We start from the raw sequence: 55,279 nt of genomic DNA, 5'->3' as shown, positions 1-55,279 counted from the left end.
GAATCAATTCATTCAACGGTTCGCCGCTATACCTCACTTCAATTGTGCACATGCGCATTCATTCATGAATGCCGGAAGAGATCGTCGGCATAGGTTCATGTGGATGTTGCCGGTCCGCCGCGCGTGCCACCGAGGCTGGCCGCACTACGAAGGGAGACAGTCCATGAGAGGCAAGATCCTCCTCGCGGCGGCCATCCTGGCGGGGAGCGTCGTCGTACCCGGCACGGCCGTCGCCGGTGGCCGGTCGTTCGACCTGCAGGCGCACCGCGGCGGCCTCGGGTTGACGGTGGAGAACACGCTCGCCGCCTTCGGCACCGCTCTGGAGCTGGGCGTGAGCACGCTCGAACTCGATGTGCAGATCACCCAGGACGGTCAGGCGGTGGTCACGCACGATCGACGCGTCGCCGGCACGAAGTGCACCGACACGGCGCCGGCGACACCGGGCGACCCCGAGTTCCCGTACGTCGGGAAGTACGTCAACACGCTGACCCTGGCCCAGGTCCGCACGCTCGACTGCGGGTCGAAGACGCTGGCCGACAAGCCGGGACAGGTGGCAGTGCCGGGCGCCCGGATGCCGCTGCTGCGTGAGGTATTCACGTTGGTCAAGCGCTACCGCGCGTACGGCGTGAAGCTGAATATCGAGACCAAGGTCGAGGCCGGTGCGCCGGCCGAGACCGCGCCGCGCGAACAGTTCGTCCGCGTGACGGCGGCCGAGATCCGGCGGAGCGGCCTGCTGCGACAGGTCACGATCCAGAGCTTCGACTGGGGCGCCCTGAAGCGGATGCGCCAGGTCGAGCCGCGCCTGCCGCTGGTCGCGCTCACCAACTACGACTTCCTGCAGACCGGGCTGCCCGGCGCCTCACCCTGGCTGGGTGGCCTCGACATCGACGACTTCGGCGGCGACCCGATCCGGGCCATCCGCACGTTCGGCGCCTCGGCAATCTCGCCGGTGCACGGGTTTCCGCAGAACGGCACGGTGAGCGACCCCGCATACCAGCCGTATGTCACCCGGGCGATGGTGCGGCACGCGCACGCGTACGGAATCAAGGTCGTTCCGTGGACGGTGGACGACGTGCCGACCATGGCCAAGTTGCTCGACGACGGCGTGGACGGGCTGATCACCGACTATCCCGACCGCCTGCGCACCCTGCTCGCGACGCGCGGCTACCACCTGCCCCGCGCCTATCGGCTCACTTGACGCCCGATACGACCAGCATCTCGCAGGGCCCGGTGAATCCGTCGGCGCCCTCGAACTCGCGGAGCGCGGCCTCGATCTCGGTCCAGGCGGCGCTCCGCTCGTCCTTCGACAGCCCGGACAGCATCTGGTGCAGGGCGCCGAACGACTCCTGCTCGAAGCGGGTGCACTCGGCCGCGCTGGCCAGCCGGACCGGGGAGGGCACGGTGTCGACCCGTACGTCGTGGAAACCGGCAGCCGTGAAGAGCCGCTCGGCCGCACCGGGCGCGCCCAGGCTGAAGGGGCCGGGCTGCCCCGGCGCGGGCGGCGGCAACTGCGCACGCCGCCGGATGATCCCGACCGGGACGGCGAAGAACGCGTTGCGGTCAGCGGTGGAATAGACGATCGCGGCCAAGCGGCCCCCGGGGCGCAGCGCGGCCCGCATACCGGCCAGCGCCGCCTGCTGGTCCGGGAAGTAGATCAGGCCGACCCGGGAGATCACCGCGTCGAACTCGCCGGCCGGCACGGCCAGATCCTCGCCGTCCAGCTCGCGGGTGACCACGTTCTCCAGGCCGGCGGCCACGGCCTCGGAGGCCGCGTAGCGCAGGACCGCGGGTGAGATGTCGGTCGCCAGCACCTGGCCGGACGGGCCGGCGCGGCGGGCTGCGGCCAGGCTCTGACCGCCCGTACCGGCTGCGACGTCGAGCACCCGGCTGCCGCTCGTGACCCCGGCCGCGTCCAGCATCAGGTCGGTCGACGGGCCGAGCCAGGACTCGATGAAAGCGCCCCACCGGTGCCAGGCCTCGGCGGCCTCCTCCCACTGGGCGCGGGTTGTCGTCTTGTACTGCTGCGGGTCGAACATGGTGCCTCCCCCTCGAGTGGTGTCACCCGGTACGCGCCAGATCCGGTCGGACATCCGCCAGAAACCGTCTGGCACCTTGCGGAGCGGCCAGAATGCGCTGGTGACGCCATTCGTCGGCCGGCACGCTGCGCTGGCCCGGATGCTCGCCGCGCGGCGAGCCGGCCAGGCCGGCGCCGGCACCCGGCGGGCCGGACTGGTGCTGGTCAGCGGCGAGGCCGGGATCGGCAAGACGGCCCTGCTCGGAAAGTTCGCGGCCGGCTGCGACCGGTCCACGGTGCTCTGGGGTGCCTGCTGGGACGACGCCCGGGCGCCCGCCTGGTGGCCGTGGACGCAGGCCCTGCGCGGGCTGCCACCCGACCCGCGGCTGGCGGCGATCGTCGGGGATCCCGGACCGGCCGGCGACGACGACGGCGTGCGGGCGCGGGTCTTCGTGGCGGTCAGCGAAGCGCTCGAACGGATTGCCCCGGCGGTCGTCATCCTCGACGACCTGCAGTGGGCCGACGAGACATCGGTGAGCCTGCTCAAGTTCCTGGTCCGGCAGCCGCGAACCGGATCGTTGCTGCTGGTCGCCGCGTACCGGCCCGACGAGTTGGCGCCGGGCGTGCTGACCGGCCTGGCCGAGCCGGCCGAATCGATCACGCTGGGTGGGCTGGGCCCGGCCGAGACCGGCGACCTGGTGCGCGCGCTGGCGGGCGACGCGGCGGCCCGGCAGTGGGCGCCGGCGGTGCACACGCGCAGCGACGGGCATCCGTTCTTCGCTCGTGAGCTGTGCCGCCTGATGGAAGCGGGCGGCACCACCGGCGACGTGCCGGTGGCCGTCCGGGAAGTCATCGGGCGGCGGCTGGCCCGGCTGCCCTCGGGCTGCCGGGAACTGCTCGACGCGGCCGCCGTCGCCGGTCCGGTGCTCCGGCCGGACGTCCTGGCCGATGTCTGTGCACAGTCGACGGAGGCCATCGAGGCGGCGCTGGCGGCCGGCATGCTCACCGGCGGCGCCGAAGTGCCGGTCCGGTTCGCCCACGACCTGTTCCGCGAGACGATCTATGCGACGCTGCCCGCCCGGCGCCGCCTCGAGCTGCACAAGAGCATCGGGTCGGCTCTGCTGCGCCGGCACGGCCGGGGCGCGCCGGTCTTCCCCGCCGAGCTGGCCCGGCACTTCGCCGCCGCGGCCCCGCTGCACGGCGCCGAGCTCGCGGTGACCTGGGCCCACGCGGCAGCCGAGGCCGACGCCGGTCGGTACGCCTTCGCCGAGGCCGCGGCCCACCTGCGTCGCGCCCGGACCGCGGTCGCCGACGCGGGCACCCACCTGCCCGACGCCGGCCTCGTCCGGCTTCTCACCGCGGAGGCCGGACTGCGGCTGCGGGCCGGCGACGCCGAGGCGGCCCGGGCACTGCTCGCCGAGGCGTGGCGGCCGGCCGGCGCCGACGCCGACCTGCTCGCCCTGGTCGCGCTGGGCCTGGACAGCGTGGGCGCCCGCTTCGCCATGCCGCGCACCGAGCTGATCACCGCGTTGGAGGCGGCCCGAGGGGCTCTCGACGGCCGCGGCACGCCGGCCGAGGCCCAGGTCACGGCGGCGCTGGCCCGTCAGTTGCAGCATTCGGTGCCGGCCGACCGCCCCCGTGCCGGCCCGTACGCGGAACGGGCGGTCGCCATCGCCCGCGCCCTCGACGACCCGGCCACGCTGGCCAGCTGCCTGCTGGCGCGGCACGACATCGTGTGGACGCCGGGCACCGGCGCCGAGCGGGTGCTCCTCGCCACCGGCATCATCGCGGCCGCGCGGGCTGCGGGCGACCCCGAGCGACAGGCTCAGGGCTTTCTGCTGGCCGCCAACGCCCACCTCGAGAACGGCTCGGCGGCCTTCCGGGCCGCGTTCGACGAGTTCGCCTATCTGACCGAGCGCCTGCGGCAGCCGCGCCACGACTATCTGCTGCGGACCCGCCAGGCCGCGCTTGCCCTGCTCGACGGCGCCCTCGAGACCGGCGAGCGGCTGATCGCCGAGGCGGCCGCCTTGGGCGAACAGGTGGGTGACAGCGACACCGGCAACGTCCGGATGTCGCAGCGGCTCGAGGTCGTGCGCGCCCGCAACGACCCGGACGAACTGCGCCGCACCGCGGCTGAGGCGGTGGGCTGGTGGATCGGTGCACCCGCGCACGCGCACGCCGTTGCGGCCGGGTTCCTCGCGCGGGCCGGGGATCTGGCCGCGGCGCGGCGCGAGGTCGAAACCGTGCGGGCATTGCCGGACTGGCGGGCCGACCGGTCGTACCTGTGGTCGGTCTTCGTCGGCGAGCTGACCGCGGCCGCCATCGCGCTGAAGGATCGGGAGCTCTGCGAGCTGTTGCTGGCCGACCTGGAACCGCTCGCGGACACGTGCGCGGTGAACGGCGCCCTCGTCTGCTTCATGGGCGCTCACGCCCACCGGGTCGGGCTGCTGCGGGCCGCGCTGGGCGAACCGGACGGGGCCGCCGAGTCGTTGCGGGCCGCGCTGCGGGTCCACGAGCGGCTGGGCGCGCGGCTGTGGGCCGACGAGACGCGACGCGCGCTGTCCGCTCTGACGCCCGGCCCCGAGCCGTCCATCTGCCGGTCGGGCGAGATGTGGCAGGTCAGCTATCGCGGACACGCGGCCTACCTGCGCGACTGCAAGGGCCTGCACGACCTGTCGACGCTGCTGGCCCGGCCCGGCACCGACGTGGCGGCCCTCGAACTGGCCACCGGCGGCGGGCCGGTGGTGCTCGACCGGGTCGCCGAGGAGCCGGCCCTCGACGCCACCGCGCTGCGGTCCTATCGCCGCCGGCTGGCCGATGTGGAGGGTGACGAGCGGGAACGGCTGCTCGAAGAGGTGCGGCGCGCGACCCGGCCGGGCGGGGCGGCCCGGCCGCTGAGCGCGGGCAACGCGGAACGGGCTCGCAAGGCCGTCACCGCACGGATCCGGGACGCGATCCGGCGCATCGAGACCGTGCTGCCCGAGCTGGGCCGGCACCTCGACCGCGCCGTCCGCACCGGGCACCTCTGCCGCTACGACGGTTGAGACAGCGGACGGGCCGCCCGTCGGGCGACCCGTCCCAGGGTGTTCAGCTGCCGATCGGGCCGCCGTCGAGGCGCCACGAGACCACCACGGCCGGCTTGGCGTAGTCGCCGTCGGGCCAGGTGGAGACGGGCTTGTCGACGGTGGCGCCGGAGATCTCGCCGGGGTGCTGGACCGCGACGAAGACCGAGCGGTCGTCGCCGGTGATGAACGGGCCGCAGGTCTCGGCGCCGCGCGGCACGGTGAGGAACTGCCGCAGGTGGCCGCGCTCGGAGCCCTCGATCGGGGTCGCGAACAGGCCGTCGTTGGTGCCCAGGGCGTTGCCGTCGGTCGAGATCCAGAGGTTGCCGGCGCTGTCGAAGGCGACGTTGTCGGGGCACGAGATCGGCGAGACGGCCGTCTTGTCGTACCCGCCGAAGTAGGTGTCGGCGGCGGCCGGGTCGCCGCACACGATCGGCAGGGTCCAGGTGAAGGACTCGCCGGTGTGGTCGCCCTTGTCCTCGGTGATCTCGAAGATGTGGCCGTGCTTGTTGGCGCTGCGCGGGTTGGCCTCGTCCACGCCCGGGTTCGTGCCGACGGCCCGGTTCGTGTTGTTGGTCATCGCCGCGTAGATCTTGCCGGTGCGGAGGCTCGGCTGGACGTCCTCGGGACGGTCCATCTTGGTCGCCTTGACGGCGTCGCCGGCCAGCCGGGTCCAGGTGAGGATGTCGGCCACGGTCATGCCGGGAACGAACGACTTGTTCCCCGAGACCAGCTTGATCCACTTGCCGGTGCCGTCGAAGGCCCCGTCGGACGGGAGCTTGCCGGTGCCGTCGATCTCGGCCGCCGGGCTGTCGCCGGTCACCTGAGCGACGTACAGCGTGCCCGACTCGAGCAGGGTCAGGTTGTGCCGGCGGTCGCCCGGGCGGTACTTCTTCTCCGACACGAACTTGTAGAGGTAGTCGAAGCGCTCGTCGTCACCCATGTACGCGACGACGTGCCCGCTCTTGGCGACGATGACGTTGGCGCCCTCGTGCTTGAAGCGGCCCATCGCGGTGTGCTTGCGCGGCGGGGCGTCGGGGTCGAACGGGTCGACCTCGACGATCCAGCCGAAGCGGTTGGCCTCGTTCGGGTGCTTGGCCAGGTCGAAGCGCTCCTGGGCGCGGTCCCACTTGCGCGAGCCGCTCGGGTAGCGGGCCGTGGTCGTGATGCCGTAGCGGTTCAGCTTCGGCTTGTCGGCCTCGGCAACGGCGTCGCCGCCGACGAAGTACTGGTTGAAGTTCTCTTCGCCCGAAAGCACGGTGCCCCACGGGGTGACCCCGCCGGCGCAATTGTTGAGCGTACCGATGACCCACTGCCCCCGCGGGTCAGCCGCGGTCTTCACGGCGGACGTGCCGACCACCGGGCCGGTCAGCTTGAACACCGTCTCGAGAGCGGTGATGCGCTTGTTGTAGGGCAGCCGCTTGGAGCGTACGGGCGTCCACTGCCCGGTGCGGCCGGCGCGCTCGATCTCGACCACCGACAGGCCGTGGGCCGCCATCGCGACCTTGATCTGCTCCACGGTGAGCGCGTCCAGGCTGGTGAAGCCCGGGAACATCAGCTCCTCGTTGGTGTACTCGTGGTTGACCACGAGCAGCGCGCGGTCGCCCGAGTTGCCGAACGGCAGCACCCCGACGAAGTCGTTGTTGTAGCCGAACTGCTGCGACTGGCGCTTGGCGGTCTGCCCGCCCAGGTCGAAGTCCGGGGCGCCGGCCACCACCGGGTCGCCCCAGCGGATCACGACGGCCGAGTCGTAACCGTTGGGCACGACCAGGTTGTCGAGCGTGTTGGGCGGGATCGCCTTGAAGCTGATCTTGCCGGCCTTGCCCGCCGGCTTGGGGGCCGTCGCCGGCACCGGTGCGGCGGCTGCCGGGACCGCCGCAGCGGCGGAAGCGCCACCCACTCCGAGAACCAGGGCACCGGCCGCACCGGCCCGCATGACACCGCGCCGGCTCATCGACGCGTTGACGACGTCACCGAGGTACGGGTTGTCCGACGTGTTGGGCGCCGGGTGGTCGCAGGCGTTGCCGCAGCGGTAGAGACAGGTCATGGCATCCCGTGAGCCACCACTGTGGCCCAGCAGGGGTAGAAGTCGACGCATCGGCTCTCCTTGATCATCTAGCCGCACGCATGGTGGGCTGCCCGAACGCTAGGAGAGCCGACACGTCGCGATCCACCGGTAACCGGTGAACGGAGAGTAAACGCTCTAACTCCCGATCCGTCCGCCGTCGAGTCGCCAGGTGACCACCACGGCCGGCTTCGCGTACTCGCCGTCGGGCCAGGTCGAGGCCGGGTTGTCGACGGTGGCGCCGGTCATCTCGCCCGGGTGCTGCACGGCGACCAGCACCGACCGGTCGTCGGCGGTGATGAACGGTCCGCACGTCTCGGCGCCCGGCGGCACGGTCAGGAACTGCTTGAGGTGACCGCGCTCGGGGCCCTCGATCGCGGTCGCGAAGAGGCCGTCGTTGCTGCCCAGCTGGTTGCCGTCGGTCGAGATCCAGAGGTTGCCGGAGCTGTCGAAGGCGACGTTGTCGGGGCACGAGATCGGCGACACCTTGGTCTTGTCGTAGCCCGCGAAGTAGGTGGCCGGGTCGGTCGGGTCGCCGCAGACGATCGGCAGCGACCAGGTGAAGGTCTCGCCGGTGTGGTCGCCGCGATCCTCGACGATCTCGAAGATCTGGCCGTGCTTGTTGGCCACGCGCGGGTTGGCCTCGTCGACACCGGGATAGGTGCCGACGCCCCGGTTGGTGTTGTTGGTCAGCGCCGCATAGATCTTGCCGCTCTGCAGGCTGGGCTGGACGTCTTCGGGCCGGTCCATCTTGGTCGCGCCGACCTTGTCGCCGGCCTCGCGGGTGAAGGTGAGCACCTCGACGGCGGTCATGCCGGGCACGAACGAGGTGTTGCCGGAGACGAGCTTGATCCATCTGCCCGTGCCGTCGAAGGCGCCGTCGGACGGCAGCTTGCCGGTGCCGTCGATCTCGGCCGGCGGGCTGTCGCCGGTGAGCTTCGCGACGTAGAGCGTGCCCGACTCGAGCAGGGTCAGGTTGTGCCGGCGGTCGCCGGGGCGGTACCGCTTGTCGGAGACGAACTTGTACAGGTACTCGAACCGTTCGTCGTCACCCATGTACGCCGCGACCTGGCCGTTCCTGGCCACGATGACGTTGGCGCCCTCGTGCTTGAAGCGGCCCATCGCGGTGTGCTTGCGCGGCAGCGCGCCGGGCTCGAGCGGGTCGACCTCGACGATCCAGCCGAAGCGATTGGCCTCGTGGGGGTGCTTGGCGAGGTCGAAGCGTTCCTGCGCCCGCTCCCAGCGCCGCGACCCGCTCGGGTAGCGCGCGGTGGTGAGGATGCCGTAGCGGTTGAGCCGGGCCTTGTCGGCCTCGGGCACGGCGTCGCCACCGACGAAGTACTGGTTGAAGTTCTCTTCACCGGACAATGCCGTGCCCCACGGGGTGAGCCCGCCCGCGCAGTTGTTCAGCGTCCCGATGATGGTCGTGCCTCTGGGGTCGGCCACCGTACGCAGGAAGGGCGATCCGGCGGCGGGGCCGTCCGCCCGGAACGGCGTCGCCAGCATGGTCAGCCGCTTGTTGTAGGGCAGCCGCTTGCCCCGCACGGCCTGCCACTGGCCGGTGCGCCCGACCCGCTCGATCTCCACCACCGACATGCCGTGGGCGGCCATCGCGGCCCGCACCTGTTCGACGGGCAGCGCCTCGTGCGTGGTGAAGCCGGGGAACATCAGCTCCTCGTTCGTGTACTCGTGGTTGGACACGAGCAGCGCGCGGCGGTCGCTGCCGGGAATCGGCACCACGCAGAGGAAGTCGTTGTTGTAGCCGAACTGCTTGGACTGCGTCTCGCCGGTCTGGTGCTCGAGATCGAACGCGGGCGCGCCGGGCACCATCGGATCGCCCCAGCGGATCACCAGCGCGTGGTCGTAGCCGTTGGGGACGAGCACCGCGTCGATCTCGTTGGGCGGGATCGGTTTGAAGGTGAGCGCGGACCCGCCCTTCGCCGGCGCCGGTGCCGGCGGCGCGGACGGCGCGGCGCCTGCCGGGACCGCCGAGCCACCCACTCCCAGCACCAGGGCGCCCGCCCCGCCCGCGGCGAACAGTCCGCGCCGGCTCACGGCGGCATTGACGATGTCGCCGAAGTACGCGTTGCCGGACTGGTTGGGCGCCGGATGGTCGCAGGCGTTGCCGCACCGGTAGAGGCAGGTCATCGCGTCGCGTCCGCCGCTGTGGCGGCCGAGCAGCGGTAACAGTCGGCGTTCGGGATCGGGCATCGTTGACCTCCATCGGCATTGATGAACATCAGGTAAACACGAAACGATGATCAACTGTCTCGTATCCGGGTCCTGAAAAACGTGCGTTAAGCCGTCAACAACCCGTATGCGGATCTTCCGTCGCACCGGCGAGGGGCTACCGATTGGCCCCGTGGAAGTCATCGACCGTCCATCTGCGCTGGATACAGAGGGGTCATGAGCTTCTCCATCGAGAGGGACACCGACCGCACGGGTAAGACGACCTATCTGCTGCTGGGTGGCGTCTTCGACCGCACGGCGCACCGTGACCTGCGGCGGGCCCTCCGGGACGCCTTCGCCCGCACCCGCCGGGGCCGGGTCGTCCTCGACGTCGCCGGGGTCGGCGACATCAGCAGCGAGTGCGTCGAGGTGCTGCTGACCGGCTACACCACCGCACTGCGGGGCGGCTATGGCTTCGAGGTGACCAATGCCCGGGGCCCGGTGCAACTGCTGCTGGAGGCGACGCGGCTCAGCCCCCGCCGGGACGACGAGACCCTCTATGCCCCGGTCTGGCTGTCAGGCAGCGCGGCCGACGTCTCGTAGCCGGTGGGTGGCCACGCCGGCGGCGCTGAGGCGGCCGGCGATCGACACGGACGTGTGGTCGAGGAACACCGCGACGTGGTGGTCATCGCCGAGATGGCAGGCGGCGGCCAGCGTGCCCAGGTTGATCGGGTCGACGTCGTGCACGTCCTGCAGGTCGAGGACCAGGCGCAGCGGTCGCAGGTGGCGGAGCGCGTAGACCAGCGTACGGCGCAATTCGACCGCGTCGTCGGCCCCGAGCACGCCGTGGGGCTGGATGACGATAGTGCCGTCGGGGGTGGTTTCAACGTCGACCGTAGACGCGGTCATCGCGTACACCTTCCGTTACCCGCTGTTCTCCGGGGTGTCAGGCTAGGGCTTCGCCCACGGGACCGTCGACTGCTCCGAAGAAGAATTCACCAGGTCACGACAAGGTCACGTTCATACCGGCGACTGGCCGGCCCGGACCAGGCCGGACTCGTACGCGAAGACGACCGCCTGCACCCGGTCCCGCAGCCCCAGCTTCATCAGGACGCGGGCGACATGGGTCTTCACGGTGGCCTCGCCCACGACCAGGGCGGCCGCGATCTCGGCGTTCGAGAGGCCGCGGGCCACCAGGCGCAGCACCTCGGCCTCGCGCGGGGTGAGGCCGTCCAGCACAGCCGGCGGCTGCGGGTCGGGCTGGCCGGCGAAGGCGCAGATCACCCGCGTGGTGACGGCCGGGTCGAGCAGCGCCTCGCCCGCCGCAACCACCCGGATCGCGGTGATCAGGTGCTCCGGCGACGACACCTTGAGCAGGAACCCGCTCGCACCCGCGCGCAGTGCCCGGTAGAGGTTCTCGTCGGTGTCGAACGTCGTCAGCATGATCACCCGGGGCGGGTGCGGGCTGTCGAGCAGCGTGCTCGTCGCGGCCAGGCCGTCCTGTCGGGGCATGGCTATGTCCATCAGCACGACGTCCGGCCGCAGGCGCCGGGCCACCGTCACCGCCTCGGCGCCGTCACCGGCCTCACCCACGACCAGCATGTCGGGCTCGGTCTCGATCACCATGCGCAGGCCGGCCCGGATCATCCGCTGGTCGTCGGCGATCACCACGGAGATCGTCATCGGAGCACCGCCACCGGCAGAGGCAGCCGTGCCCGTACGGCGAAACCGCCTTTCTCCCGCGGCCGGGCGGTGAGCTCGCCGCCGAACAGGGTGGCCCGTTCCCGCATCCCGATCAGCCCCTGACCGCCGGCGCCCACGATCACCGGCCGGCCGTCGTTGACCACCTCGAGGTGCAGGCCGTCGCTCTCGACGCCGACCGTCACCTCCACCCGCGCCGGGCCGGCGTGCCGCAGCACGTTCGTGAGGGCCTCCTGCACGATCCGGTACGCGGAGAGGTCGATCGCCGGCGGCACCGGATGCTTCTGCTGGCGCAGGGTCACGGTCAAGCCGGCCTCCCGCACCTGCGCGATCAACTCGTCGAGGCGGTCGAGGCCGACCGGGGACTGCGTGGCGTCCGCCCCTTCGCCGCGCAGCAGGCCGAGCGTACGGCGTAGTTCGCCCACCGCCTCCCGGCCCGACGACTCGATTCCGCGCAGCAGCTCGCTGTCGACCGGCAGGCCCGCGTCCAGCCGGCGTCGTACGGCGCCGGCCTGCACGACCATCACGGTCACGCTGTGCGCCACCATGTCGTGCAGCTCGCGCGCGATGCGGACGCGCTCCTCCAGGATGGCCTCGCGGGCCTGCTGCTCACGGAAGGCGGCGATCCGCCGGGCCTGCACGGAGAGCGTCACACCCAGCACGTACGGGGCCAGCGGGAAGAACAACGCGGCCATGGGATCACCGGGGTCGTTGGCCAGGTAGACGACGAACGTGGCCACGACCAGACCCGCGCCGATCAGGCCGCGCCGCTGGAAGCCGTGCGGAGGCACGTGGCGCCCCACCGTGTAGATCACGATCATCGTGCCGACCAGCTGCCACAGCCGGAAGTTGACGGTCTGCTCGCCGGCTATGACGGCCGGGCTGTAGAAGACGGACGTCGGCTCGACCGCGTGCGGAGTCATGGCCAGCAGCGGCACGAACCGGCGGAACAGCACGGTGGCCGCCGACAGGGCCAGGACCAGCGGCCACCAGCGGCCCGGCATGGCGATCAGGTATTCCTCGGTCAGCGCGAAGAGCACGAAGCCGCCGGTCAGCGCCAGGTCGGTGGGTCGCAGCCGCATGCGCCGACGGTACGGCCCGCCGGCCCGGTGCCGAACCCGTCCTGAGGATGACGGGCCCTCCGCCGCGCGGCGGATTCGAGATCACTCCGCGTACGGGTTACCACCGGGTTCCGGCTCCCTAGCGTCGTCGGCGTTGTCAATCGACCAGGGAGATGATCATGTGGCGGAAGGTGGCTGCGGCCAGTCTGGTGCTGGCGCCGGTGGCGCTGGCGGTGTCGACCGGAATCGATCCGGCGCTGGGTGACGATCAGGGGTACGGGATCTATCGCCGGCACCCGGAGGCGACGCAATGGCACTCGCTGCTTCTGCACTGGGCCTGGGTGCTGTGCGTGCCCGGGTTCCTGGGGCTGCTCGCCTTGGTGCGGCGGCGAGGGGCGGTGCTGGCGGGTGTCGCTGGGTGGCCACGGTGTTGGGGCTGGTCACGTTCTCGGCGTTGATGGCGGCCGACTTCGGGCTGCTCAGCCTGGAGCAGCAGGCCGGGCTGACCGATGCGCAACTGGCGTCGTACGACGACCGGGTGGGGGCGATGGGCTGGGCGGTGGCGGGGTGGCAGATCCCGGGGATCGTGGGCTGGGCGGTGGCGCTCGTCGTCACGCCGCTGGCAGCGGCGCGGGCGCGGGTGATCAACTGGTGGACCGCCGGGCTGGCTGTGCTGGGGGCGGCGCTGTATCTGTTGTTCGCGATCTCGCCGGTGCCCCTGTGCCTGACCGGGCCCGTGGTGCTGATTGTGGCGTACGGGATGGCGGCGCGGCAGCTCATGCGGTTCTCCCCGCCGGATGAACCGGACGTCTTCGGCGTGCTCCGGCGGCGGGTGGGCCTCGCTTGCCTGGTTGCGGCGCCGCTGTCGTTCGCCGTCGGGATGGCCACCGTGCCGCCCGGGGATGACTTCCTCGGATACCCGGGGCTGGCCCAGGCCAGCGCATTCTTCCTGCACCTGGCGTGGGTGCTGTTCATTCCGGCGGTGCTGACGGTGGCCGCTCGGGGTGGTCGCTTCACCCGGGTGGTGGCGGGACTCGCGGTGCTCGGCCTGATCAACTTCAGCGCCCTGATGTTCGGCGACTACCTCGACCTGGCCGCCCGGCAGGCCCTGGGCGACGCGGTGGCCGACCGGGCAGCCGAGCTGACCGGCGGGTACGCGACCTTCTCACTGGGCTGGGTGCTGCCGGGCATGGTGCTGACGTTCCTGGGACTGATTCTGGTCGCGGTCGGCGCGGCGGTCGACAAACTGGTCCGGTGGTGGGTGCCGGTGATCGTGGTGGCCGGGTTCGCCGGCTTCTTCCTGCTGGGCCTGGGCCCGATCGGGGTTGTCGGTCCCCTCGTGCTGGTGGCCGGCTTCGGCTTGATGGCCGTCGCCCTCGCCGCGCCCGCCACCTCTCGTGGTGAGCCCGTAGCAGTGTCCTCCTAGTACCTTCAGGGGAACACCACCACGGCCCCCGGAGTCCCCCGCGATGACGAGCCCCGTTCCCGCACCGAGACCGCTCGAGCAGCTGGCCACCGAGGGCGAGCGGCTGGGATGGATCTTCAATGACCGGAACCTCTACCGGCGGAAGTTCATGGAACCGCCGCCGCAACCCGCGCCGATCCCGCCCGAGCTGCAAGAGCGGCTCGACCGGGCCCAGCGCGGCGTGGTCAAGCGGGTCCTGATCTCGCTCGGTGTGGGCTTCGGGCTGACGGTCCTCATCGGGTGCTGCGGCGGGGTGCTGACCCGGGACGCCGAGGGCGCGCGGACCCTGGTGCTCTTTCTGGCCGGGATCTCCGCCCTCGGCGGTGTGGCCGGGGCGATTCTGGCCGGCATCGCGCCGTCACTCGCCCGCAAGTCGGTGGCCGAGGCGCAGAGCCAGGCCCAGGCGGCGTACGCCACGGAGCACGCCTCCTGGGACAGCCGCCGCCAGTGGCACGATCAGCAGCAACAGCACGCGGTCGACGCCCGGCCGGAATGGTCGGCGGCCAGTCCGTCGCCGGGCACGCGCCGGGTCGACATCGTCGGCGGCACGTCGTACGGCTGGGAGGCCGTGCTGACCGTCTTCGGCGGCTCGCTGCTGGCGACGCGCGGACGGATGGTCCTGGCCGATTTCACCGGCGAGGCGCTGTCGGGGGAGTTGATGCAGCTGGCCCTGGGCACCGGACGATCCGTACGGGAAGTGGTGTTGCCCGCCGACCTGGCGTCGTTCGACCTGGTGGCCGGGCTCGCACCGGAGGAACTGGTGGACGGGCTCGTCGAGGCCATGTACGGCGACGCCGGCAGCGGGGGAAACCGGGCCGAGCGGTCGCAGGACGCTCTGTTGCTCAACCAGATCGCCGGCATTCTTGCGCCGTCGCTGACCATGGGCCGGCTACTGGCCGCGCTGCGGGCCCTGTCCGGACAGGACGCGCCACTGTCCGACGGCGAGCGTGATCAGCTCGGTCGCCTGCGTCCCGAGGAGTCGCGCCTGCGCCGGATCGAAGCGTTCCTGCACCCGCTGGAGGCGATGGGCAGCGCCCCCGCGACGACACCCCCGGCCGACCTGACCTGCCTGGTCGCCGAGGGTGGCGGCGGGCGCGCGCAACACGAACTGCTCAAAGACCTGCTCGTGCAGTGGCTGGGCCACCAGGTGCGCCGCGAGACCACGCCGATCGGCTCGCTCGTGCTGCTCGGCGCCGACGAGATCGACCACCGCGCGATCGAACGGCTCAGCACCCTCTGCGAGCGCCGCGGCATCCGGCTCGTCCTGTTCTTCTCACACCTGCGCGCCGAGTCGCTGCGGACCATCGGCGGCGGCGAGGTGGCGCTGATGCGCCTGGGCAACCATCAGGAGGCGGCGCAGGCGGCCGAGTTCGTCGGCCGCGGCCACAAGTTCGTGCTGAGCCAGCTGACCCGCACGCTGGGTGGCGAAGAAACCCACACGCTGGCCGACACGGTGGGCGAATCCGAGACGAAGGGCGGCGCCAAGGGCGAGCGGGCGTCCCGCCACGGCCTGCGCCGCTACACCAGCACGAACTGGAGCAAGACCCGCAACTGGAGCCAGACCGAATCGACGGCCAAGGGCACCAACTGGAGCGAGGCGGCGTCGGCCCAGCGGGTCTACGAATACGTCCTCGAGCCGCGCGTCCTTCAAGACCTTCCCGAGTACGCGATGATCCTGGTGAAGAGCGAGGGCCGAGGCTCAGTGGTCCAGGCCGTCGAGGTCGACCCGGCCATCGTCACCCTGCCCCGCGTCTCGATGTCCCCGGTTGCCCACGAGCCGCTGCCCGACCCGTCCGAGGCCGTGATCCCCGCGACCCGCCACCCCAGCCAGGTCACCGTCTCCCAGCCCCAGCCGCTGGCCGCCCCCGAATCGGCGCCACCCGGCTGGGGCTCCATAACCGACCCGCCCCGCCAACAGCAACGCCCGTGAGCGGCCTGTGGATAAGGCCGGCACCCTGTGGACAACGCGTTCGTCGGGCTCGCTGACCGATAAACTGGATCAGGGCTCGGCCCCCAAGGGGCGGGCGGGGTATGGCTGGTTGCCGGCTAGCGGGGCGCCGGGCCGGTTGAGCTGCGCACTATCAGCTCGGTGGCCAGTTCGATGTGCAGAGCGTCCAGCCGGTGCCGGTCCAGAATGCGTACCAGCAGGCCGACCGCGATCCGCCCCATCTCGCCCAGCGGCTGCCGCACAGTCGTCAGCGCCGGGCGGGTCGCCTGGGCCAGGTCGATGTCGTCGAAGCCCCCGATCGAGACGTCCTGCGGCACGCGCAGCCCCAGCTGTACGGCCGCCGTCAGCGCGCCCGACGCCACCTTGTCGTTGAAGCACACCAACGCCGTCGGCCGGTCCCGCATACTCAGCAGTTTTTGGGCCGCTTGGAATCCGAATCGGACGGTCGGTTCGCCCGGGATCGCCAGCTGAGACTCCAGCAGCACCCCGGCGTCGGCCAGCGCCGAGACGTGGCCGGCCCGCCGGGCCGTGCTGGCCAGCCAGTTGTCCGGGCCGGCGAGCAGACCTATCCGGCGGTGTCCCAGCGATGTCAGGTGCGCGGTGAGACTGCGGGCGCCCGCGAAGTGGGCCGCCGACACCGCGGCGATGTCGCGCGGCACGTCCTCGCGCGGGTCGACGACCACCAGTGGAAAGCCGGTGGCCTGCAGCGCGACCAGGTCGGCGGCGGGCTCCGGGGGCAGCACGACGATCGCGCCGGCGATGCCGGTGCGGGTGGGCAGCGTGGGCAGCACCGGGTTCTCCTGGGCGGCCTCGCCGGCGTTCAGCACGAGTTGCAGGCCGTTCAGGTCGAGGGTCTCGGCGATCGACGAGACAATCAGCCCGAAGTAGTCGGTGAGCAGGTAGGGGCACCGCACGAAGACCGCCCCGGCACGGCTGGGACGGCGGCGGGGCGCGCGGCCGCCGAGTTCGTCGATGGCCTGCTGCACCAGCTCACGAGTGCCGGGGGCGACGTGTTCCTGCTCGTTCAGCACCCGCGAGACGGTGGCGATGGAGACTCCGGCCTGGGCCGCGATGTCCCGGACGGTGGGCCCTTGTCGCATTACGCCAGCTTAGACATTGACACTCATCGACCGGCGGGACCTCCTGCATGTATCAGAAACGTTTCCGTTTGTTACAGGGGGAAGTCCCGTGGCCCGCTGCGCGCTGGATCGACGGAACGGCGTACCACTGCTACTACGGCGACCCGAGCGCCATGACGCGGCTGCACAACGAGTTCCCGGCCAAGGACATCTACTTCACCGAGTGTTCGGGCAGCCAGTCGAGCGACCCGGCGAACACGTTCTCCGACACGCTCAAGTGGCACGCCCGCAACCTGATCGTCGGCAACACCCGGAACTGGGCCAAGACCGTGATCAACTGGAATCTGGCCCTGGACGACAGCAACGGCCCGCACAACGGTGGCTGCGGCACCTGCACCGGCGTGGTGACGGTCGGCGACGACGGCTCGGTGACGCGGAACGCCGAGTTCTACACGCTCGGTCACCTGGCCCGGTTCGTGCGGCCGGGCGCCGTACGGGTGGCGAGCACCTCCTTCGGCGCGACCGGCTGGAACGGCCGCGTCATGGACGTCGCCTTCGTCAACCCGGACGGCAGCACGGTGCTGGTCGCGCACAACGAGAACGACAATCCGCAGGCGTTCGCGGTGCAGTACGGCGGTCGTACGTTCGAATACACGCTGCCCGGTGGCGGGCTGGCCACCTTCGTCTGGCGTGGACAGTCGGGTGACCGGCCTACCGCTCCGACCGGCTGGACGGCGACCGCGAGCCCCGCGACGGACGCGGCCCTGGCGGTCGACGACGACGCGAGCACCCGCTGGACCACGAACGCGGGTCAGCAACCGGGCCAGTTCCTTCAGGTCGACCTGGGCCGCGCCCAGCCTCTCGGGCGGATCGTCTTCGACACCGGGGCTGACGTCGGCGACTTTCCGCGCGGCTACACGATCACCGCCTCGGCCGACGGCCGGCGCTGGTGGACCGCCGCGAGTTCGACGGCCGGCCAGTTCACCCGGGCCGACCTGCGTGGCCGGACCGTCCGGCAGATCCGGATCACGTTGACCGTGCCGGACGGCAACTGGTGGTCGGTGGCGGACGTCCGCGCCTATCGCGCCTAACACGCTGCCGATCCGCCCGCGGCCGAACTGTCGAATCTTTCCCGGAACGTGCTGTTTAGAGGGGGAATCGCTGTTTGCCGGTTTTCGTGCGCTCTAGCGTGTGCGCGATGACAGAGACGACAACCGGCGTACGCCGACCGGCGGCCTCCGCGGCCGCCGGTTCGACGATCCGCTTCCGTCCCGACATCGAGGGCCTGCGCGCGGTCGCGGTCGTGCTGGTCGTCCTCTTCCACGCGGGCGTCCCCGGCCTCGCCGGCGGCTACATCGGCGTGGACGTCTTCTTCGTCGTCTCCGGCTTCCTGATCACGTCGCTGATGCTGCGGGAGATCCGCGAGACCGGCGGCCTGTCGCTGATCGGCTTCTACGCCCGGCGGGCCCGGCGGATCCTGCCGGCGGCCGCCGTGGTGCTGGTGGCCACGCTGCTGGCGAGCTATCACTGGCTGGGCTACCTGCGGGGCGACGAGATCGCCGGCGACGTGGTCTGGTCGGCGCTGTTCGCCGGAAACTTCCACTTCGCCGCCGGGGGCACGGACTACCTCGCCTCTCAGGGCGCGCCCTCGCCGGTGCAGCATTTCTGGTCGCTCGCCGTCGAGGAGCAGTTCTATCTCGTCTGGCCGGCCGCGATCGTGGTGCTGCTCTGGCTGGGCTTCCGCTGGGCGATCGGCTGGTGGCTGGCCGCCGCGGTGGCCGCGTCCTTCGCGTACTCGATCTGGCAGACCGGCACGTGGGCCTATTTCTCGCCCGTGACCCGCGGCTGGGAGCTCGGCGCCGGCTGCCTGCTCGCGCTGGCCGCGACCCGGCTCGACCGGATCCCGTACCGGATCGCCACCGCGATGGCCGGCACCGGGCTGGCCCTGATCGTGGTGGCCGCGCTGACCTTCGACGACGCCACACCCTTCCCCGGGTACGCCGCCGCGCTGCCCGTCCTGGCCACGGTGCTGGTGCTGGCCGGTCGCGGCGATTCCGTGCTCGGCCGGTGGCCGCTGGTCCGGCTCGGTCGCGTGTCGTACCCGTTCTATCTGTGGCACTGGCCGGTGCTGGTGATCGCGGGGCAGGCGTACGGCGGGCCGCTGCCCGCCACCAGCCGGGCGCTGCTGGTCGTGGCCTCGCTCGGGCTCGCCGTGATCACGTACGTCTGCCTCGAGGACCCGATCCGGCGCAGCGCCCACCTGCGCCGCTCGTACGTGCTGAGCCTGTCCCTGGCCGCCTGGCTCATCGTGGCGCCGCTCGCGGTCGCCCGGTGGCAGACATCCACCTCGCCCGCGGCCGACCCCGGGAACGGCGCGGAATACACCCCCCGTCTAGGAGCACCGCGTGACCAGCCGTGAGTCCGCCCGTAGTCTCCGTCTTTCGTCGCTGGTCGTGGTGCTGACCGTGATCGCCGGCTGCACCGCCGCGGTGCCGCCGCCACCGCGCGTGCTCGCCCCGCCGGCCCCGCGGATCAGCCTCGAAGACGTGCTCGACGCGGTCGGCAAGGCCCCGCTGCTGCGTACGCTGCCCGCCGACCTGACGCCGTCGCTGGCCACCACCGCCGAGGACGCCGGCTTCGACCACGAACAGTGCGAAGCCGGCCCCCGGGCCGACCGGATCGAGCCGTGCGTCTTCGGCGACCGGGCGAGCGCGACCGACGTGGTGCTCTACGGCGACTCGCACGCCGGGATGTGGGTGCCGGCGATGAGCGTGATCGCCGAGCGGCGGGACTGGCGGTTGCAGGTCTTCGGCAAGCCCGCGTGCCCCGCCCTGAACATCACCTTCTGGAACCAGCAGGAGCAGCGCCCGTTCGCCGAGTGCGACCGGTTCCGGGCGTTTGTGGCGGCCCGGATCGCGGCCATCCGGCCGGAACTGCTGATCGTGACGAACGAGAGCTTCTCGCAGAAGAGCGGCCGCGGCCGGCTGATCACGCCGGGTGAGTGGCAGGCCGGTCTCACGCACACTCTGCGTACGCTGAAAGAGTTCGCACGGCAGGTGCTGGTGCTCGGCGACACGCCGGTGCTCGACCAGAGCGCGCCGGAGTGTCTCGCCGCCCACCGCGACAACATCGCGGCCTGCTCCACCACCCGGACCTCGGCCACCGCACGCACGTGGAACGCCGCCGACGCGGCAGCGGCCAGGGCGACGGGCGCGGCCTACGTGTCGGTGCTGCCGTGGCTGTGCACGGCCCTCTGCATGCCGGTGATCGGCAACGTCACCGTCTATCGCAACCGGTTCCACCTGACGGGCACATATGTCCGCATGCTGAACGGCGTCCTGGAGGAAGCGCTGCTCGAGCACTTCCCGCCGGACGCCGTTCCCTGAGTCCCGACTAACGCCGCCGTCGCACCAGGGCTGTCACCACCGCGGCGCCGGCCACGGCGATCGCTGCGGCCACGGCCAGCGGCATCGAACGCCGCTCGCGCACGACCCCGTCGGCGTCGGTGCGGCCGACGAACTGGTCGGTGGTGCCGGCCGCGGTCTCCGCGAGGCGAGCCGTGTGCTGCGCGGTCGACTGCTTGACGTGCGCCAGCCCGTCCACGGTCGCGTGCCTGACCTGTTCGGTCTTCTCGGCGGCGGTCTGCTTGACGTGTTTGGTCTTCTCGGCGGCGGTCTGCTTGACCTGTTCGGTCTTCTCGGCCGCGACCTGCTTGACCTGCTCGGCCTTCTCCGCGACGGCCTGCTTCACCTGCCCGGTCTTGTCCGCGGCGGCCTCCTTCTTCTCGGCCACCGCGTTCTTGACCTGCGCCTTCACGTCCGCCTTGGCGGCCAGGGCGGACGCGGTGTCGGCAAGTTCGGCGCGAGTCTCGGCGATCTCGGCGCGGATCTCCTCGCGCGATCTGGTGTCACTCATGCCTGCCGTCCGTCCCGGATTGCCGCCTTCACGGCTTCCACGTCGCGCTTGCCGCTCGCCATGGCCTCTTCGGGCTCCGGCGGCACAGCCTGCTTCACCTGGTTCTTGCCGATCAGCGCGGCCACTCCGGCCACGGCGAACAGCAGAACCGTCACGATCAGGGCAGCCGCCCAGACCGGTAGGACCAGCGCCAGCAGCGCTCCGATCGTCACGAACAGGGCGCCCAGCCCGTACAGGGCGATCACGCCGGCCCCGCCGAGCAGCCCGGCCCCGGCCCCGGCGCGCTTGCCCTTCTCGACCATCTCCATCCGGGCGAGCGTCAGCTCGTCCCGCACCAGCGTCGAAACCTGTTCGCTCAGCTGGCTGACCAGCTGACCAACCGGCTGTTGCTCGGTGTGCGTCGTCATCAGTGAGCTCCCTTCCTCGGGAGTCCACTTACCCGCCGATTTGTCAGGTAATCAGGATCCGACCTCGCTCACCTGGACGAACGGGCGATCGTTGTGCCAGGTGGCGTGGATGATGAAGCTGTGCTGGCTCTCGTTGAAGTAGACCGCCATGTTGTCCGGCGAGTCCTGCACCTTCTGCACCGAGAAACCGTCGGCCGGGGTCGCGGTCACGAGTGAGACCACCCCGTCCGAGGTCATCTTGATGACGGCCTGACCGCCTTCGACCCGGAACGAGCGTACGTAGGTGCGGGTGCCGTCACCGGCGGTGGTGACCGTCCAGCCGTCCTCGGTCGTGGTCGGCGGCGTCGTGGTGGCTGCGGGCGGCTTCGGCGTCGTGGTGGTGGGTGGCGTGGAGCGCGGCGGTGTGGTGGTGGCCTTCGTGGTGGCAGGCGGCGGTCGCCGGGTCGTCGGGGTGACGCTCGGTGTCGCCGACGCGCTCACGTTGGGCAACGGCGCCGGGAAGCTGGTGGAGTCGGCCGCGGGCAGCTGCGCCAGCGCGGCGTCCTCGGGCGATGACGTACGAAGCACCGGCAGCAGGGCTACCGAGGCCAGCACAATGCTCGTCGCAGTGGCGGCACACCACCCCGCGATCGGCGCCCACCGAGAAGATCGCACGAGGACATCGTCTCATCTGCCCCTATGGTGTACGCCATGGCGATGATCCTGCTCGTCGAGGACGACCGCATCATCACGGCGGCGTTGTCCCGTGCGCTGACCGATGCGGGCCACGTCGTGCGCCCGGTGGGCCGGGCCGCCGAGGCACTCAAGATCGTCACCGACGAGCGTCCCGACCTGGTCATTCTCGATCTGGGGCTGCCCGACATCGACGGCACCGACGCGCTGCGGATGATGCGCTCGGTGTCCGACGTGCCGGTCATCGTGGCCACCGCCCGGCGGTCCGAGGCCGACATCATCAGCCTGCTCAGCGCGGGCGCCGACGACTACGTGACCAAGCCGTTCTCGGGCGGCCACATCCTGGCCCGCATCGCCGCCGTGCTGCGCCGCTCCCGCGCCACGACCAACGAGGCGCCCAGCGCGATCACCGTCGGAGACCTGGTGATCAGCCCGCGTCAGCGCCGCGCCGAACTGCGCGGTGAGGCGCTGCAACTGACCCGCCGCGAGTTCGACGTGCTGGCCTACCTGGCCGAGCGGGTGGGTCAGGTGATCAGCCGGCGCGAGCTCATGAACGAGGTGTGGAACCAGGCCCGGATCGGCGAGGAACAGACCATCGACGTGCACATCTCGTGGCTGCGCCGCAAGCTCGGGGAGACGGCCGCTCAACCGCGCTTCCTGCACACCGTACGGGGGGTCGGGGTCATGATGGTCGATCCCCGATGAGATGGACCCTCAACCGGCTCGCCCTCGCCATCACCTCGATGGTGGCGCTCGCGTTCCTCGTGCCGCTGGCCGTGGCGACCCGCCAGATCGCGTACGACCGGGCTGTCAGCGACGCTCGCCAGCAGGCCACCTCGCTCGTCACCGTGCTCGGCGTCGACGCCGACCCGACGCTGCTGACCAATGCGGTGGCCAGCACGACCGCGGGCAGTGAGAGCCGGCTCGCCGTGCACCTGCCCGACGTCGCCGCGATCGGCGTCTCGCACACGTCCGGCGGGCAGATCGCGGTGGCCGCCGACGCCCGCCGCTCGGCGCTGGCCCCGGTCACCGGCGGAATGGTGTATCTGCAGCCGACGGTGCTGACGGACGGCCGTACGGTTGTGGTGGAAGTCTTCGTGCCCGACGGCGAGCTGACCCGGGGAGTGTGGGCGGCCTGGTTCGTGCTCGGCGGCCTGGCCATCGTGCTGGTCGCGGGCTCGACGCTGCTGGCCGACCGGCTCGGCAGCCGCCTGGTGCGGGCCACCCGCGAACTCTCCGGCTCGGCCCGGCGGCTCGGCAGCGGCGAACTGGGCACCCGTGTCACCCCGGACGGTCCGCGCGAACTGCGCGACGCCGCGAACGCCTTCAACACCATGGCCGACGACCTCAACAGCCTGCTCGACCGCGAGCGGGAGCTGGCCGCCGATCTGTCCCACCGATTGCGTACGCCGCTGACCGCGCTCCGCCTGGACGCCGAGGCGATGCCGCCGGGCCCGATCGGCGAGCGCATGCGGCAGGCCTGTGACCTGCTCGACGAGGAACTCGAGGCGATCATCAAAGGCGCCCGGCTCGGCGTACAGGCCCGCGGTCGGGAACAGACCGACCTGGTCGAGGTGCTGGCCGACCGGCTCGCGTTCTGGTCGGTGCTGGCCGAGGACCAGGAAAGGCCGTGGGAGGTCATCGGCGGCGACGAGCCGGTGATGGTGGCCGTGCCGCGCAGCGAGCTGATCGGCGTGGTCGACGCGATGCTCGGCAACGTCTTCTCGCACACCCCCGAACGCGTCGCCTTCCGGGTCACCGTCTCGCCGGCCGGACTGCTGGTCGACGACGCCGGCCCCGGCATCGCCGACCCGGCAAAGTCCGTCCAACGTGGAGTGAGCGGGGCCGGCTCGACCGGCCTGGGCCTCGACATCGTGCGCCGCGCGGCCGAGCTGGTCGGCGGCCAGATGGTAATCGACCGCAGCCCTCTCGGCGGCGCCCGGGTCGGCATCTACCTGCACGCGCCGGCCCACCCGCGACGGGCCCGGCGCACGGTTTCATGATTGTTTTCGGGGCCTTTAAGGCTCCGTTATGGAAACTCTCCGTAGCTTCTCCGCCGTAACTGCCGCGACGAGACAGTACGGAGAACCACATGCGCAGGAAGATCGCCTACCCCCTGATGGCCCTCGGCATGACAGCGGGCACGACATTGGCGGTCGCCTCACCGGCCCTGGCCCACGGCTACGTGTCGTCGCCGCCGAGCCGTCAGGCCCTGTGCGCGTCCGGCGCCGTCGCCAACTGCGGCAGCATCCAGTTCGAGCCGCAGAGCGTCGAGGGCCCCAAGGGACTCAAGTCGTGCGACGGCGGCCTGACCGGGTTCTCCGTGCTGACCGACGAGTCGCGCAACTGGCCGGCCAAGTCGGTCGCCTCCACGGTCGACTTCAGCTGGGTCCTGACCGCCCGCCACAAGACCTCGACCTGGGAATACTTCATCGGCAACACGAAGGTCGCCTCCTTCGACGACGGCGGCGCCCAGCCCGCTGCCGTCGTCAACCACAAGATCGACTTGAGCAAGTTCCCGGGTCGTCAAAAGGTGCTCGCCGTCTGGAACATCGCGGACACCCCGATGGCCTTCTACAACTGCGTAGACCTGAACGTCGGTGGCGGCTCCACCGGCGGCGGAGCGACCCAGCCCCCGGCGACCACGGCGCCGCCCGTCACCAAGCCGCCGACCAAGGCTCCCACCACTCCGCCCACCGCTCCTCCCGTCGCGACCAAGCCGCCCACCGCACCCCCGCCGGCCGCCGGCGGCGGTTCCTGGGCCGCGGGCACGACCTACAAGACCGGTGACGTGGTCACGTTCAACGGCAAGAAGTTCCAGTGCCGCCAGGGCCACACGGCGATCAACAGCTGGGAGCCCTCGATCTACACCCTCGCCCTGTGGCTGCCGCTGTGAAGCGCCCTCTGATCGCCGCCGCCCTGATCGTGCCGTTCCTGCTGGGCGCCTGCGGCACAGCGAAAGAGCCCGCCCCGCCCGTCGCCGCCCAGGCGGTGGCCGAGATCAAGGCCGGCGACGAACACAACGACACGGACGTCATGTTCCTGCAGATGCTGGCCTACCACCAGAAGCAGGGCCTGCAGATGACCACGACGGCCACCAAGCGGGCCAAGAACCCCGAGCTGAAGAATCTGGCCCAGGCCATCCAGCTCACCGAGAAGGACGAACTCGCAATGATCGAGTCCTGGCTGACCGGCTGGGGCGAAGACACCAAGGTCGACCAGGCCCCCAGCCTCCACGCCGACCACGGCGGCCTACCCGGCACCGGCGACGCCGAGATCAAGGCCCTCACCACGGTAAAAGCAGCCGCCTTCGACACGGCGTTCCTCAACCTCTTCCTGGCCCACCAGCACCAGGCCATGGAGATGTCGAAGATCGCCCTGACCGGCGGCAAGAACGACGAGACCAAGAAGTTCGCTGAGCGCGTCCAGCAGTCCCGTCAGGGCGAGATCCAGCAGATGCTCAAACTGATGAACGGCTGACATCCGAACTCCGAAAGGGCGGCCTGGCGGGGCCGCCCTTTCGATATCCGCGATCGAACTGCAGTCCGCCATCCGTGACGGCCCGGTCACCTCCGAGCCAAGGTCTGAGGCAGATCAGTTTGTGTCTAGGCCTCGTCCGCCTCGTCCGCCTCGTCGGCATCGCCTGGTTCGACATCAGGATCAGGCGGGGCTGCCTCGCTTAGGGGACTGAGCGCCTCGATGTCCCGGAAAAGCTGCGACAGGTCGAATACTCGCCGCGAAAGACTCAACCAGCGGCGAAACGCATCTCGCTCCTTCCCCGGTTTAAGCAGCCGAGACTTCGGGATGGAGCCGCTATCTGGAATGTCCCGAAAGGGGGCATGCGCATCGAGGAACATCGGTAGGCGGACATGGTAGACGCGGTCTACGAGCGGATCATGCGCTAACCAGTCCAAGATATTCGCGTTGAACTCAGATACGACGAAAGCGACCTGCAGGTCACTGCGTCGCTGCTTATAGAAGTGGGCCTCATGAAGGTACGTTCCGATGCGCTCTTTCCGAAGTGTCCATTTCGTAGATATAAGCAAGCGAAAGTTGTCCGTGGAGAACATTGCCAGGTCTGGCTCCGAGTGGTAGCCGGCAGGCGCAAGCTCGAATCCCCGCAACGTATTGAGCTTCGGAGTCCTCATTGGGGTATAGGCAGTAAGCTCTGAAATTACAACCTGTAGCGCGGTCTCGAACGCGGCGCCTGTGACATTCGAGTCGCGGCGTTTCATAGGTTCGTGACCTTGAGATAGCCGCTCGCGGTCGTATTTTCTACCGATGAAATCAATAAGCGCAAACGGGTCGGTCGTGCGGTTGTCGACAAAGTGGCGGCGAAGGTACTCGGCTCCCCTGTCGGCCAGGTCACGCCCGTCCGCCTTCGATAGCCGGTCGTTCAGGTGCAGGTAATTTTTTCCTTCTTTAACCTCGGCCCACAACACGATTGCATAGATGTATCGCCACGCGGTATCCGTTGTCAGGGGCCCTAGTAGTGGGGGCAACTCGGCCTGCACCAGACGCAGGATGGTCTGCCTGTACCAGTGAGGCGGGAGTTTGAATGCCGCGGGGATGGCGTGCTCCTCATCCAGTCGAGATCACTTCCGGCCAGGTGAGCGGCGGCGAGCCTTCCCTTGCATCTCGCCCGGCTTCCTTCGTCACCGCGCCCCGTGGGGGCCTTACTGCTCGGCCGGCGCTTCAGCGAGGGCCTGCGTGTTGGGCTGGTGTCATCGCGGGCGGAGACTGTAGGGTCGTACACATGTTCGGTCATTCGAGGGCGCTGCGCACCGAGGCTATCGCGTCGTCGAGCGGCACGTGTTCCCAGACTCTGACGACCGACCAGCCTGCCTCGGCGAGCGTGTCGTTGACACGTTGGTCACGTTCCATATTGCGCCGCAACTTAGGGGTCCAGTACCACTCGTTGGTGGTCGGCTGGCGGCCATGCTGAGGGCAGACGTGCCAGAAGCAGCCATCGACGAAGACTGCCACCCGGCGCTTCGTGAAGACTATGTCTGGCCGCACCCTGACTCCGTCGAGCCTGAGCAGCAAGTCCTTACGGTAGCGGTAGCCCAGGGCGTGCAATGCGGTCCTGAGCACCACTTCGGGCTTGGTGTCCCGGCGTCGGTTGGCCTGCATGTTGCGCGAGCGGCCCGCGTTAAGCGGCGCGGGGTACAACCCATTAGCATGCGCACGTTCGCGTGCTTCCGCTGCATTGTCTTCTGGCACGAACATCCCACCGTCACACGGCGTGTCCCTGAACGCCGCACGTCTAGTGCAAGATACTCGGCTTCAATCGCGCTCGCGCCTAGTCCGTAAGGAGGCCTCATGGGCAATCTCGAGGTAGTAGAGATCTGTGCAGGTGCCGGCGGGCAGGCGCTGGGCTTGGAGAAGGCTGGGTTCGAGCACGCCCTGGCGGTCGAGCTCGATACCAACGCCTGCAACACGCTGCGTGAGAATCGTCCGTCCTGGAAGGTCGTCCAAGGCGATGCGGCAAATCCCGAGACGTGGAACCCTGCCGCATACGAGGGCGTAGGCCTTCTGGCTGGCGGCGTCCCGTGCCCGCCATTCACCATCGCTGGAAAGCAGTTAGGGGCCACGGACGAGCGCGACCTCTTTGCGTGGGCCGTCGAACTCGTCCAGGTCGTCAAGCCGCGAGCGCTCCTGCTGGAGAACGTCAGAGGGCTGAGCCTCCCGCGCTTCGCTGGCTACCGTCAGCACGTCCTGGATCGCTTGGCTGCCTTCGGCTACCAGGCGTCGTGGCAACTTCTGCAAGCTTCGGACTTCGGAGTTCCTCAGCTTCGGCCGCGCTTCGTCCTGGTGGCTATGCGGGAAGCTGACGAGGCCGCACACTTCAGCTGGCCAGCCCCGGCCGAGCAGATCACCACTGTTGGCGAGTCGTTGGGCGAGTTAATGGCCTCAGGCGGCTGGGAAGGTGCTGAGGCCTGGGCGGCCAAAGCCGACCGGGTCGCCCCAACGATCGTTGGCGGCTCGAAGAAGCATGGTGGCGCCGACCTCGGACCGACACGTGCCAAGAGGGCCTGGGCTGAGCTTGGCGTGGATGCGCTGGGCGTCGCGGATTCGCCGCCCAGCGCAGGTGACCAGTTTGAGGTGGGCCCCAAGCTCACCACCGAGATGGTGGCCCGCATTCAAGGCTGGTCGGAGGAGTATCCATGGAACTTCACTGGCCGCAAGACGACCCGCTATCGCCAGATTGGTAACGCTTTCCCACCCCCCGTCGCCGCTGCCGTGGGTAGCGCCATCATGCGGGCATTCAATCTGGAGGGTCCGCGTGCCGATCAGCGCAACGTCGAGCACGACCCCATCTACAAGGCGCTACGAGAGTCCGGCGAGTTCATTACTGCGGAGCGGCTGGCCCGGGTTGCCGGGGTGACGGATGCACCCGAACTCGAGCGACGAATCAGCCTGCTGAGCCGGGACTTCGACATCGAAGTCGAGGACGGCAGCCGCGGGGTAGCGTATCGGCTCGGCGGCTTCAAGGCATTCATCGGGCAGGCCGAGCACGCCCGGCATGAGCAGTTCCAGAAGCTTCGCTCTCGGATCAGCTAGCAGTTTCCGGGGCTAGCGGTGATGCGGTGGGACGTTTGACTTCCACCGCATGCCTACGTGATAGCTAGTTTCGGAACGCCGGATCCTAGCTCACCAGGCGTGGCTCGCCGCCATTTTGTGCCGTCCAGATCCAGGAAAAACGGGCTGGTGTCTTCGGGGCGGGATCGGACCACCTTGAGCGGGATGAACTCACCCTTCGCCGGCTGGGGCAGGTTCAAAGCTCTTACTACGCGGTCATAGCGGGCTTCACTTCCGATGATGATGTATCCATCATTGGCTAACCGCGTACGAGCCCCGCCGTCAGCGCGCATCCTCTTGGGCCCGTCGAGCTGGTTCGCCACGGTTACTACGGTCGTTCTGGACAGGAGGGTTCCTTCGAACCGCCGGCAAAGCTCCAGGATGCGTTTCTGGCCTTTCATGGGTCCTTGGAATCTCATGACCTCATAGGCCTCAGCTGGGCGCTGCAGCAACGTGTTGGGCGGTAGGGGTGCATCGACGGCGATGGGGACTCGCGCCGCCTTGCCGACATCGTTCAAGCTTGCCTTCGCGTCCCGGTTCGACCCCGAGTTGCGGCGTCCCTGTTTGACCCACACCAGCCAGGCCGACCACAGTGACTCGTAGTCGTCTGCGGTGGCTAGCAATGCAATATTGCCTTCGATCTCCGGGCCGATCATCCAGCTGGGTGACATTCCCTTACGTGAATGAGTGTATTTAGCATCCACGTCCATACCCAGGATCTGATAGTCGGTCTGGTAGCCATCGGCGAAATCAAACTCCTTCTGCAATTCGACCTCGAAAAGCGAGCCCGTGTGCGCCTTCTCCGTTTTGCTGAGCTGCGCGAGATGGAAACGCCCGGTGGTCAAGCCTTCGTAAGAGCGGTCGAGCGACCGGCGGAGCACGTCGCCTACCCGGTGCGCAAGTTCGGCACGGCCGCCGGCCCTGCGCTCGAGTTCGTCTTTGACAGCCAGCACGTCGCTGTCCGACTTCACGTCTACTTTGGTTTCTGTTACTGGCTTGAGGGGTTGCAGACCTTGGAGCATCTCGAAGCCTTTCGGCACGGACTTTCTCCCACGGGACGTAGCCATACGGCATTGAATCATGCGACATCGCCGACGACGACGAGCTGGCTTCGACGAGGCTGAACTGGCGGCACGGCTGAGACACCCACCAGCGACTTACTGAGGCAGGGCGTTCGCGGGGGCCGCGACGGGCGGCATTGTGCGTCGGTCCACGGTCTTCAGGCCCCGCTCCTTCCGATAGCGTTAGCTAAGCACGCCGACAGTTAAGGGGAGCACGTGGAGCTGTTGCACTCGGGGAAGGTTCGGGAGGTCTACGCGGACGGGCGGGACATCCTGCTTGTGGCGTCCGACCGGATCTCGATCTATGACGTGGTGCTGCCCACGGCCATCCCGGACAAGGGCAAGATTCTTACGCAGCTTTCGCTCTGGTGGTTTGAGCAGTTGGCCGACGTGGTGCCCAACCACGTGATCTCCAGCACCGATGTGCCGGCTGAGTGGGCCGGCCGCGCCGTGCGGTGTGAGCGGCTTGAGATGGTCATGGTGGAGTGCATCGCCCGGGGGTATTTGGCGGGGTCGGGGCTCAAGGAGTATGAGCGGGACGGGGCTGTCTCCGGGGTTTCGTTGCCGGCGGGGTTGATCGAGGGGTCGGATCTGCCGGAGCCGATTTTTACGCCTACCACCAAGGTGCCGCCGGGTGAGGGGCATGACGAGTTCATGACCTACGGCGACGTCGAGGCGAAGGTGGGGCGGGACGTCGCGGCGGAGTTGAAGCGGATCACGCTCGAGGTCTACAAGCGTGGGCAGCAGGTGGCTTCCGGCAACGGGATCATCATCGCGGATACCAAGATTGAGCTGGGGTTCGCGGCGGACGGCACACTCACGTTGGGGGATGAGCTGCTGACGCCGGACTCTTCGCGCTTCTGGGCGGCGGACGAGTGGAAGCCGGGTGGGACGCAGCGGTATCTCGACAAGCAGTTCCTGCGGGACTGGTCGTCGACGTTGACCGCCTGGGACCGGACGGCGCCGGGGCCCGAGATTCCGGACGAGGTCGTCGAGGCCACGCGTAACCGGTACGTCGAGGTCTATGAGCGCCTCACGGGAGACAAGTGGGTCTAGGCTCGCTCGAGGCCCAGCACGAACAGACCTAGGCGGGATCCAGCGGCTGGGCGCGGCGGCCTCGTGTCGCCACCCACCAGGCGGGCTGGGGGTGGTTACCGTTGCGCTTCGCGTAGAGGCGGAAGCCGTAGCCGGTGAAGATTGCTGCGAAGAGCGCGCCTGTCCAGCCTCCGAAGACTATGGACAGAGGCGCCAGTAGCCATAGGGCCACGGCTGCGGCCGTGTAGAACAGGGGCCGTGGCCTGGTCAAGCGGTCCATGCGACGGCAGAACTTCGGGTCCGCGACTCGGAGAAACGTCACCAAGCCGTCGAACTCGGCCTTTTCCTGAGGATCGAGCATGGTGACCACCTCCGTCTGCCGGCCCGCTCGACGGGCGCATTGATACCCGGCGTTGCGGGCCGATAACCCGATGACAGTGTCACGTCACGCAGCTCACATCCTCGGACAGGACGTCCGATCGGTGAACGGTCACCCGATCCGGGCGTCGATGGGTTGATGCCTTCGGCTGAGCCCTTCTCGTATTTGCGCTGGATGGCGAGGCTCGCATTCGTTGCTTTCTCCGCCTTGGCGGGCAACTAGGACGTATCGCGTGTCGAATGAGAAGCCGGCTAACCACGTTCTGGCCTTACTAAGAGTGTCTGAGGGCCGAGCGCTGAGGCAGATCCGAGAAAGGTTTCCCGGGCAATTGCCGCAGTGGCGCGGCGGCCGAGCGGGCGACACACCGATGTGGAGCGTGGCCGTTGGTGTCCGCTGGTCACGCCGCGCATGACGTGGGCGCCGTCAGTTCGTCGAATGAGCCGGAGTCGCTTATTGCTGGTGGCGCTGTGGGTGGGGCGGTGAATGTTGCAGCCTTGGTAACCAAAGGCGCGCGCAATGGGCGACAAATCCGAGGATCGGGCAAGAGAACTAAGAATTATCGGCCCGATCGAGTGAAATCTGGAAAAGGCCCGAACCGGGAAGAAGCGCTGGGCGGTGGATGAGCAACCGCCGCGGGTGAGTCGGCCCGGTGACGCGGACGGCCCGTGGGGTCAGCGGCCCGACGCGGCTGGCGGTCCGACGACGCTGAAGGGCGCGGGCCAGATTGCCACGGCCGGAGGGCTGGAGGGCGCGGGGCAGGTCACCGCAGCCGGGAAGGGGGCAGGCGCTACAGCGGCTCGGCAGCCGTCTTCTCATCGCGCTCGGGAGCCATCAGCTCGCAGGCGAGGCAGCTCATCTGGTCGCCGCAGGACGGGCACCCCTCGTTGCTGCGACGCAGGTGCCACCCCAGGGCGACACCCGCGAGCAGGCTCAGCAGCCCGACGAGAGCCGCAACGGTGACCGCGCCGGTCATGCCGCGGAGTGCCGCAGAGGAAGCCCGGTCGGCGTGTACATGCCGCGGCCGATGTGACGCCGGTCGACAGCCGGGTCTTCGCTGGAGCGGGCGGTCACGTAGGGGGCGGTGAACGTGTCGACCCCGGTGCCGAGGTGGGCGCCGGGGCGGTAGGTCACGGTGACTGCGCGGGGAGAGGCTGCCTCGATGACGCCGGCTCGCCAGCCGTCGCGGTAGACCCAGACGCGGTCGGAGGGGTGGTAGCTGTCGGCGGGGGCAACGTCCGCCGGGTCTCGCTGGGGCGGGGCGATGGTCGGGGTGGACGTCGGTGCCGTGGACATCGAGATGACCCTCCAAGATCTCGGGACCCGGTCCGTCCGGATGGCGGGGGAACGCCACCGAGGCGTACGTGTCGGCCGAGAAGCCGAACTTTCAGCACGCTGAGTCAGCGAACGGTGCGTGTCTGTCAGCTATCATCCTCGCGTACGGAGGCGTCCGCAAGGCCGGATGCACGTGCATCCGCATTGGGCGAACGCCCGGGCGAGTGCCCGCGCTGTTTCGTTGTGGACGATCTCCCCTTTAGGATGCTGTGGGACTGCGGGCCGCAGCCCCCCACACAGTGATGATGAGGAGCCAGGTGAGCGCGGGTACGCAGCAGGAGGAGGCGCCGACCGGTGGCCCCACCGTCCTGCGCATCCTGCTCGGGGCCCAACTCCGCCGTCTCCGTGAGGCCAAGGGCATCACTCGCGAGGACGCGGGCTGGGAGATCCGAGCCTCCGGGTCGAAGATCAGTCGTATGGAGCTCGGCCGCGTCAGCTTCAAGGAGCGCGATGTCAGCGACCTGCTGACGCTCTACGGGGTGACCGAGGCCAACGAGCGTGAGGCGCTGCTCGTGCTGGCCCGCCAGGCCAACAACCCGGGCTGGTGGCAGCAGTTCAGCGACGTGATGCCGGGCTGGTTCCAGTCCTACCTGGGTCTCGAGGCCGCCGCGACGCTGATCCGCACGTACGAGATCCAGTTCGTCCCGGGTCTGCTCCAGACGCCCGACTACGCGCGCGCGGTCATCATGCTCGGCCACGCCGGTGTCACGCCGGAAGAGATGAACAAGCGGGTCGAGCTGCGGCGCCAGCGGCAGGCCATTCTCGACCGCCCGGAGGGTCCGCAGCTGTGGGCCGTCATCGACGAGGCGGTGCTGCGCCGGCCGATCGGCGGCGTCGACGTCATGAAGGCTCAGATCGAGTTCCTGATCGAGACGTCGAAGAAGCCCAACGTACGGCTGCAGATCATCCCGTTCCATGCCGGCGGTCACGCCGCGGCGGGCGGCCCGTTCGCGATCCTGCGCTTCCCCGAGCCCGAGCTTCCCGATGTCGTCTACGTCGAGCAGCTCACCAGCGCGATCTATCTGGACAAGCGCGAGGACGTCGACCAGTACGCGATGGCCATGGAGCGGGTCTGCATCGACGCCGAGCCGCCCAGCCACACGCCCGAGATCCTGGGCAAGCTGTTGCACGAGGTCGGACGTCCGGGTTAGATAAAGCGACTGTCTGGAGCCGCACCCCGACGCGGGGTAGGCTCTGCAAATTCGCCCCGAGTATTTGCAGTCGCGAAGGGTGATCGGTTGGGCTCGTCCACGCCCGCTGCCGACGACCGTGGACGAACCTCTTACCGTCTCGGGTCCTGCCTGGCTTGAACGGCTAGGCAGGCCCATCTCTTCTCCGGGTGCGCCCCCATGGTCGCATTGCCCGGCCACTTCATTTTCTCGCCGTTCGAGCGGGACGTGGAGATGGGCACATCTTTCTCGCGGCGGCTGACCGCGAAGGGCCAGTGTCGTTCCGGCCGGCCCGGCTCATCCCGCGCCGGGCCTGACTGTCTCGATGTCATCCGACGGGAATCTCGGCCGGAAGAGAACTCAGGCTTTCGGGGTACGCCGGCTCAGGCGAGCAGGTTGTCGAAGTCGCCGTCGTTGACGCCGCCGAGGAAAGCCTCGATCTCGGCCCGGGTGTAGATGAGCGCCGGACCCTCGGGGTCGCGGGAGTTGCGCATCGCCACCTCGCCGCTCGGGAGGACGGCGCACTCGACGCAGTTGCCGCTGGGGTTGCTGCGCCGGCTCTTCTGCCAGGTGACACCTTCCAACTGGCCGGCGGGGATGCCGTTGACCGCGTACGTCATGTTGAAGCTCCCTTGATTTCCTCCGGCCGGGGATCGTCCGGAGTCAGATGCTCTCCTGTGAGCAATCATTGCCTCACACCAGGTGCAAATGCACGTGCATTTGGCCTTGCGTACTCACGGGATTGTGAGCATGATAACGCACGGGCGCATCTTGCGGGTGTCACTTAGGGTGACATCTTTAAGTGACTGACCGGTCGCGAAACGGCGTTTTCGGTCTCGACGCGAGGCTCCCTGGTGGGGGCGTCCTAGCGGGAGGTAACGAGATGGCCGTTCCGAACATCGGTCCGGAGCACTTCGACCACGGCGAGGACGGTCATGCCGAGTCGCGACGGGGCAACCCGGCGCCGCGCTATCGGGACGAGGGCGAGACCGATGATGTCAGCGCCGCAGCGACTCGCGCGGCGGTGGTGTCGCATCGTTTCGGCGGTGTGCGGTATGCCCTGTCCCGGCCTGCGAACCGGCGGCCGGCGAACGAGGAGGGAGGTCCCGATGACTGAGAATGATCACGGTCCGGGTGCTCTGCTTCTCGGCCGGTTGTTGACGGGGCGTCAGCAGTGATCACTTTGCGTAGGGGTAGTAAAGGCAGTCACGGATCGCCCACGGCCATGGGTCGCGGGCGCATGGTGGTTACGCACCGTCGCCTTGAGGTGGCGACGGGCCATGGATCTGCGCGGCCTGCTTGCAGCATGACAACTACCCCGAACCGGGGCGGCCTAAACCTCAGTTGATGAAACTTTCCTCCGGCTCCGGCCGGGCTGTCCGGTTCCCCCGTGCCGGATGGCCCGGCCGGTTCCCTTTCACAGCCGAACCGCCACCCCCGCCAAAGACGGGCTGACCAGCGCCCCCGCTACGGGGCAGGCTGGAAGAACGTGCCGGCTGGCGGACGGTGCTAAGGCTTGCGAGCCACGCCGGCCCAGTAATAGGCGGCCTCGGGATTGTCGACCGGCTCGTCGGGGCGCCAGTTCGACACCGGCACCAGCCCGGGCTCGAGCAGTTCCCAGTCGCCGAAGAAGCGCCGGACGTCGGCCTCGGGCCGTGCCACCAGAGTCATGCCGGCGCTGGTGGCCGCGGCCACCGCCGCGTTCACCTCGTCGGGGGCGAAGTCGGCGGTGGGGTGAGTGACGGCCAGCAGGCTGCCCGAAGGCATCGCGTCCCGCAATGCGTCGACCTTGGACCAGGGGTCGTCCTCGTCGGCGATGAGCATCAGGATCGCGATCAGGGTGAGGCCGACGGGCCGGCCGAAGTCGAGCGTGTCGCGCAGGACCTTGTCGTTGAGGATCGACTCGGAGGCGCGCAGGTCGGCCGAGATGTATTCGCTGCGGCCCTGCTCGGTGCTGATCATGAGGGCCCGGGCGTGGACGAGCACGATCGGGTCGTTGTCCACATAGACCACGCGGGCCTCGGGCGCTATGCGCTGAGCGATCTCGTGCAGGTTGGGCCGGGTGGGGATGCCGGTGCCGACGTCGAGGAACTGGCGGATCTGTTCCTTCTCGACCAGGTCGCGGGCGACCCGGTGCACGAACTTGCGGTTCTCGGCGGCCATGTACCGCATGCCGGGGATCGCCTTGATCATGGCGTCACCCACCGCCCGGTCGACCGCGAAGTTGTCCTTGCCGCCGAGCCAGTAGTCGTAGATGCGGGCCGAGTGCGGCACGTTGATGTTCACGCCGGGCGGCGCGACCTCGGCCATCGGGAAATCCTCAGCCACGTACGCCTCCTCGCCGACTGTCGCCAGTGCGGTAAAGAGTAGCGGTCGAAGTCGATCAGGATCACTCTCGATCTTGAAGGACGAACTGGCAGGTCAGGCCGCCGAGGCGCGGTCGCGGTAGGAACGGCTCCGGTCCGGACCGGGCACTCCGCACACCACGCGGTCGCGACCACCGTGCTTGGCGGCGTACAGATTGCGGTCGGCTGTGGACAGCAGGCCGGGCTGGGTCGCCTTCTCCGACTCGCTGGCGCAGGCCACGCCGATGCTGATCGTGACGGGCAGCCCCTGGGTGATGCCGCCCCAGTCGTACGCGCTGACGGCCCGCCGGATGCTGTCGACCGCACGGCCGGCCCGGTGCGTCGGACAGCCCGGCAGCACCATCAGGAACTCCTCGCCACCCATCCGGGCGACGAAGCCGTCGGGTGACACGGCGGCCAGTTCGGTCTCCAGGATCTTGGCCACCTGGACGAGCACCTGGTCACCCACGTCGTGCGAGAGCTGGTCGTTGATCCGCTTGAAGTGGTCGAGGTCGACCAGGGCGACGGTCAGGTCGGGTTCGGTGCCGATCAGGCGGGACAGCTGTTCGTCGATGAAGCGGCGGTTGCGCAGGCCGGTCAGCGGGTCGCGCCGGGCCTGCTCGCGGAAGCGTTCCGCCTCCTGCCGGGCCTCGGCCGTCTCGAAAAGCGCCTGCCTCGTACGGGCCTGGGCCTCCCGCTGACGAGAGCGCAGGCCCATGTAGGCCGCGAAGAAGGCCTTGTGAGCCTCGTACGCCTCGGCGAACTCGCCCCGGGCGGCGTGCAGCTCGGCCTGTTCCTGGTGCACCTGCACGAGGAAGTGTCCCAGCTCGCGGTCGGCGCAGAGCCGGCGGGACTCGTCGAGGCTGTGCTGGGCGCGCTCGTACGCCTTGAGGCCCCGCTGGGCCCGGGCCAGGTTGAGCAGGTATTCGGGCATGGCGTCGGCATCGTCGCGCCGGATCAGGCTGTACTTCTCGATGCACTGGAGCATGGTCTGCTCGGCCGCGGCGTAGTGGCCGTTGCCGAGCTCGATGGCGCCGATCGTGTCGAGCACGGTGGCGTCGAGTTCGAAGTTGTGGGTGGCGGCCAGCGCGCGCAGCCGTTGCGCGACCAGCTCGGCCTGCGCGTAGTTGCCGACGGCGTGCTCGGAGTAGGCGTAGTTGTTGAGCACGTAGAGCTGCAGGAAGGGCCGGTCGAGCTCGGTCGTCAGCCGCTCGGCCTGATCGAAGCGCTCGCGGGCCGCGTCCATCGAGCCGGCGAAGGCGAGCGCGTCGGCCAGCTTGGCGCGGTGCCAGATGTGCATGTGCCCGGTGGCGGTGTCGTCGAGCAGTTCGACGCTGAGGACGGCGTGCTCGAGGCTCTGGGCCGCGTCGCCGAGGTGACGGTGGATGGCCGACCAGATCAGGTGGGTACGCGCCGTCAGCTTGCGGGCGTTGTTGTCGACCGCCCACTGGTGGATGTGCCAGATGCGCTGCGCCGCCTCGGCGACGTCACCGGAGCGCATGCGCATGTTGGCCTGGCTGAGCTGGGCCCGGGCGACGAGCATGTCGTCGCCGAGCAGGTGAGCCAGGCGCTCGTAGCGTTCGGCGCGCTCCAGCATGGGAACGGCATCCCAGTGGATGTCGTCCTCCAACTCGAGCAGGGCGGCGTCAAGCCACTCGGCGTCGAGCACTTCCCGGTCCGGATCCACGTGGCCAGCCCCCTTTCTCGCTTCTGGGCCACTGATCGTCAGCGCCGGCCCGGGGTTGAGGAAAACCACCATGATCAGCGCTCCGCTTTCGAAGGTTAGCTCTGCGTAAGACTGTCATTCCATGTTCACGGGCGTGAGCAATCTCGCCCCACCAGCAACAAACGCGGCGCCCGCTGGGAGCGGACGCCGCGTTCGGCGAGCGTGCTGATCAGTTGCTGAGGGCGGGAACCTTCTCGGTGGCGGGTTCGGCATGAGCGGAGGCGGGCGCGTCGACCGTCGAGCGCAGCGGGGCCGGCCGCATCAGTGCCGCCGCGATGACGCCGACGACCGCGATGGCCGCGCTGATCAGGAAGATGTGACCGGTCGCGTCGCCGTAGGCGGCCCGCACGATGTGCTGGATCGAGTCGGGCAGGGCGGCCAGGTTCAGCGTGCTGCCGCCGCCGGTGCTGCCGGCCGGGACGCCGGCGTTGGCCAGGTCGGTCGTGATCTGGTCGCTGACCCGGCGGGCGAGGACCGCGCCGAGAACCGAGACGCCGATCGTGCCGCCCAGTGAGCGGAAGAACGCCACCGTCGAGCTGGCTGCGCCGATGTCCCTGAGCGAGACGGTGTTCTGCACCGAGAGCACCAGATTCTGCATCGACATGCCGACGCCCGCGCCGACCAGGGCCATCGCGACACCGACGTACCAGAGCGGGGTCTCGTGGTCCAGCATCGAGAGCCCGGCGAAGCCCGCGACCAGCACGATCGTGCCGGCCAGGATGTACGGCTTGATCCGGCCGCTCTTGGTGATCATGCGACCGGTGACCGTGGAGGAGACCAGGATGCCGGCCATCATCGGGATGGTGAGCAGGCCGGCCTCGGTCGGGCTGTAGCCGCGGCCGATTTGGAAGTACTGGCCGAGGAAGACGGCCCCGCCGAACATCGCCATGCCGACCGCGAGGCTCGCGATGATCGCCAGGGCGGTGTTGCGCTGCTTGATGATGTCGAGCGGCACCACCGGCTCGGCGACCCGGGTTTCGACCCAGACGGCCAGAGCCAGGAGCACGACGCCGGCGCCGACGAACGCGCCGGTCTCCCACGAGAGCCAGGCGAACGAGCTGTCGACGAACGAGACCCAGACGAGCAGGGTGCTGACGCCGGCCGCGATGAGCCCGGCGCCGAGGTAGTCGATCTTCACGTCGGCCCGGCGGATGACCTCGAGGTTGAGCGTCTTCTGGAGCACGACCAGGGCGATCACCGCGATCGGGGCGCCGATGAAGAAGCACCAGCGCCAGCCGAGCGTGGAGTCGACGATCAGGCCGCCCAGCAGCGGGCCGCCGACCGTGGCCAGGGCCATGACGCCACCGAGGTAGCCGTTGTAACGGCCGCGCTCACGGGGCGGGATCATCGCGGCGATCGCGACCTGGACCAGCGCCTGCACGCCGCCCATGCCGAGGCCCTGGAACGCCCGGGCGGCGATCAGCTGACCGGCGGTCTGCGAGAAGCCGGCCACGATCGAGCCGAGCACGAACACCACGATGGCGATCTGGACCAGCAGCTTCTTGCTGTAGAGGTCGGCCAGCTTGCCCCAGATCGGGGTGGAGGCGGTCGCGGTGAGCAGGGTCGCGGTGACGACCCAGGTGTACTGCGTCTGGCTGCCGTCGAGAACACCAATGATCTTGGGCAGCGCCGTGGAGACGATGGTCGAGCTGGCCATCGCGACGAAGAGCACCAGAAGGAGGCCGGAGAGCGCCTCCATGATCTGGCGGTGGGACATGGCGCCCGGCCGGGTGCCCGTGGTGGTCGAGGCGCTCATCGCGCAGCCTCCATCGTGGTGAAGCAGAAGTAGTTGCCAGATACAACTATCGACCGAACTTTCTCATTGCGCAAGTTTGCTCATCGAGAAGGGAATCACACGCCGGTACGCTCAAGTGATGACCACCGCTGCCGAGCCCGGACTCCGCGAGCGTAAGAAGGCCGCGACCCGGCAGTCCCTGCATGCGGCCGCGATGCGATTGGCGATCGAGCACGGGCCCGAGCGCGTCACAGTCGAGGCGATCGCCGATGAGGCCGGCGTCTCCCGGCGTACGTTTTCGAACTACTTCGGTAGCAAGGAAGAGGCGCTGCTCTACGGGGATTACCAGCGCATCCACCTGCTGATCGAGAAGGTGCGGGCACGTCCGGCCGGGGAGCCGACGTGGGCGGCGCTCACCGCGGCGGCCGAGCAGTTCTACCTCGAGCTGGGTGACCTCGACCCGCAATGGGTCGCGCAGAGCCGCCTCGTCCGCGCCCAGCCCAGCCTGGTGGCAGCGCAGGTGCAGACGTTCGCCGCGCTCGAACGTGAGCTCTCGGCCGAGATCGCCGCCCGCTCCGGGGCTGACGCGACGAGCGTACGGGTGAAGATGACTTCCGCCGCCTTCCTGGCTTCCCTGCGGGTGGCCCTGCACATCTGGCTCGACAAGCCGCCCGGCACCAACCTGTGGGACCTGGTGTCGGAGGCGCTGGCCGAAGCGGGCCGGGGATTCGCCTGAAACGGCGCGACCCCGGGTGGGGGCCCAGGGTCGCGCCTGTTTGGGGATGTGGTCCGAGTGTCGGCCGCCGCCCGTTAAACAATCCTTAAACAGCTTTAAAATCGCCGGATTTCACGCGGGCGCCAGACGGCCGGATTTCATCGGGCGCCCAGGCCGTCCAGCACCAGCGCGAGCTGACGGCGCCACGCGCTGGGGTCGGCCGAACTGCGCAGCACCCCGGCATTGGCCCGCATGAGCAGACTGATGTCCTGCCGGGTGAAGTCGGCGCGCAGCCGGCCCGCCGACTGTGCCCGGCGGATCACCTGGGTGGCACCGCGCTGCGCGGTCGCGAGCAGTTCGGTCAGCCGCGCGTCGTCGTCGAAACCGCTGTTCACCAACAGCTCGGACAGGCCGCGGTCGGTCGCCTGGATTTCGAACAGCCGGGTCAGGTAGGTCACGAACGCGGCCCACGGGTCGGGCTCGGCCAGGGCGGTTTCGGCCAGGTCGACGTACCCGGTCATCTGCCCCGCGAAGACCTCGGCGATCAGATCACGGCGGGTCGGGAAGCGCCGGTAGAGCGTGGCGTTGCCGACCCCGGCCCGGCGGGCGATCTCGTCGAGCGAGGCGTCCAGCCCGTGTTCGCCGAAGACCTCGCGGGCGGCGGCGAGGAGCGCGGTCCGGTTACGCTGCGCGTCGGCGCGCAGTCGATCTGCCATGGGTGACAGGGTACGACGAGACCGGGGATGCTTCCCCGGTTGGTGCTACGGTCGCTCCCGGAGGTGCGCCAATGCAGATCAACACTGTGCAGATCGCGACCGTGGACGGCACCGCGGACGCCTACTTCGTGCGGCCGGACGGTGACGGCCCGTTTCCCGGCGTCCTGCTTTTCATGGACGCCTTCGGACTGCGCCCGCGGATCGCCGAGATGGCCGGGCGGATCGCCGAGCGGGGCTACGCGGTGCTGGCGCCGAACATCCTCTACCGCGGCGGCCCCTCGCCGCTGGTCGAGCCCGAGGAACTGACCGACGCCGAGAAGCGCGACGCCGCCTTCGGCCGGCTGATTCCGCTGATCCAGGGCCTGACCGCCGACCGCGTCGCCACCGACACCGGCCGCTACCTCGACTTCTTCATCGGTCAGGACGCCGTGGCCGACCGGCCGGTGCTGGTGGTCGGCTACTGCATGGGCGGCACGAACGCGCTGCGAGCCATCGAGGCGCACCCGGACCGGATCGCCGCGGTCGCCGCCTTCCACGCCGGTCGGCTCGTCACCGACCAGCCCGACAGCCCGCACCGGTCGGTCGGCGCCATCACCGGCGAGGCCTACTTCGGCCACGCCGACAACGACCCGTCAGCCACGCCCGACCAGATCCGGACGCTCGAGGCCGCGCTCGACGAGGCCGGCGTGAAGTACACATCGGAGGTCTACGCCGGAGCGCCGCACGGCTTCACGATGTCGGACACGGCGATGTTCAACCGCGAGGCCGAGCAGCGGCACTGGGTCAACCTGTTCGCGCTGCTCGACCGCACATTCTCCTGATCGGCGCAGAGGCCGGCTCCTAATTGGCGTACAGGCCGGGGAAGAACTGGTCGGTCGCCGTCACGTCGTAGACCTGGCGCACCTCGGTGATCCGGCCGTCGGCGATGGTCAGGAACTCCACCATCCGGGCCGTGCCGAACGGCGCGTCGAGGTCGTAGACCAGGGCCGCGCCGTCGTCGGCCCGGCTCTGCCCCACCACGGTGACCGTGTCGGCGAAGACCGCGATCCGGTGCAGCACCTGCACCAGTTCCTCGTCGTCGACCGGCGCGTCCAGGTTCCACTCGATCTCGGCGTCCGGGGCCAGCATCTGCCGCACCGCGACCCGGTCGTCGCTGGTCCACGACTTCGTCCAGAAATCGGCGACGTCCATCGTGCTCTCCTTCATCGGGCGACCCCCGCGGTGGGCTTGGCCGGCATCGGGTCGGGGAACTGCCCGTGGCCGAGCAGCGCCGCGGTGGCCTGGGCGACGCGATAGGCGGCGAGACCGTCGCCGTACGGATTTCCGCCGAGCGCCATGGCGTCCCGGCGCACCCCGTGCTCCAGCAGATCGGCGGCCTCGCTGCTGATCGCAGCCGGGTCGGGCTCGACCAGCCGCACGCTGCCCGCGTGCAACGCCTCGGCGTGCCGGGCCGCGAAGCCGATCATCAGCACCGGGCAGTAGGCGGCCAGGGCCTCCTCGACCAGGTCCTCGTCGTCGGTGACCACGAGGTAGGCCTGAGCCAGCAGGGTGGCGAGCTCGAGCCCGGGCGCGAAGTCGGCGGCCCGGACGACCTCGAGGTCGGGGTAGCGGCCGCCGAGGTAGCGCAGCGCCGGGCCGATCGCGTCGGCGCGCTCGGCGGGCATGCCCAGCACGATCGTGCGACGGCCGCGTGACGGTGCGGCCAGGGTCCGCGTCGCGAACAACTGCGCCGCGTCCTGGGCGGTGCCGCCGGTCAGCAGCGTGTCGCCGGCGATCACCCGCTCGTCCAGCAGGTTCATCGCGGCCAGCGGAGTGGCGGCCAGGTGCACGGTGGTGACCTGGGCCAGCAGGCGCCGCTGGGACTCGAGGACCGAGGCCGAGCCGAACTCGCCCGAGCGCCGGCCGGCGTCGATGGCGAGCACCGGGACGCGCCGCCAGAAGGCCGCCAGCGCGGGGGCGAGCCCGTCCCGCACGATCACGGCGGCCGGCGTCCTCGCGGCCCACAGCTCGTCGAAGCGGCGCATCGTCTCGGTGTGCCCGTCGCCGGACGGCAGCGTGATGCGGGGGGTGATGCCGAGGGCGGTGAGAACCTGGCCGACCGCGTCGGGGTCGGCGCCGGTGGCCACCGGGACGGCGGCGAGCCGGCCCTGCTCGCGCATGGCGAGTGCGACCGGGGCGAGCCGCAGGGCCTCGCCCACGGTGCCGGCGACCAGGTGGACTTCGGGCAGCGACATCGACATCTCCGAGGCGTACGCAGGTGGGCGGCGAAACCGAGGGAGGTTACGCGCCGTAGCGGGAACGCCTTGGACGCTATTTCAGTTACACAGCGTGATACAAGGGCCGGAGTAGTGATCTGGCTGAAAGGCCCAACCCAGACAACTCAGGCGGGCTTTTCGGGCACAAACCACCCACGAGTTCGGCGATGGTTCACATTACGCTGCGTCAGCCGCGGGGCTGGTCGAGCAGCGACGGATCGTCACGCAGCAGCGCGGCCAGGCGGCGGGCTGCTATCTCGGTCTCTTCCGGGCGTTCGACCTGGAGTGGGATCGGCTGGGGCAGCGGCGTCGGCATGCCGCGCTGTTCCGGAACCTGTCCGCGGCCCGGCCCACCACGCTCGGCGGCCGACGGCTCGGTCGGCGCCCGGTGCTGCTCGGGCTGGATGCGGCGGGTGGCGCCACCGGCCGTGTCGGACGAGGACGACTGCGGAGGCACGGGCGGCGGGGGCGTAGCGGCGAATGGATGCGGCGGATAGGCCGGCGGCGGTTCGCTGGACGCCATACCCAGGTCACGCAGGCGGGCGCCGAGGTCGCGGGACGACTCGCCCGGGTCACGTTCGGGGTAGCGGTGGTCTTCCGCCGAGGGCGGGGCGTCGAACGAGCCGTAGCGGCGCTCGGCCGTGTCGGACTCGGCGTAGTAATCCGGCGCGGCCGGGGGCGCGTGGTCGAACGAGGCCGGGCCGAAACGATCCTGATCGTCCTGGCTCAGCCGGCGCGTGTCACCGCCCACCTGGTCGGCCGGCGGGGCCGAATACGGTGCGGCCGAATAGGGGCGTTCGTCGGCGTCGAGGTCGAAATCGGCGTGCCGCGGGCCGGTCGCTTCGGGCGCCAGGACCGCCGCGTTCTCGGCGTTGACCTGCACCTGGCCTTCGGCGAGATAGAAGTGCAGCAGGAGCGGATCGCCGGCGCCCTCGACGCCCACGCTCACACCCAGCTCGGGATGACGCCCGACCACGGCCGCGATCGCCTCGACCAGCTCGGTCACGGCCGCGGGCGTGCCGGGAGACTCCCCCGTCGCTCGCCGGCGCAGCTCGTCACGGCGCGCGAGCTTCTCGAGAGCGTCATCCAATCCGCCTCGCACGTGATCGTCCTTCCGTAGCGGGTCTCGCCGATTACCACTCTGCCCGCTCCGAGGCCGATTTGGGAACCTCGATCTCAGCGACCCACCGCACACCCGCCGTCAGGAGTATGACGATTTCTGGCGGATCGCCTTGTCCAGCGCCTGATCGAGCACGACGAGCAGCGCGTCGCGGACCGACCCGCGGAAACGCGCGTCGAACGACAGCACCGGCACATCCTCGCGGATGGCCAGCGCCCAGCGCACTTCGTCCAGGCTGTAGCTCATTTGCCCATTGAACGTGTTGACGCCGACCACGAACGGAAGCCCGGCGCGCTCGAAGTAGTCCACGGCGGGATAACAGTCGTCGATCCGGTTGGTATCGACCACGACCAGCGCGCCCAGGGCGCCCTTGATCAGGTCGTCCCACATGAAGGCGAAGCGCGACTGCCCCGGCGTGCCGAAGATGTAGAGCTTCAGCGTCTGGTCGATCGTGAGCACGCCGAAGTCCATCGCGATGGTCGTCGTCGTCTTCATGGTGGCCTGGCCGGGGTTGTCGATGCCCACGGAGGCCGAGGTCATCTCGGCCTCCGTGGTCAGCGGCGAGATCTCCGAGATGGCGCCCACGGTGGTGGTCTTGCCGACGCCGAAGCCGCCCGCAACGATGATCTTGACCGGAACCGGCGCTTTCTTCGGATGGCCACCGCTGCCCACGGCGGCGGTGCCGACGACGCGGTCAGGTGATTGCTCGTAGTCCACGGATCACTCGCATGATGGTTTCGGGGTCGGGGGTCTCGTTGTCCAGCACGTGGACGTCCAGTTGGCCGGCGGCGCGCAGGTCGCCGACGAGGATGCGTGTGACGCCGAGATGCAGGCGCAGCCGGGCGGAGATCTCCGCCACGGAGACGGGTTCGAAACAGAGGCCGACGATCGCCCGCATCTCGGGCGAGAGACGGACGGGGCCGGCGCCGGGGGTGACGGTCACCTGGGTTTCCATCCCGATGTCGGGATCGGCGCCGTTGGTGCGCCCGGACGTGATGACGAACGGGCGCAGAGCAGAGGACTGCTCGGCGGCCGGCGGCTGCTCGTCCGCCGGGGCGGGACGGTAGCCACCGGCCGGGAGCGGGCCGGACTGCAGGAACGGGCGGACACTCGGCCGAGCCGGGTGTGCCGGGTCGTCGGGGTCCGGGTAGGTCATTGCTGAACGGCGTTCTTCAACTCGGCGATGAGGCGCGGGCTGAGGGCGCCACCGGCGCGGGTGGCGAACAGCGTCATCTCGTACGCCAGGGTGCCGAGATTGGCCGACCGGTCCGCGATCACACCGAGCACCGATCCGGCGCTGATCGCGGTGACCAACAGGTATCCGTCCGCCATGTCGATGATGACGCGGTTCAGAGAGCCCAGTCGGTACCAGCTCGCGGCCCCGCCGGCCAGGCTCGTCAGTCCCGAGACCACCGCGGCCAGACGTTCCGCGTTGGGCCTGTCCTTGATCGCCGACATCGCCATGAGCAGACCGTCGGACGACACCGCGATGGCCTCGATCACGCCGGCCGTGCCGGAGGTGAAGGAGTCCAGCAGCCAGTTGAAGGTCTTGGCCTCGGCGCTCAGTTGTGACTGGGCGTAGTCGCGGCCGTTACCGGTGTCGGTGCTGTAGGGGGAAGTCATCGCGGTTGTCCCTCGGGTTGTGGCTTCGTTTCGTTCAGAGCGAGTGCGACGCCGTACTCGAACTGTTCCATCAGGGCTCGGGCGGCGTCCGGGTCCAGGGGAAGACTCGGCGATGCCGGCGGCGGGTAGTTCGGCTCGTCACGCGGCAGGGTGGCGCCCGGCACCCGGCGAGCCAGGGGAGCGTGGCCGGCGGAGGGCGGTGAGGACATGTGCGTCTCGGCGACGTCCCACTGCGCGCGGCTGACCCCGGCCTCGAAATCGTCGAACGCGGCCCTCGCGGCGACCGCGTCGTCCTGCGACGGCGCGCGGGCGGGAAGCGCCCGGCCGCCCTCTTCCGGCAGCTGGTTGCCGGGGATCCGGCGGCGCAGCGGGCCGGTGTTGCCCTGGCTCGGCGGGGACGGCGTCTCGGCCGGCCGCTGCTCGGGGCTCGACGGCTGCTGGTACGCCTGAGGCGCGTACCGGTAGTCCTCCTCGCCCGAACGCTGGTGCGGGATGGCCGGCATGGCCGGCGGCGGCTCGACGGCCGGCTGCGACCAGGCGACCGGCGCCGGGGTTTCCACGACCGGCTGCGACCAGGTGGTCTGCGGTGGCGTCGAGGGCTGCTGGTGCCAGGCGCTCGGCCCGGCGGCCGGCAGTTCCGGCATCGCGGCCGGCACCCGCCCGGCGACCGGGGCGTTCAGGTCGTAGTCGGGTGTGACGACCGGCTGCTGGAAGGCCACCGGCTGGCCGGGGGTGTAGACCGGCTCCGCGTCGTAGATCGGCTGCCCGGCGTACGGGTCGACGTGCGGCCCGGCGACCTGGGCGGTGGCCTTGATCGGCGCGAACGCGTTCCACGACTGTCCGGTCTCGAGCGTCTGAGTCGCCCGGTGCAGCACGTTGGCGTCGAACGGCTGCTGGCTGCCGGGGACCCCGGCGCGGGCCGCGGAACCGGCGATGACCTGCGCGAACTCCGATGTGTGATAGCTCGCCTGGGCCGGGGCGGCCATCGACGGGAACGGCGGCACGTCCGGCGCCATCGTGCTGACCACGCGCGCGATCAGGTGCGACGGGTTCAGGTCGACCCAGGCGGTGATGCCGCCGCCGGGCGTCTCGGTCAGCGTGACCTCGACGCCGTGCCGGCGGGCGAGCCGGCCGACCACGAACAGGCCGAGCACCTCACTGGGGGCCAGGTCGAGACGTTCACGACGAGTGAGCCGCGCGTTCTCCTCGGCCAGGCGCTCGGGCGGCATGCCCAGGCCCTGGTCGACGATCGCCAGCCGGGCGCCGCCCCGCAACTCGTTCGCGGTGATCACGACGCGGGTGTGCGGGGGCGAGAACGCGGTCGCGTTCTCCATCAGCTCCGCCAGCAGCAGGGTCAGGTCGGCCAGGACGGCCGGCACGACCACGATCTCTTCCGGGACGTCGACGTCGACGCGGGTGTAGTCCTCGATCTCACCGAGGGCGAGACGCACGACGTCCTGCAGCGGGAGCGGGGCCATGTGCTCGTTGGCGCCGGTGGCGCCGGAGAGCACGACGAGGCTGGACGCGTTCCGGCGCAGACGGCTGGACATGTGGTCGAGGCGGTACAGCTCGGCCAGGCGGTCGCTGTCGGTCTCCCGGCGCTCCAGGTTGTCGATCAGCGCCAGCTGGCGGCCGACCAGGTTCTGCGTACGCCGGCCGACGTGCGCGAACATCTGGGCGGTGTTGCGCCGGCCGAGCACCTGCCGCTCCACCAGCCGTACGGCGGTGGTCTGCACCCGGTCGAACGCGCGGGCCAGGTCGCCGATCTCGTCCTGGGCCTCGACGTCGACCGGGTCGAGGCGGATCGGGCGGACCGACTCGGCGTCGTCGTCGGCCACCCGCTCGAGCTCGGCCTCGGCGGCGCGGGCGATCCGGTCGGCCGAGACGGTGAGGCGGCGCAGCGGCCGGGCCACCGCGCGGGCCATGAACAGGCTCAGCCCGACCACGATGAGCAGCAGCAGGAACGAGCCGCCACCGATGAGGAAGGCGTCGCGGATGGCGGTGTCGCGGTTGTTGGTCACGATCGCGTTCACGTCCGCCGCCACGCGCTTCTCGACGAAGCCGCCGAGGACGAGCACGGACTGCAGCGACGGGAACAGGGTCTGGACCTGCAGCGACGCGATAGCCGTGGCCGGGTCGGTCGCGGCCAGCGCGAGGAACTGGTTGCCCACGCGGGACTGGAACGCGTCCTGCGCGCCGAGGTACAGCTTGTACTGGCTGTCGGTGAAGAACGACTCGGCATTCAAGATGATCTGCTGGAGCTGAATCAGCGACTGCGAGAACAGGCCGATGAAGCCGGGGTTCTTGCTGACCACCGCGGCGGTCAGGTAACCGGACGCCTGGCTGATCAGGTCGTCACTGCGCAGCGCCTGCTCGAGGGCGAAGAGCTGCCGTCCGACACCGGTCTTGAGGTCCGCGTTCGACGACAGCGCGAGCCCGTTGATGATCGGCGTGATCCGGTTGGTGAACTCGAGAACCAGCTCGTTCGGCAGGATCGCCCGGTTGAGCACGTTCTGCCGGGCGTTGTCGAGGCGGGAGGCGTTGCGCAGCGCCCGGGAGAGCTCCCGGGACACGGCGTCGCCGCCGTCGTCCACGGCGGCCACGGCGTCGCGGGCGGCGGCGCTCTGCACCACCAGGTCGGACTGGCCGACGAGCCCGAAGAGGAAGCCGACCGAGAGCAGGCGCTCCTCCTGAAGCTCCTGCACGGCGGTTCCGACGCGGGTGGCCAGCGCCACGGTGTCGGACGTGTTCTGCGCGTCGGCGGCGGCCTGGACGCGGTTGATGATGATCGGCACGCTCAGCGCCACGACGCCGAGCAGCGGCACGAGCACCAGCAGGGCGAGCTTGCCCAGGATGCGGAACTTACCGAACAGCACCGGACCGCTCCCCCCGCCGTGTCGGGTCGAGGTCGCCGTAGCCCGGCGCCTGGTTGTACGGGGCTCCGTACGGCGAGCCGGGGCTAGGACCAGGGCCGGCGCCGGGCCGGTTGAGCGCGACGTCCCGGGTGGACTCGCCGACACCGGCCGGGCGCTCCGGCGTGGCCTCGGCCTCGCGGCGCCGGGTGAACGCCGGCCAGATCAGCGCGCCCAGCACCAGCAGCAGCGCGAGCGCGCCCATGATGACGGCTTCGGTACGCCGGTAGTCGAGCGAGCCGAGCCGGTCGTCGAGCAGGCGCTCCATCTCTTTGAGCGTGATGCCGGCGAGGTTGCTGAGCGCCGTCTGCAGGGTGGTCTGCGCGGTCGACATGGTGGCGGCGTTCGGCGTGCCGGCCGGGTTGGCGCCACGGTTCATCGCCTCGACGCCGCGGCGGAACGAGTCGAGCGCGCTGACCAGGCTGCCGCTGAGCGTGTCGCTCTCGGTGTTGTCGACCGCGGCCTGCAGGTTCTCGGTGAGCTGCTTGACCGTGTCCTGCACAGTGAGCACCTCGTGGGCGAACTGCGCCTGCACCTGGGGCCGGCTGGCGGCCGGCAGACCCTGCAGGAGGTTCGCGTAGTCGCCCATCCGGTTCACCCGGGTCACGGTGGTCGGCATGTCGATCGCCACGGCCTGCTGGAGGTTCGAGATGTCGCCGTCGGGGTCGCGGTTGAGCTCCGCGTTGCGCCGGACGGCGGCGTAGAGCGCCAGCGTCAGATCGCTCGCCTCGACGTGGGCGTTGAGGATGTTGACGGCGCCGGTGACCTTCGGCAGCTTGCTGATCTTGTCTTTGAGGTCGGCCCAGCGTGGCTTGGTGCTCAGGTCGTCACCGAGCTTCGCATCCGCGGCCGAGACCCGGGTGACCGCCGCGGCCAGGGACTCCGGCGGCTCGCTGACGCCCTGAATGCCCGTCGACTGGGATTCGGCGAGGGCGCTCACGAGCGGAGTCAGGGCGGAGAGATACTCAACGCCCTTCTTCTCGAGCTCGGTGCTGTTCCGCTTGTCGGAAGTATCCGTCCAGACTCGACCGAACAGCACCGCTGTCGGCACGAGAACCAGGACCGTCAAAATCACCGCGAGCGCGGAGCCTAAACGGGTTCGCCGGCTGTTCATTGCTTTCGTCCTCCGCCATGCACACGCCATGAGCCGTAATTTTGGCTACGTTCCGTAGCCGTCAGGCGCACGATCCGGGCCAATCTATCCGAGAAAACTTCAAGAAACCCCTTTCCAAGGGCCCGAACTCTCTCGGCTGATCGGGGGATACAGGGTGCCGTTGTCGTCGTTGTAACGAGCGTTCAGTTCCGTTGCCCGGGTCGGAAGCCCCAGCCCAGACCGGTTTCGGAAGACGGGTTGGTTATCGCGGCGATGGTAACGGCAGAGCGGCCGGACGAAAAGCCACAAGATCCATAATCGTTGACCGATAAGACCCGTATCGATTAAGCGAAAAGTAATCGCACAATAACTATGAGCAACGACATGGCTGAAAGTGCTGGACTGATCACTGCTCGGCCGAGTGCCTTCGGCCCCCCTGGGGCTTTCCCGCGGCTTTTCCCCGGCGCGAACCGGGGAAAAGCCCGAAACGGGTCAGATGCGGGCGAGTGCCTTGCGAAGGGGATCGAGGCCGAGCGCGCCGAGGTTCAGGGCGTCGCGGTGGAACGTTTTCAAATCGAAATCCGCGCCCTTGCGCTGACGGGTCTCCTCGCGGGCCTGGAGCCAGATCCGCTCGCCCACCTTGTAGGACGGCGCCTGGCCCGGCCACCCGAGGTAACGCTTCCACTCGAAGCGGAGCGTCTTTTCCTCCATGCGGGTGTGCGCCCGCAGGAAGTCCCAGCCCAGCTCCGGCGTCCAGCGCTCGCCCGGGTGGAAGCCGAACGGGTTGTCGCGCGGGATCTCCAGCTCGAGGTGCATCCCGATGTCGACGATCACCCGGGTCGCCCGCAGGGCCTGGCCGTCGAGCATGCCCAGCCGCTCGCCCGGATCGGCGAGGTAGCCCAGCTCGTCCATCAGCCGCTCGGCGTACAGGGCCCAGCCCTCGCCGTGCCCCGAGCACCAGCACAGCAGGCGCTGCCAGCGGTTGAGCAGGTCGGCCCGGAGCAGCGTCTGGCTGATCTGGAGGTGATGGCCGGGCACGCCCTCGTGATAGACCGTCGTGACCTCACGCCAGGTGGAGAACTCGGTGACACCCTCGGGCACCGCCCACCACATGCGACCGGGACGGCTGAAGTCCTCGCTGGGGCCGGTGTAGTAGATGCTGCCGTCGCTGGTCGGCGTGAGACAGCACTCGATGGTGCGGGCCGGCGGCTCGATGTCGAAATGGGTGCCGTTGAGCTCGGTGATCGCCTTGTCGGCCAGCTGCTGCATCCAGTCGCGGAAGGCTTCCTTGCCCGGGATGTTGCGGGCCGGGTCGGCGTCGAGAACCGCCACCGCCTCGTCGATCGAAGCCCCCGAGCCGGCGATCTGAGCCGAGGTGGCCCGCATCTCGTCCTCGAGCCGGTGCAGCTCGGCGAAGCCCCACTCGTACGTCTCCTGCAGGTCGACCTTCGCGCCGAGGAAGTACTGCGAGGCCAGCTCGTAGCGCTCCAGCCCGGCCGCCTCCTTCTCGCGCCCGCGCGGCGACAGGTCGCGCCGCAGGAACTCGGCGAAGTCAGCCGTGGCCGCGGTGGCCGCCTCCGCACCCCGGGTCAGCTCGGCGGCGAGCGCCCCGCCGGCCTCGAGCCGTCCCGCCAGCCCCCGGTAGAAGTCGTCGCGGTCGGGGTCGGTCCAGGCGTCGCACTGCTCGGCGACCGCCAGCAACTGCGCGCGGGCACTGACACGGCCGGCGTCGGCTTCCTCGAGCAGGGTGCGCTTGTACTGCTCGAGAGCCTGCGGCAGGTCGTTCAGCCGGGCCGAGATGTTGGCGACCGCCTGCTCACCCTCGGTCGGCATCACGTCGAGGACGCCCCGCAGCGAATGCAGCCCGCTGGTGATGACGCTCACCCCGCTCCGCGCGAAGCCCGCTTCGTCGGTGGCCAGCTCGAGGCCGAGCCGCTCCATCATCGCGTCCTTGGCGACCGCCTCGGACTCGTGCTCCGGGTCGGTCACGTCGAGTTCGTTGAGGGTGCGCCGGGTCAGTTCGGTCTGGGCGGCGAAGCCGTCGGGCGAGAAGTCGTCGGTCGAGGCGTCGTGTCCGGCGATACCCGCGTACGAGGCGCCGATCGGGCTGAGTTCCGCCCACTCGTTGACATAGCGGTCGGCGAGGTCATCAATTCGTCCCACCGCCCGACCCTACGGCCTTTCACGCGTGTCCGGCGGCCCACTCCAGCAGCTGCTCCATCGACCACGTGTTGACCACCCGTTCCGGTGGCACACCGCAGAGGGCGGCCCGCTCACAGCCGTACCGGAGCCAATCGAGCTGCCCGGGCGCGTGCGCGTCGGTGTCGATGCTGAACAGGCAGCCCGCCTCGACCGCGACGGTCAGCATCCGCTTCGGCGGGTCCAGCCGGTCGGGCCGCGAGTTGATCTCGATGGCCTTGCCGTGCTCGACGCAGGCGGCGATCACCTTGTCGAGGTCGAACGTGCTCGGCGGACGGGTGTGACCCTTGCGGTGCCCGCGGTCGCCCGCGCCCTCCGCCGCCACCTTGCGGCCGGTCATGTGGCCCAGGATGTCGAGGTGGGGATTGGCCAGCGCGTTGACCATTCGCCTGGTCATCCGGGGCGACTCGTCGCGCAGCTTGCTGTGCACCGAGCCGACCACCACGTCCAGCCGGGCCAGCAGCGCGTCCTCCTGGTCGAGCGAGCCGTCGTCGAGGATGTCGACCTCGATCCCGGTCAGGATCCGGAAGCCCTCGGGCAGGGCGTCGTTGAGCTTGGCCACGTAGTCGAGCTGGCGGCGCAGGCGGGCTGGGGGCAGGCCGCGAGCCACCGTCAGCCGGGGCGAGTGGTCGGTCAGCACGAGGTATTCGTGGCCCAGCTCGACCGCGGCCAGCGCCATCTCCTCGATCGGGGAGCCGCCGTCCGACCAGTCCGAATGGGCGTGGCAGTCGCCGCGCAGCGCCTCCCGCAGGCGGCGGGCCGCGCCCTGCAGGTCGGTGCCCTCGGTGCTTTCGAGCCGGCGCAGATAGACCGGCTCCTCGCCCTCGAGCGATTCGGCGATGCAGCGGGCGGTGACATCGCCGACGCCGGACAGCTCGCCCAGCGTCCCGGCGGCGGCCCGCTCGGCCAGCTCGGTCACGGGCATGCCGCCGATCGTCTTCGCGGCCGCGCGGAACGAGCGCACCCGATAGGTCGACTCGTTCGCGCGCTCCAGCAGAAAGGCGATGCGCCGCAGGTCGGCCACCGGATCACGAGACGCCATGCCGATCAGCTTAGAGACCGCCCGCGGATACCATCGCCCGCATGCGGACGATCGACTGGGTGGACGGCGCGATCGAGATCATCGATCAGACGATGCTGCCGGGCGAGCTGAGGATCCTGCGCCTGCACACCGTGGGTGAGCTGGTGGCGGCGGTGCAGTCGCTGGCCGTACGGGGTGCTCCGGCACTCGGGGTGGCCGGAGCCTTCGGGGTGGCGCTGGCCGCCCGGGTGCACGCCGACGATCCGCAGGCACTGGCCCTCGCCGTACGCAGGGTCGAGACGGCCCGGCCGACAGCGGTCAACCTCGCCCGCGGCGCCCAGCGGGCCGCTTCCCAGTTGAATCGGGGACCTCAGGCCGTGCTCGAGGAGGCCTGTCGCGTACGCGATGAGGAGATCGCCGCCTCGGCCGCGATGGCCACACGCGGCGCCGACCTGCTGACCCAGCTCTGCGGCGCCCGCGCGCGTCTGCTCACCCACTGCAACACCGGCGGGCTGGCCGCGGTCACCGTCGGCACCGCCCTCGGCGTCGTCCACGAGCTGCACCAGCGGGGCCGGCTGGCGGGCGTGATCGCCAGCGAGACGCGTCCGCTGTTGCAGGGCGCGCGGCTCACCTCGTGGGAGCTGACCCAGTGGGGCATCGAGCACCGGGTGGCGGTCGACTCGGCCGGGCCCTTCCTGATGGCGCGGGGCGAGGTCGACGCGGTGATCGTGGGCGCCGACCGGATCTGTGCCAACGGCGACGTGATCAACAAGATCGGCACGTACGCGCACGCCCTGGGCGCTCGCCGGGCCGGCATTCCGTTCGTCGTGGTGGCGCCCGAGTCGACGGTCGACCTCGACACCCCGCACGGCGGGGCGGTGCCGATCGAGGACCGGGCCGCCGCCGAGATCACCCCGTGGGCCGACGCCGCCAACCCGGCCTTCGACGTGACACCGCACGACCTGGTGACGGCGATCGTGACCGACCGCCGCGTGATCACCGGGTCGCCGGCCGCCACGGCTTGAGCCAGTCCGTCTCGGGCCAGCCCTCGGCTGCGGCCATCAGCGGATAGGCCGTGGCTCCGTCCACCGACTCGCGGACGATGTCGGCGTGCCCGGTGTGCCGTGCCGTCTCCTGCACCAGGTGCAGCAGGATCCATCTCAACGTCCAGTGCGTCATGTCCTTGCTGTTCCACGGGACCGAGTGGTCGATCTCGATCAGGTGCTCGAGGTCGTTCAGTTCGGTGACCGTCTTCTCGGTCTGCTCGGCCACCCGGTCGTAGCGGGCCAGGACGTCGTCGATGGTCTCGCCCTCGGCCAGGCGGAAGTTCTCCGCGTACTGCTGGTAGTCGAGGATCTGCGGCTCGCCGCGCACCTGGCCCATCCAGCCGGCTTCGGTCGAGGCGCAGTGCTTGATCAGGCCGCCGACGCTGAGCTCACTGGCCGATGGGGTGGCGCGCAATTGCTCGTCGGCGAGGCCGTAAGCGGTCAGCTTCAGCACGTAGCGCATCTGCGCGAGGTAGGCGAGAAGGCCCTGCTGCTCGTTCTCGATGGCGCCGGCCTGACCAGGCATTTGCCGCTCCTTGGGTTGGTGTTTCCCCAAGTTATGGGTCATTGCGGCCAGTTTCTGGCCGCATGGCGGAAATCTTTTCGTCGGCGACCGCGGTCACCCAGCCGCCGGACCGTCCCAAGTCGAGCAGTACCGATATGTCGGCCGGCAGCTCCACCGGGGCGCCGGCGGCGGGAGGCCAGGCGCGGCGCAGCTCCACGGCCGGGCGCAGCGCCGGGATCAGGGCGGCCACCGGGTCGGGCGTATCGAGCAGGGCACGGAAATCGTGCAGCTCAGCCAGCAGGTGGTCCAGTTCCTGGCGGACCGCGGCGGCGTTGCCCCCGCACATGGCGGCGATCAGCTCGGCCCGGGTGGCGGCCACCCGGGTGCCGTCCCGGAACGAGCCGGCGGCCAGCGTGGCGGCCGGCGGGTTGTCGCGCAGCTGGCCGGCCAACGCGGCCGCGAACAGGTGCGGGACGTGGCTGACCTGGGCGACCGCGCGGTCGTGCTCGGCGGCGGTCAACGGGACCACCCGGGCGCCGAGCCGGGTGAAAAGGGCGGCCAGGGTCAGCCAGCCGGGCAGGGAGGTCTCGCCGGGCTCCAGGCAGAGGACCCAGGCACAGCCCTCGAACAGGGCGGGATCGGCTGCCGGGAAGCCGGAGGTCTCCTTGCCGGCCATGGGGTGGCCGCCTACGAAGTGGGGTGGGGCGAGGTCGCGTACGGGGCCCTTGACCGAGGTGACGTCGGTGACCAGGCCGGGGTAGCCGGCCAGCTCGCCGACCACCGCGGGGAGAGCGGGCAGGGGGACGGCGAGGATCGTGAGGTCGGTGCCGGCGACGGTGGCGGGGATAGAGCCGGCTATCCGGAAACCGGCCGCGGTGGCCTGGTCGCGGGTGGCGGGGTCGGCGTCGTAGCCGGTCACGCGGTGGCCGTGGGCGGCCAGAGCGTGGAGCAGCGAACCGCCGATGAGGCCCAGGCCGACGACTGCGATATCCACAGCGGGGACTTTTCCACATGCCCTGTGGACAACCGGCTCCCGCCCCAGCCGGAAAGTCGTAGGCTGCTTCCTCTTTCCCTTGGGATGCTCCTATGGATTTCAAGTGGCGGGTTTTGGGTGCTCTGAGGTGATGAGTTGGTAGATCTCGCGGGCGACGT

At 69.8% G+C, this 55,279-nt stretch carries 53 protein-coding genes; 20 read left to right on the top strand and 33 right to left on the bottom strand.

Annotation, left to right across the window (positions count from 1 at the left end; genetic code table 11):
* The first annotated feature begins 163 nt into the window (after positions 1-163).
* Positions 164-1,198, top strand: coding sequence for a glycerophosphodiester phosphodiesterase family protein (locus tag KXC43_RS34740; RefSeq protein ID WP_221380459.1), 1,035 nt, complete (start codon positions 164-166; stop codon positions 1,196-1,198).
* Here the strand turns inward: KXC43_RS34740 and KXC43_RS34735 are convergent.
* Positions 1,191-2,036, bottom strand: a complete 846-nt coding sequence (locus tag KXC43_RS34735) for a class I SAM-dependent methyltransferase (protein ID WP_255645354.1) — start codon at positions 2,034-2,036, stop codon at positions 1,191-1,193. The genes KXC43_RS34740 and KXC43_RS34735 overlap by 8 nt on opposite strands.
* A 100-nt stretch (positions 2,037-2,136) precedes the next feature.
* Between KXC43_RS34735 and KXC43_RS34730 the strand changes: the two genes are divergently transcribed.
* Positions 2,137-5,058: an ATP-binding protein gene (locus KXC43_RS34730; protein WP_221380457.1), complete on the top strand. Its 2,922-nt coding sequence runs from the start codon at positions 2,137-2,139 to the stop codon at positions 5,056-5,058.
* 43 nt (positions 5,059-5,101) lie between these two features.
* Here the strand turns inward: KXC43_RS34730 and KXC43_RS34725 are convergent, their stop codons facing one another.
* Both KXC43_RS34725 and KXC43_RS34720 read right to left on the bottom strand, forming a co-directional pair.
* Positions 5,102-7,174, bottom strand: a complete 2,073-nt coding sequence (locus KXC43_RS34725; protein ID WP_221380456.1) for a PhoX family protein — start codon at positions 7,172-7,174, stop codon at positions 5,102-5,104.
* Positions 7,175-7,279: 105 nt separating this feature from the next.
* Positions 7,280-9,352, bottom strand: a complete 2,073-nt coding sequence (locus KXC43_RS34720; protein WP_221380455.1) for a PhoX family protein — start codon at positions 9,350-9,352, stop codon at positions 7,280-7,282.
* 195 nt (positions 9,353-9,547) lie between these two features.
* On the opposite strand from KXC43_RS34720, the gene KXC43_RS34715 reads away from it, so the two are divergent.
* Positions 9,548-9,913 (top strand): STAS domain-containing protein, encoded by a 366-nt coding sequence (locus tag KXC43_RS34715; protein ID WP_221380454.1) that lies wholly within the window; start codon positions 9,548-9,550, stop codon positions 9,911-9,913.
* Here the strand turns inward: KXC43_RS34715 and KXC43_RS34710 are convergent.
* The 3 genes from KXC43_RS34710 to KXC43_RS34700 all read right to left on the bottom strand — a co-directional run bounded on the left by KXC43_RS34710 (position 9,887) and on the right by KXC43_RS34700 (position 12,093).
* The gene (locus tag KXC43_RS34710; RefSeq protein WP_221380453.1) at positions 9,887-10,219 is read right to left on the bottom strand and encodes an STAS domain-containing protein; all 333 of its coding nucleotides are present in this window, start codon (positions 10,217-10,219) and stop codon (positions 9,887-9,889) included. The genes KXC43_RS34715 and KXC43_RS34710 overlap by 27 nt on opposite strands.
* Positions 10,220-10,330: 111 nt before the next feature.
* The gene (locus KXC43_RS34705) at positions 10,331-10,993 is read right to left on the bottom strand and encodes a response regulator (protein WP_221380452.1); all 663 of its coding nucleotides are present in this window, start codon (positions 10,991-10,993) and stop codon (positions 10,331-10,333) included.
* Complete coding sequence (locus KXC43_RS34700; RefSeq protein ID WP_221380451.1) at positions 10,990-12,093, bottom strand: sensor histidine kinase; 1,104 nt, start codon at positions 12,091-12,093, stop codon at positions 10,990-10,992. The genes KXC43_RS34705 and KXC43_RS34700 overlap by 4 nt, the downstream gene beginning before the upstream one ends.
* Before the next feature lie 158 nt (positions 12,094-12,251).
* Here KXC43_RS34700 and KXC43_RS34695 point away from each other — a divergent pair, with 158 nt between their 5' ends.
* Genes KXC43_RS34695 through KXC43_RS34685 form a run of 3 tightly spaced genes read left to right on the top strand, consistent with a single transcriptional unit; the run spans position 12,252 to position 15,467 of the window.
* Positions 12,252-12,530 (top strand): hypothetical protein, encoded by a 279-nt coding sequence (locus KXC43_RS34695; RefSeq protein ID WP_221380450.1) that lies wholly within the window; start codon positions 12,252-12,254, stop codon positions 12,528-12,530.
* A complete protein-coding gene (locus tag KXC43_RS34690; RefSeq protein WP_221380449.1) occupies positions 12,491-13,498 on the top strand; it encodes a hypothetical protein in 1,008 nt (335 codons plus the stop codon). Before KXC43_RS34695 ends, KXC43_RS34690 begins: the two co-directional genes overlap by 40 nt.
* Before the next feature lie 43 nt (positions 13,499-13,541).
* Positions 13,542-15,467: a hypothetical protein gene (locus KXC43_RS34685; protein WP_221380448.1), complete on the top strand. Its 1,926-nt coding sequence runs from the start codon at positions 13,542-13,544 to the stop codon at positions 15,465-15,467.
* A 116-nt stretch (positions 15,468-15,583) separates the two neighbouring features.
* Here KXC43_RS34685 and KXC43_RS34680 read toward each other — a convergent pair whose 3' ends face one another.
* Positions 15,584-16,585, bottom strand: coding sequence for a LacI family DNA-binding transcriptional regulator (locus KXC43_RS34680; protein WP_221380447.1), 1,002 nt, complete (start codon positions 16,583-16,585; stop codon positions 15,584-15,586).
* Between the two features lie 47 nt (positions 16,586-16,632).
* On the opposite strand from KXC43_RS34680, the gene KXC43_RS34675 reads away from it, so the two are divergent.
* The 3 genes from KXC43_RS34675 to KXC43_RS34665 all read left to right on the top strand — a co-directional run bounded on the left by KXC43_RS34675 (position 16,633) and on the right by KXC43_RS34665 (position 19,950).
* Positions 16,633-17,655 carry a glycoside hydrolase family 30 beta sandwich domain-containing protein gene (locus KXC43_RS34675; protein ID WP_221380446.1) on the top strand — a complete coding sequence of 341 codons (1,023 nt, stop codon included), beginning with the start codon at positions 16,633-16,635 and terminating at the stop codon, positions 17,653-17,655.
* Positions 17,656-17,762: 107 nt separating this feature from the next.
* Positions 17,763-18,983 (top strand): acyltransferase family protein, encoded by a 1,221-nt coding sequence (locus tag KXC43_RS34670; protein ID WP_221380445.1) that lies wholly within the window; start codon positions 17,763-17,765, stop codon positions 18,981-18,983.
* Entirely contained in the window at positions 18,970-19,950 is a 981-nt protein-coding gene (locus tag KXC43_RS34665; RefSeq protein WP_221380444.1) for an SGNH hydrolase domain-containing protein, read from the top strand. The genes KXC43_RS34670 and KXC43_RS34665 overlap by 14 nt, the downstream gene beginning before the upstream one ends.
* Before the next feature lie 7 nt (positions 19,951-19,957).
* On the opposite strand, the gene KXC43_RS34660 is transcribed toward KXC43_RS34665, so the two are convergent.
* From KXC43_RS34660 to KXC43_RS34650, 3 genes are read right to left on the bottom strand one after another with little or no spacing between them, the layout of a single operon-like run.
* Positions 19,958-20,479: a DUF3618 domain-containing protein gene (locus tag KXC43_RS34660; protein ID WP_221380443.1), complete on the bottom strand. Its 522-nt coding sequence runs from the start codon at positions 20,477-20,479 to the stop codon at positions 19,958-19,960.
* Positions 20,476-20,886 carry a phage holin family protein gene (locus KXC43_RS34655; protein WP_221380442.1) on the bottom strand — a complete coding sequence of 137 codons (411 nt, stop codon included), beginning with the start codon at positions 20,884-20,886 and terminating at the stop codon, positions 20,476-20,478. The genes KXC43_RS34660 and KXC43_RS34655 overlap by 4 nt, the downstream gene beginning before the upstream one ends.
* 51 nt (positions 20,887-20,937) lie before the next feature.
* The gene (locus tag KXC43_RS34650; RefSeq protein WP_221380441.1) at positions 20,938-21,540 is read right to left on the bottom strand and encodes a DNA mismatch repair protein MutL; all 603 of its coding nucleotides are present in this window, start codon (positions 21,538-21,540) and stop codon (positions 20,938-20,940) included.
* Positions 21,541-21,576: 36 nt separating this feature from the next.
* Here KXC43_RS34650 and KXC43_RS34645 point away from each other — a divergent pair, with 36 nt between their 5' ends.
* The 4 genes from KXC43_RS34645 (at position 21,577) to KXC43_RS34630 (ending at position 25,038) form a co-directional block, all read left to right on the top strand.
* The gene (locus tag KXC43_RS34645) at positions 21,577-22,263 is read left to right on the top strand and encodes a response regulator transcription factor (protein ID WP_221380440.1); all 687 of its coding nucleotides are present in this window, start codon (positions 21,577-21,579) and stop codon (positions 22,261-22,263) included.
* Positions 22,260-23,561 carry a HAMP domain-containing protein gene (locus tag KXC43_RS34640; RefSeq protein ID WP_221380439.1) on the top strand — a complete coding sequence of 434 codons (1,302 nt, stop codon included), beginning with the start codon at positions 22,260-22,262 and terminating at the stop codon, positions 23,559-23,561. Before KXC43_RS34645 ends, KXC43_RS34640 begins: the two co-directional genes overlap by 4 nt.
* Before the next feature lie 89 nt (positions 23,562-23,650).
* On the top strand, positions 23,651-24,454 hold the full coding sequence (locus KXC43_RS34635) for a lytic polysaccharide monooxygenase (protein ID WP_221380438.1): 804 nt from the start codon (positions 23,651-23,653) through the stop codon (positions 24,452-24,454).
* Entirely contained in the window at positions 24,439-25,038 is a 600-nt protein-coding gene (locus KXC43_RS34630) for a DUF305 domain-containing protein (protein ID WP_308129393.1), read from the top strand. The genes KXC43_RS34635 and KXC43_RS34630 overlap by 16 nt, the downstream gene beginning before the upstream one ends.
* 125 nt (positions 25,039-25,163) lie before the next feature.
* Here the strand turns inward: KXC43_RS34630 and KXC43_RS34625 are convergent, their stop codons facing one another.
* Both KXC43_RS34625 and KXC43_RS34620 read right to left on the bottom strand, forming a co-directional pair.
* Complete coding sequence (locus KXC43_RS34625) at positions 25,164-26,072, bottom strand: hypothetical protein (RefSeq protein ID WP_221380437.1); 909 nt, start codon at positions 26,070-26,072, stop codon at positions 25,164-25,166.
* Positions 26,073-26,322: 250 nt separating this feature from the next.
* On the bottom strand, positions 26,323-26,787 hold the full coding sequence (locus KXC43_RS34620; protein ID WP_221380436.1) for a very short patch repair endonuclease: 465 nt from the start codon (positions 26,785-26,787) through the stop codon (positions 26,323-26,325).
* 93 nt (positions 26,788-26,880) lie between these two features.
* Between KXC43_RS34620 and KXC43_RS34615 the strand changes: the two genes are divergently transcribed.
* On the top strand, positions 26,881-28,122 hold the full coding sequence (locus KXC43_RS34615; RefSeq protein ID WP_221380435.1) for a DNA cytosine methyltransferase: 1,242 nt from the start codon (positions 26,881-26,883) through the stop codon (positions 28,120-28,122).
* 53 nt (positions 28,123-28,175) lie between these two features.
* Here KXC43_RS34615 and KXC43_RS34610 read toward each other — a convergent pair whose 3' ends face one another.
* Positions 28,176-29,180 carry a NaeI family type II restriction endonuclease gene (locus KXC43_RS34610; RefSeq protein ID WP_221380434.1) on the bottom strand — a complete coding sequence of 335 codons (1,005 nt, stop codon included), beginning with the start codon at positions 29,178-29,180 and terminating at the stop codon, positions 28,176-28,178.
* Positions 29,181-29,417: 237 nt separating this feature from the next.
* Between KXC43_RS34610 and KXC43_RS34605 the strand changes: the two genes are divergently transcribed.
* Positions 29,418-30,257, top strand: coding sequence for a phosphoribosylaminoimidazolesuccinocarboxamide synthase (locus tag KXC43_RS34605; RefSeq protein ID WP_221380433.1), 840 nt, complete (start codon positions 29,418-29,420; stop codon positions 30,255-30,257).
* 28 nt (positions 30,258-30,285) lie between these two features.
* Here the strand turns inward: KXC43_RS34605 and KXC43_RS34600 are convergent, their stop codons facing one another.
* The 3 genes from KXC43_RS34600 to KXC43_RS34590 form a co-directional block, all read right to left on the bottom strand.
* Positions 30,286-30,597 (bottom strand): DUF3040 domain-containing protein, encoded by a 312-nt coding sequence (locus KXC43_RS34600; protein ID WP_221380432.1) that lies wholly within the window; start codon positions 30,595-30,597, stop codon positions 30,286-30,288.
* A gap of 805 nt (positions 30,598-31,402) precedes the next feature.
* Positions 31,403-31,588 carry a hypothetical protein gene (locus tag KXC43_RS34595; protein ID WP_221380431.1) on the bottom strand — a complete coding sequence of 62 codons (186 nt, stop codon included), beginning with the start codon at positions 31,586-31,588 and terminating at the stop codon, positions 31,403-31,405.
* Positions 31,585-31,908: a hypothetical protein gene (locus KXC43_RS34590; protein WP_221380430.1), complete on the bottom strand. Its 324-nt coding sequence runs from the start codon at positions 31,906-31,908 to the stop codon at positions 31,585-31,587. Before KXC43_RS34590 ends, KXC43_RS34595 begins: the two co-directional genes overlap by 4 nt.
* A 296-nt stretch (positions 31,909-32,204) precedes the next feature.
* On the opposite strand from KXC43_RS34590, the gene KXC43_RS34585 reads away from it, so the two are divergent.
* Positions 32,205-33,098, top strand: coding sequence for a Sco1979 family transcriptional regulator (locus KXC43_RS34585; protein ID WP_308129392.1), 894 nt, complete (start codon positions 32,205-32,207; stop codon positions 33,096-33,098).
* 401 nt (positions 33,099-33,499) lie between these two features.
* On the opposite strand, the gene KXC43_RS34580 is transcribed toward KXC43_RS34585, so the two are convergent.
* Positions 33,500-33,736, bottom strand: a complete 237-nt coding sequence (locus KXC43_RS34580; RefSeq protein ID WP_221380428.1) for a DUF397 domain-containing protein — start codon at positions 33,734-33,736, stop codon at positions 33,500-33,502.
* Between the two features lie 263 nt (positions 33,737-33,999).
* On the opposite strand from KXC43_RS34580, the gene KXC43_RS34575 reads away from it, so the two are divergent.
* Entirely contained in the window at positions 34,000-34,233 is a 234-nt protein-coding gene (locus KXC43_RS34575) for a hypothetical protein (RefSeq protein WP_221380427.1), read from the top strand.
* Positions 34,234-34,625: 392 nt separating this feature from the next.
* On the opposite strand, the gene KXC43_RS34570 is transcribed toward KXC43_RS34575, so the two are convergent.
* The 3 genes from KXC43_RS34570 to KXC43_RS34560 form a co-directional block, all read right to left on the bottom strand.
* The gene (locus KXC43_RS34570; protein ID WP_221380591.1) at positions 34,626-35,426 is read right to left on the bottom strand and encodes an SAM-dependent methyltransferase; all 801 of its coding nucleotides are present in this window, start codon (positions 35,424-35,426) and stop codon (positions 34,626-34,628) included.
* Positions 35,427-35,537: 111 nt separating this feature from the next.
* Complete coding sequence (locus KXC43_RS34565) at positions 35,538-37,148, bottom strand: tetratricopeptide repeat-containing diguanylate cyclase (protein ID WP_308129391.1); 1,611 nt, start codon at positions 37,146-37,148, stop codon at positions 35,538-35,540.
* Positions 37,149-37,356: 208 nt separating this feature from the next.
* On the bottom strand, positions 37,357-38,943 hold the full coding sequence (locus KXC43_RS34560; RefSeq protein WP_221380425.1) for an MDR family MFS transporter: 1,587 nt from the start codon (positions 38,941-38,943) through the stop codon (positions 37,357-37,359).
* Positions 38,944-39,061: 118 nt separating this feature from the next.
* Between KXC43_RS34560 and KXC43_RS34555 the strand changes: the two genes are divergently transcribed.
* Positions 39,062-39,658 carry a TetR/AcrR family transcriptional regulator gene (locus KXC43_RS34555; protein ID WP_221380424.1) on the top strand — a complete coding sequence of 199 codons (597 nt, stop codon included), beginning with the start codon at positions 39,062-39,064 and terminating at the stop codon, positions 39,656-39,658.
* Positions 39,659-39,795: 137 nt separating this feature from the next.
* Here KXC43_RS34555 and KXC43_RS34550 read toward each other — a convergent pair whose 3' ends face one another.
* Positions 39,796-40,353 (bottom strand): TetR/AcrR family transcriptional regulator, encoded by a 558-nt coding sequence (locus tag KXC43_RS34550; protein ID WP_221380423.1) that lies wholly within the window; start codon positions 40,351-40,353, stop codon positions 39,796-39,798.
* Between the two features lie 71 nt (positions 40,354-40,424).
* Between KXC43_RS34550 and KXC43_RS34545 the strand changes: the two genes are divergently transcribed.
* The gene (locus KXC43_RS34545) at positions 40,425-41,174 is read left to right on the top strand and encodes a dienelactone hydrolase family protein (RefSeq protein WP_221380422.1); all 750 of its coding nucleotides are present in this window, start codon (positions 40,425-40,427) and stop codon (positions 41,172-41,174) included.
* A 19-nt stretch (positions 41,175-41,193) separates the two neighbouring features.
* On the opposite strand, the gene KXC43_RS34540 is transcribed toward KXC43_RS34545, so the two are convergent.
* The 10 genes from KXC43_RS34540 to KXC43_RS34495 all read right to left on the bottom strand — a co-directional run bounded on the left by KXC43_RS34540 (position 41,194) and on the right by KXC43_RS34495 (position 52,597).
* Positions 41,194-41,544 carry a hypothetical protein gene (locus KXC43_RS34540; RefSeq protein ID WP_221380421.1) on the bottom strand — a complete coding sequence of 117 codons (351 nt, stop codon included), beginning with the start codon at positions 41,542-41,544 and terminating at the stop codon, positions 41,194-41,196.
* Between the two features lie 11 nt (positions 41,545-41,555).
* Positions 41,556-42,587 carry a UDP-N-acetylglucosamine 2-epimerase gene (locus tag KXC43_RS34535; protein ID WP_221380420.1) on the bottom strand — a complete coding sequence of 344 codons (1,032 nt, stop codon included), beginning with the start codon at positions 42,585-42,587 and terminating at the stop codon, positions 41,556-41,558.
* Between the two features lie 208 nt (positions 42,588-42,795).
* Positions 42,796-43,710, bottom strand: a complete 915-nt coding sequence (locus KXC43_RS34530) for a hypothetical protein (protein ID WP_221380419.1) — start codon at positions 43,708-43,710, stop codon at positions 42,796-42,798.
* Between the two features lie 99 nt (positions 43,711-43,809).
* Positions 43,810-44,445 carry a GTP-binding protein gene (locus KXC43_RS34525; protein ID WP_221380418.1) on the bottom strand — a complete coding sequence of 212 codons (636 nt, stop codon included), beginning with the start codon at positions 44,443-44,445 and terminating at the stop codon, positions 43,810-43,812.
* The gene (locus KXC43_RS34520; protein ID WP_221380417.1) at positions 44,423-44,884 is read right to left on the bottom strand and encodes a DUF742 domain-containing protein; all 462 of its coding nucleotides are present in this window, start codon (positions 44,882-44,884) and stop codon (positions 44,423-44,425) included. Before KXC43_RS34520 ends, KXC43_RS34525 begins: the two co-directional genes overlap by 23 nt.
* Positions 44,881-45,351 (bottom strand): roadblock/LC7 domain-containing protein, encoded by a 471-nt coding sequence (locus tag KXC43_RS34515; RefSeq protein ID WP_127498838.1) that lies wholly within the window; start codon positions 45,349-45,351, stop codon positions 44,881-44,883. The genes KXC43_RS34520 and KXC43_RS34515 overlap by 4 nt, the downstream gene beginning before the upstream one ends.
* Positions 45,348-48,227, bottom strand: a complete 2,880-nt coding sequence (locus KXC43_RS34510) for a sensor histidine kinase (RefSeq protein WP_221380416.1) — start codon at positions 48,225-48,227, stop codon at positions 45,348-45,350. Before KXC43_RS34510 ends, KXC43_RS34515 begins: the two co-directional genes overlap by 4 nt.
* Positions 48,214-49,338, bottom strand: coding sequence for a hypothetical protein (locus KXC43_RS34505; protein ID WP_308129390.1), 1,125 nt, complete (start codon positions 49,336-49,338; stop codon positions 48,214-48,216). The genes KXC43_RS34510 and KXC43_RS34505 overlap by 14 nt, the downstream gene beginning before the upstream one ends.
* Before the next feature lie 510 nt (positions 49,339-49,848).
* The gene (locus KXC43_RS34500) at positions 49,849-51,519 is read right to left on the bottom strand and encodes a DUF885 domain-containing protein (RefSeq protein ID WP_221380415.1); all 1,671 of its coding nucleotides are present in this window, start codon (positions 51,517-51,519) and stop codon (positions 49,849-49,851) included.
* Positions 51,520-51,538: 19 nt separating this feature from the next.
* Entirely contained in the window at positions 51,539-52,597 is a 1,059-nt protein-coding gene (locus tag KXC43_RS34495; protein ID WP_221380414.1) for a PHP domain-containing protein, read from the bottom strand.
* A 41-nt stretch (positions 52,598-52,638) separates the two neighbouring features.
* On the opposite strand from KXC43_RS34495, the gene mtnA reads away from it, so the two are divergent.
* Positions 52,639-53,601 (top strand): S-methyl-5-thioribose-1-phosphate isomerase, encoded by a 963-nt coding sequence (mtnA, locus tag KXC43_RS34490; protein WP_221380413.1) that lies wholly within the window; start codon positions 52,639-52,641, stop codon positions 53,599-53,601.
* Here mtnA and KXC43_RS34485 read toward each other — a convergent pair.
* Complete coding sequence (locus KXC43_RS34485; RefSeq protein WP_221380412.1) at positions 53,573-54,148, bottom strand: DinB family protein; 576 nt, start codon at positions 54,146-54,148, stop codon at positions 53,573-53,575. The genes mtnA and KXC43_RS34485 overlap by 29 nt on opposite strands.
* Before the next feature lie 31 nt (positions 54,149-54,179).
* Complete coding sequence (locus KXC43_RS34480; protein ID WP_221380411.1) at positions 54,180-55,121, bottom strand: prephenate dehydrogenase; 942 nt, start codon at positions 55,119-55,121, stop codon at positions 54,180-54,182.
* Positions 55,122-55,279 lie beyond the last annotated feature (158 nt).

This window comes from Paractinoplanes polyasparticus (assembly GCF_019710575.1).
Lineage (GTDB): Bacteria > Actinomycetota > Actinomycetes > Mycobacteriales > Micromonosporaceae > Actinoplanes > Actinoplanes polyasparticus.
The sequence above is the reverse complement of the archived record's forward strand: the minus strand, read 5'-3'. Positions and strand labels throughout refer to the sequence as shown.

What these genes read in the sequence shown, in the direction of transcription:
- KXC43_RS34725 (WP_221380456.1), bottom strand. Translation starts at nt 7,174, where the DNA reads ATGCGTCGACTTCTACCCCTGCTGGGCCACAGTGGTGGCTCACGGGAT.
- KXC43_RS34540 (WP_221380421.1), bottom strand. Translation starts at nt 41,544, where the DNA reads ATGGACGTCGCCGATTTCTGGACGAAGTCGTGGACCAGCGACGACCGG.
- KXC43_RS34670 (WP_221380445.1), top strand. Translation starts at nt 17,763, where the DNA reads ATGACAGAGACGACAACCGGCGTACGCCGACCGGCGGCCTCCGCGGCC.
- KXC43_RS34560 (WP_221380425.1), bottom strand. Translation starts at nt 38,943, where the DNA reads ATGAGCGCCTCGACCACCACGGGCACCCGGCCGGGCGCCATGTCCCAC.
- mtnA (WP_221380413.1), top strand. Translation starts at nt 52,639, where the DNA reads ATGCGGACGATCGACTGGGTGGACGGCGCGATCGAGATCATCGATCAG.
- KXC43_RS34635 (WP_221380438.1), top strand. Translation starts at nt 23,651, where the DNA reads ATGCGCAGGAAGATCGCCTACCCCCTGATGGCCCTCGGCATGACAGCG.
- KXC43_RS34735 (WP_255645354.1), bottom strand. Translation starts at nt 2,036, where the DNA reads ATGTTCGACCCGCAGCAGTACAAGACGACAACCCGCGCCCAGTGGGAG.
- KXC43_RS34620 (WP_221380436.1), bottom strand. Translation starts at nt 26,787, where the DNA reads ATGTTCGTGCCAGAAGACAATGCAGCGGAAGCACGCGAACGTGCGCAT.
- KXC43_RS34615 (WP_221380435.1), top strand. Translation starts at nt 26,881, where the DNA reads ATGGGCAATCTCGAGGTAGTAGAGATCTGTGCAGGTGCCGGCGGGCAG.
- KXC43_RS34695 (WP_221380450.1), top strand. Translation starts at nt 12,252, where the DNA reads ATGTGGCGGAAGGTGGCTGCGGCCAGTCTGGTGCTGGCGCCGGTGGCG.
- KXC43_RS34555 (WP_221380424.1), top strand. Translation starts at nt 39,062, where the DNA reads ATGACCACCGCTGCCGAGCCCGGACTCCGCGAGCGTAAGAAGGCCGCG.
- KXC43_RS34640 (WP_221380439.1), top strand. Translation starts at nt 22,260, where the DNA reads ATGAGATGGACCCTCAACCGGCTCGCCCTCGCCATCACCTCGATGGTG.
- KXC43_RS34590 (WP_221380430.1), bottom strand. Translation starts at nt 31,908, where the DNA reads ATGTCCACGGCACCGACGTCCACCCCGACCATCGCCCCGCCCCAGCGA.
- KXC43_RS34535 (WP_221380420.1), bottom strand. Translation starts at nt 42,587, where the DNA reads ATGTCGCTGCCCGAAGTCCACCTGGTCGCCGGCACCGTGGGCGAGGCC.
- KXC43_RS34485 (WP_221380412.1), bottom strand. Translation starts at nt 54,148, where the DNA reads ATGCCTGGTCAGGCCGGCGCCATCGAGAACGAGCAGCAGGGCCTTCTC.
- KXC43_RS34740 (WP_221380459.1), top strand. Translation starts at nt 164, where the DNA reads ATGAGAGGCAAGATCCTCCTCGCGGCGGCCATCCTGGCGGGGAGCGTC.
- KXC43_RS34595 (WP_221380431.1), bottom strand. Translation starts at nt 31,588, where the DNA reads ATGACCGGCGCGGTCACCGTTGCGGCTCTCGTCGGGCTGCTGAGCCTG.
- KXC43_RS34580 (WP_221380428.1), bottom strand. Translation starts at nt 33,736, where the DNA reads ATGACGTACGCGGTCAACGGCATCCCCGCCGGCCAGTTGGAAGGTGTC.
- KXC43_RS34655 (WP_221380442.1), bottom strand. Translation starts at nt 20,886, where the DNA reads ATGACGACGCACACCGAGCAACAGCCGGTTGGTCAGCTGGTCAGCCAG.
- KXC43_RS34715 (WP_221380454.1), top strand. Translation starts at nt 9,548, where the DNA reads ATGAGCTTCTCCATCGAGAGGGACACCGACCGCACGGGTAAGACGACC.
- KXC43_RS34645 (WP_221380440.1), top strand. Translation starts at nt 21,577, where the DNA reads ATGGCGATGATCCTGCTCGTCGAGGACGACCGCATCATCACGGCGGCG.
- KXC43_RS34495 (WP_221380414.1), bottom strand. Translation starts at nt 52,597, where the DNA reads ATGGCGTCTCGTGATCCGGTGGCCGACCTGCGGCGCATCGCCTTTCTG.
- KXC43_RS34720 (WP_221380455.1), bottom strand. Translation starts at nt 9,352, where the DNA reads ATGCCCGATCCCGAACGCCGACTGTTACCGCTGCTCGGCCGCCACAGC.
- KXC43_RS34600 (WP_221380432.1), bottom strand. Translation starts at nt 30,597, where the DNA reads ATGCTCGATCCTCAGGAAAAGGCCGAGTTCGACGGCTTGGTGACGTTT.
- KXC43_RS34680 (WP_221380447.1), bottom strand. Translation starts at nt 16,585, where the DNA reads ATGCGACAAGGGCCCACCGTCCGGGACATCGCGGCCCAGGCCGGAGTC.
- KXC43_RS34710 (WP_221380453.1), bottom strand. Translation starts at nt 10,219, where the DNA reads ATGACCGCGTCTACGGTCGACGTTGAAACCACCCCCGACGGCACTATC.
- KXC43_RS34550 (WP_221380423.1), bottom strand. Translation starts at nt 40,353, where the DNA reads ATGGCAGATCGACTGCGCGCCGACGCGCAGCGTAACCGGACCGCGCTC.
- KXC43_RS34685 (WP_221380448.1), top strand. Translation starts at nt 13,542, where the DNA reads ATGACGAGCCCCGTTCCCGCACCGAGACCGCTCGAGCAGCTGGCCACC.
- KXC43_RS34520 (WP_221380417.1), bottom strand. Translation starts at nt 44,884, where the DNA reads ATGACCTACCCGGACCCCGACGACCCGGCACACCCGGCTCGGCCGAGT.
- KXC43_RS34575 (WP_221380427.1), top strand. Translation starts at nt 34,000, where the DNA reads ATGGCCGTTCCGAACATCGGTCCGGAGCACTTCGACCACGGCGAGGAC.
- KXC43_RS34700 (WP_221380451.1), bottom strand. Translation starts at nt 12,093, where the DNA reads ATGCGGCTGCGACCCACCGACCTGGCGCTGACCGGCGGCTTCGTGCTC.
- KXC43_RS34515 (WP_127498838.1), bottom strand. Translation starts at nt 45,351, where the DNA reads ATGACTTCCCCCTACAGCACCGACACCGGTAACGGCCGCGACTACGCC.
- KXC43_RS34705 (WP_221380452.1), bottom strand. Translation starts at nt 10,993, where the DNA reads ATGACGATCTCCGTGGTGATCGCCGACGACCAGCGGATGATCCGGGCC.
- KXC43_RS34570 (WP_221380591.1), bottom strand. Translation starts at nt 35,426, where the DNA reads ATGGCCGAGGTCGCGCCGCCCGGCGTGAACATCAACGTGCCGCACTCG.
- KXC43_RS34675 (WP_221380446.1), top strand. Translation starts at nt 16,633, where the DNA reads ATGTATCAGAAACGTTTCCGTTTGTTACAGGGGGAAGTCCCGTGGCCC.
- KXC43_RS34660 (WP_221380443.1), bottom strand. Translation starts at nt 20,479, where the DNA reads ATGAGTGACACCAGATCGCGCGAGGAGATCCGCGCCGAGATCGCCGAG.
- KXC43_RS34545 (WP_221380422.1), top strand. Translation starts at nt 40,425, where the DNA reads ATGCAGATCAACACTGTGCAGATCGCGACCGTGGACGGCACCGCGGAC.